General features: G+C 63.2%; 60 protein-coding genes and 1 other RNA gene (1 of these 61 cut by a window edge). 39 read left to right on the plus strand and 22 right to left on the minus strand.

What is annotated here, in order from left to right; genetic code table 11:
* The first annotated feature begins 760 nt into the window (after positions 1–760).
* Complete coding sequence (gene gltX / locus J0L98_RS04335) at positions 761–2,152, plus strand: glutamate--tRNA ligase (RefSeq protein ID WP_296410395.1); 1,392 nt, start codon at positions 761–763, stop codon at positions 2,150–2,152.
* Between the two features lie 49 nt (positions 2,153–2,201).
* Here gltX and fdx read toward each other — a convergent pair whose 3' ends face one another.
* Genes fdx through J0L98_RS04365 form a run of 6 tightly spaced genes read right to left on the minus strand, consistent with a single transcriptional unit; the run spans position 2,202 to position 6,812 of the window.
* Complete coding sequence (fdx, locus tag J0L98_RS04340; RefSeq protein WP_296401843.1) at positions 2,202–2,540, minus strand: ISC system 2Fe-2S type ferredoxin; 339 nt, start codon at positions 2,538–2,540, stop codon at positions 2,202–2,204.
* Positions 2,540–4,417, minus strand: a complete 1,878-nt coding sequence (gene hscA, locus J0L98_RS04345; RefSeq protein ID WP_296410307.1) for a Fe-S protein assembly chaperone HscA — start codon at positions 4,415–4,417, stop codon at positions 2,540–2,542. Before hscA ends, fdx begins: the two co-directional genes overlap by 1 nt.
* A gap of 22 nt (positions 4,418–4,439) precedes the next feature.
* Positions 4,440–4,763: an iron-sulfur cluster assembly protein IscA gene (iscA, locus tag J0L98_RS04350; protein ID WP_296410308.1), complete on the minus strand. Its 324-nt coding sequence runs from the start codon at positions 4,761–4,763 to the stop codon at positions 4,440–4,442.
* A 10-nt stretch (positions 4,764–4,773) separates the two neighbouring features.
* Positions 4,774–5,127 carry an iron-sulfur cluster insertion protein ErpA gene (gene erpA / locus J0L98_RS04355; protein WP_296401846.1) on the minus strand — a complete coding sequence of 118 codons (354 nt, stop codon included), beginning with the start codon at positions 5,125–5,127 and terminating at the stop codon, positions 4,774–4,776.
* A gap of 11 nt (positions 5,128–5,138) precedes the next feature.
* A complete protein-coding gene (gene iscU, locus J0L98_RS04360) occupies positions 5,139–5,561 on the minus strand; it encodes a Fe-S cluster assembly scaffold IscU (RefSeq protein ID WP_296401847.1) in 423 nt (140 codons plus the stop codon).
* A 36-nt stretch (positions 5,562–5,597) separates the two neighbouring features.
* Entirely contained in the window at positions 5,598–6,812 is a 1,215-nt protein-coding gene (locus J0L98_RS04365; RefSeq protein ID WP_296410309.1) for an IscS subfamily cysteine desulfurase, read from the minus strand.
* Between the two features lie 446 nt (positions 6,813–7,258).
* On the opposite strand from J0L98_RS04365, the gene nifA reads away from it, so the two are divergent.
* The 16 genes from nifA (at position 7,259) to J0L98_RS04445 (ending at position 20,153) form a co-directional block, all read left to right on the plus strand.
* Positions 7,259–8,911 (plus strand): nif-specific transcriptional activator NifA, encoded by a 1,653-nt coding sequence (gene nifA, locus J0L98_RS04370; RefSeq protein WP_296410310.1) that lies wholly within the window; start codon positions 7,259–7,261, stop codon positions 8,909–8,911.
* A 78-nt stretch (positions 8,912–8,989) separates the two neighbouring features.
* On the plus strand, positions 8,990–10,342 hold the full coding sequence (locus J0L98_RS04375; RefSeq protein WP_296410311.1) for a diguanylate cyclase: 1,353 nt from the start codon (positions 8,990–8,992) through the stop codon (positions 10,340–10,342).
* A 514-nt stretch (positions 10,343–10,856) separates the two neighbouring features.
* On the plus strand, positions 10,857–12,428 hold the full coding sequence (gene nifB, locus J0L98_RS04380; RefSeq protein ID WP_296410312.1) for a nitrogenase cofactor biosynthesis protein NifB: 1,572 nt from the start codon (positions 10,857–10,859) through the stop codon (positions 12,426–12,428).
* Positions 12,429–12,472: 44 nt separating this feature from the next.
* Positions 12,473–12,667, plus strand: a complete 195-nt coding sequence (locus tag J0L98_RS04385) for a 4Fe-4S dicluster domain-containing protein (protein ID WP_296401852.1) — start codon at positions 12,473–12,475, stop codon at positions 12,665–12,667.
* A gap of 2 nt (positions 12,668–12,669) precedes the next feature.
* Positions 12,670–13,053, plus strand: a complete 384-nt coding sequence (locus J0L98_RS04390) for an iron-sulfur cluster assembly accessory protein (RefSeq protein ID WP_296401853.1) — start codon at positions 12,670–12,672, stop codon at positions 13,051–13,053.
* A 13-nt stretch (positions 13,054–13,066) separates the two neighbouring features.
* Complete coding sequence (locus J0L98_RS04395; RefSeq protein WP_296410314.1) at positions 13,067–13,630, plus strand: hypothetical protein; 564 nt, start codon at positions 13,067–13,069, stop codon at positions 13,628–13,630.
* A complete protein-coding gene (locus J0L98_RS04400; protein WP_296410315.1) occupies positions 13,627–14,427 on the plus strand; it encodes a 4Fe4S-binding leucine-rich repeat protein in 801 nt (266 codons plus the stop codon). The genes J0L98_RS04395 and J0L98_RS04400 overlap by 4 nt, the downstream gene beginning before the upstream one ends.
* Entirely contained in the window at positions 14,420–14,761 is a 342-nt protein-coding gene (locus J0L98_RS04405) for a nitrogen fixation protein NifZ (protein ID WP_296401856.1), read from the plus strand. Before J0L98_RS04400 ends, J0L98_RS04405 begins: the two co-directional genes overlap by 8 nt.
* Positions 14,762–14,765: 4 nt before the next feature.
* The gene (locus J0L98_RS04410; RefSeq protein WP_296410316.1) at positions 14,766–15,020 is read left to right on the plus strand and encodes a nitrogen fixation protein NifZ; all 255 of its coding nucleotides are present in this window, start codon (positions 14,766–14,768) and stop codon (positions 15,018–15,020) included.
* Between the two features lie 26 nt (positions 15,021–15,046).
* Positions 15,047–15,382, plus strand: a complete 336-nt coding sequence (locus J0L98_RS04415) for a hypothetical protein (protein ID WP_296410317.1) — start codon at positions 15,047–15,049, stop codon at positions 15,380–15,382.
* 682 nt (positions 15,383–16,064) lie between these two features.
* On the plus strand, positions 16,065–17,204 hold the full coding sequence (locus J0L98_RS04420; protein WP_296410318.1) for a cysteine desulfurase family protein: 1,140 nt from the start codon (positions 16,065–16,067) through the stop codon (positions 17,202–17,204).
* A 42-nt stretch (positions 17,205–17,246) separates the two neighbouring features.
* Complete coding sequence (gene nifT / locus J0L98_RS04425; protein WP_296401860.1) at positions 17,247–17,456, plus strand: putative nitrogen fixation protein NifT; 210 nt, start codon at positions 17,247–17,249, stop codon at positions 17,454–17,456.
* A complete protein-coding gene (locus J0L98_RS04430) occupies positions 17,453–17,719 on the plus strand; it encodes a hypothetical protein (protein WP_296410319.1) in 267 nt (88 codons plus the stop codon). Before nifT ends, J0L98_RS04430 begins: the two co-directional genes overlap by 4 nt.
* Before the next feature lie 2 nt (positions 17,720–17,721).
* Complete coding sequence (locus J0L98_RS04435; RefSeq protein WP_296401862.1) at positions 17,722–18,918, plus strand: DegT/DnrJ/EryC1/StrS family aminotransferase; 1,197 nt, start codon at positions 17,722–17,724, stop codon at positions 18,916–18,918.
* Between the two features lie 17 nt (positions 18,919–18,935).
* On the plus strand, positions 18,936–19,814 hold the full coding sequence (locus J0L98_RS04440) for an SIR2 family protein (RefSeq protein WP_296410320.1): 879 nt from the start codon (positions 18,936–18,938) through the stop codon (positions 19,812–19,814).
* A gap of 42 nt (positions 19,815–19,856) precedes the next feature.
* Positions 19,857–20,153: a 2Fe-2S iron-sulfur cluster-binding protein gene (locus J0L98_RS04445; RefSeq protein WP_296410321.1), complete on the plus strand. Its 297-nt coding sequence runs from the start codon at positions 19,857–19,859 to the stop codon at positions 20,151–20,153.
* Positions 20,154–20,412: 259 nt separating this feature from the next.
* Here J0L98_RS04445 and J0L98_RS04450 read toward each other — a convergent pair whose 3' ends face one another.
* The 5 genes from J0L98_RS04450 to J0L98_RS04470 are packed head-to-tail and all read right to left on the minus strand — an operon-like array spanning position 20,413 to position 23,827.
* Entirely contained in the window at positions 20,413–20,838 is a 426-nt protein-coding gene (locus J0L98_RS04450; protein ID WP_296410323.1) for an ArsC/Spx/MgsR family protein, read from the minus strand.
* An 18-nt stretch (positions 20,839–20,856) separates the two neighbouring features.
* Positions 20,857–21,798: an ADP-ribosyl-[dinitrogen reductase] hydrolase gene (gene draG / locus J0L98_RS04455; protein WP_296410325.1), complete on the minus strand. Its 942-nt coding sequence runs from the start codon at positions 21,796–21,798 to the stop codon at positions 20,857–20,859.
* Entirely contained in the window at positions 21,791–22,660 is an 870-nt protein-coding gene (locus J0L98_RS04460; protein WP_296410327.1) for an NAD(+)--dinitrogen-reductase ADP-D-ribosyltransferase, read from the minus strand. Before J0L98_RS04460 ends, draG begins: the two co-directional genes overlap by 8 nt.
* A 14-nt stretch (positions 22,661–22,674) precedes the next feature.
* Positions 22,675–23,262, minus strand: coding sequence for a hypothetical protein (locus J0L98_RS04465; RefSeq protein ID WP_296410328.1), 588 nt, complete (start codon positions 23,260–23,262; stop codon positions 22,675–22,677).
* Complete coding sequence (locus J0L98_RS04470) at positions 23,243–23,827, minus strand: group II truncated hemoglobin (RefSeq protein WP_296410329.1); 585 nt, start codon at positions 23,825–23,827, stop codon at positions 23,243–23,245. The genes J0L98_RS04465 and J0L98_RS04470 overlap by 20 nt, the downstream gene beginning before the upstream one ends.
* 486 nt (positions 23,828–24,313) lie before the next feature.
* Here J0L98_RS04470 and nifH point away from each other — a divergent pair, with 486 nt between their 5' ends.
* The 9 genes from nifH (at position 24,314) to J0L98_RS04515 (ending at position 32,085) form a co-directional block, all read left to right on the plus strand.
* Positions 24,314–25,195: a nitrogenase iron protein gene (gene nifH / locus J0L98_RS04475; protein WP_296410330.1), complete on the plus strand. Its 882-nt coding sequence runs from the start codon at positions 24,314–24,316 to the stop codon at positions 25,193–25,195.
* 142 nt (positions 25,196–25,337) lie between these two features.
* Positions 25,338–26,786, plus strand: a complete 1,449-nt coding sequence (gene nifD, locus J0L98_RS04480; RefSeq protein WP_296410331.1) for a nitrogenase molybdenum-iron protein alpha chain — start codon at positions 25,338–25,340, stop codon at positions 26,784–26,786.
* Positions 26,787–26,853: 67 nt separating this feature from the next.
* Entirely contained in the window at positions 26,854–28,413 is a 1,560-nt protein-coding gene (gene nifK, locus J0L98_RS04485; protein ID WP_296410332.1) for a nitrogenase molybdenum-iron protein subunit beta, read from the plus strand.
* A gap of 64 nt (positions 28,414–28,477) precedes the next feature.
* Complete coding sequence (locus J0L98_RS04490) at positions 28,478–28,825, plus strand: 2Fe-2S iron-sulfur cluster-binding protein (RefSeq protein ID WP_296410333.1); 348 nt, start codon at positions 28,478–28,480, stop codon at positions 28,823–28,825.
* A gap of 63 nt (positions 28,826–28,888) precedes the next feature.
* Positions 28,889–29,125, plus strand: a complete 237-nt coding sequence (locus J0L98_RS04495; RefSeq protein WP_296401874.1) for a zinc ribbon domain-containing protein — start codon at positions 28,889–28,891, stop codon at positions 29,123–29,125.
* 198 nt (positions 29,126–29,323) lie between these two features.
* On the plus strand, positions 29,324–29,713 hold the full coding sequence (locus J0L98_RS04500; protein ID WP_296410335.1) for a hypothetical protein: 390 nt from the start codon (positions 29,324–29,326) through the stop codon (positions 29,711–29,713).
* A gap of 6 nt (positions 29,714–29,719) precedes the next feature.
* Positions 29,720–30,220: a sigma-70 family RNA polymerase sigma factor gene (locus J0L98_RS04505; RefSeq protein WP_296410336.1), complete on the plus strand. Its 501-nt coding sequence runs from the start codon at positions 29,720–29,722 to the stop codon at positions 30,218–30,220.
* The gene (locus J0L98_RS04510; RefSeq protein ID WP_296410337.1) at positions 30,217–31,002 is read left to right on the plus strand and encodes an anti-sigma factor; all 786 of its coding nucleotides are present in this window, start codon (positions 30,217–30,219) and stop codon (positions 31,000–31,002) included. The genes J0L98_RS04505 and J0L98_RS04510 overlap by 4 nt, the downstream gene beginning before the upstream one ends.
* 81 nt (positions 31,003–31,083) lie before the next feature.
* A complete protein-coding gene (locus J0L98_RS04515) occupies positions 31,084–32,085 on the plus strand; it encodes a catalase family peroxidase (protein WP_296410338.1) in 1,002 nt (333 codons plus the stop codon).
* 10 nt (positions 32,086–32,095) lie between these two features.
* Here J0L98_RS04515 and J0L98_RS04520 read toward each other — a convergent pair whose 3' ends face one another.
* From J0L98_RS04520 to J0L98_RS04540, 5 genes are all read right to left on the minus strand, one after another.
* Positions 32,096–32,251 carry a hypothetical protein gene (locus J0L98_RS04520; protein ID WP_296410340.1) on the minus strand — a complete coding sequence of 52 codons (156 nt, stop codon included), beginning with the start codon at positions 32,249–32,251 and terminating at the stop codon, positions 32,096–32,098.
* Positions 32,252–32,310: 59 nt separating this feature from the next.
* A complete protein-coding gene (locus tag J0L98_RS04525; RefSeq protein ID WP_296410342.1) occupies positions 32,311–32,940 on the minus strand; it encodes a DUF2238 domain-containing protein in 630 nt (209 codons plus the stop codon).
* A 17-nt stretch (positions 32,941–32,957) separates the two neighbouring features.
* Entirely contained in the window at positions 32,958–33,185 is a 228-nt protein-coding gene (locus J0L98_RS04530) for a type II toxin-antitoxin system VapC family toxin (protein WP_296410343.1), read from the minus strand.
* Positions 33,186–33,502: 317 nt separating this feature from the next.
* The gene (locus tag J0L98_RS04535; RefSeq protein WP_296410344.1) at positions 33,503–35,599 is read right to left on the minus strand and encodes an ATP-dependent helicase; all 2,097 of its coding nucleotides are present in this window, start codon (positions 35,597–35,599) and stop codon (positions 33,503–33,505) included.
* Between the two features lie 89 nt (positions 35,600–35,688).
* Positions 35,689–36,891, minus strand: a complete 1,203-nt coding sequence (locus J0L98_RS04540; RefSeq protein WP_296410346.1) for an ammonium transporter — start codon at positions 36,889–36,891, stop codon at positions 35,689–35,691.
* Between the two features lie 446 nt (positions 36,892–37,337).
* Between J0L98_RS04540 and J0L98_RS04545 the strand changes: the two genes are divergently transcribed.
* From J0L98_RS04545 to J0L98_RS04600, 12 genes are all read left to right on the plus strand, one after another.
* Complete coding sequence (locus tag J0L98_RS04545) at positions 37,338–37,760, plus strand: pilin (protein ID WP_296410347.1); 423 nt, start codon at positions 37,338–37,340, stop codon at positions 37,758–37,760.
* Positions 37,761–37,884: 124 nt separating this feature from the next.
* Complete coding sequence (gene ampD, locus J0L98_RS04550) at positions 37,885–38,505, plus strand: 1,6-anhydro-N-acetylmuramyl-L-alanine amidase AmpD (RefSeq protein ID WP_296410348.1); 621 nt, start codon at positions 37,885–37,887, stop codon at positions 38,503–38,505.
* 495 nt (positions 38,506–39,000) lie between these two features.
* Positions 39,001–39,702: a transglycosylase SLT domain-containing protein gene (locus J0L98_RS04555; protein ID WP_296410349.1), complete on the plus strand. Its 702-nt coding sequence runs from the start codon at positions 39,001–39,003 to the stop codon at positions 39,700–39,702.
* A gap of 287 nt (positions 39,703–39,989) precedes the next feature.
* A complete protein-coding gene (locus tag J0L98_RS04560) occupies positions 39,990–40,637 on the plus strand; it encodes a DedA family protein (protein WP_296410350.1) in 648 nt (215 codons plus the stop codon).
* An 8-nt stretch (positions 40,638–40,645) separates the two neighbouring features.
* The gene (gene purN / locus J0L98_RS04565; protein ID WP_296410351.1) at positions 40,646–41,290 is read left to right on the plus strand and encodes a phosphoribosylglycinamide formyltransferase; all 645 of its coding nucleotides are present in this window, start codon (positions 40,646–40,648) and stop codon (positions 41,288–41,290) included.
* A 7-nt stretch (positions 41,291–41,297) separates the two neighbouring features.
* The gene (locus J0L98_RS04570) at positions 41,298–42,410 is read left to right on the plus strand and encodes a DUF3108 domain-containing protein (protein WP_296410352.1); all 1,113 of its coding nucleotides are present in this window, start codon (positions 41,298–41,300) and stop codon (positions 42,408–42,410) included.
* Between the two features lie 53 nt (positions 42,411–42,463).
* Positions 42,464–43,723, plus strand: a complete 1,260-nt coding sequence (locus tag J0L98_RS04575) for an RsmB/NOP family class I SAM-dependent RNA methyltransferase (RefSeq protein WP_296410353.1) — start codon at positions 42,464–42,466, stop codon at positions 43,721–43,723.
* Positions 43,723–44,352: a phospholipase D family protein gene (locus J0L98_RS04580; protein WP_296410354.1), complete on the plus strand. Its 630-nt coding sequence runs from the start codon at positions 43,723–43,725 to the stop codon at positions 44,350–44,352. The genes J0L98_RS04575 and J0L98_RS04580 overlap by 1 nt, the downstream gene beginning before the upstream one ends.
* The gene (locus J0L98_RS04585) at positions 44,318–45,649 is read left to right on the plus strand and encodes a mechanosensitive ion channel domain-containing protein (RefSeq protein ID WP_296410355.1); all 1,332 of its coding nucleotides are present in this window, start codon (positions 44,318–44,320) and stop codon (positions 45,647–45,649) included. Before J0L98_RS04580 ends, J0L98_RS04585 begins: the two co-directional genes overlap by 35 nt.
* Positions 45,650–45,755: 106 nt before the next feature.
* On the plus strand, positions 45,756–46,928 hold the full coding sequence (locus tag J0L98_RS04590) for a fatty acid desaturase (protein ID WP_296410356.1): 1,173 nt from the start codon (positions 45,756–45,758) through the stop codon (positions 46,926–46,928).
* Positions 46,929–46,992: 64 nt separating this feature from the next.
* On the plus strand, positions 46,993–47,643 hold the full coding sequence (locus tag J0L98_RS04595) for an rRNA large subunit pseudouridine synthase E (RefSeq protein WP_296410357.1): 651 nt from the start codon (positions 46,993–46,995) through the stop codon (positions 47,641–47,643).
* A 135-nt stretch (positions 47,644–47,778) separates the two neighbouring features.
* Positions 47,779–48,156 carry a DUF192 domain-containing protein gene (locus J0L98_RS04600; protein WP_296410396.1) on the plus strand — a complete coding sequence of 126 codons (378 nt, stop codon included), beginning with the start codon at positions 47,779–47,781 and terminating at the stop codon, positions 48,154–48,156.
* A 68-nt stretch (positions 48,157–48,224) separates the two neighbouring features.
* On the opposite strand, the gene ssrA is transcribed toward J0L98_RS04600, so the two are convergent.
* The 6 genes from ssrA to J0L98_RS04630 form a co-directional block, all read right to left on the minus strand.
* Positions 48,225–48,589: a transfer-messenger RNA gene (gene ssrA / locus J0L98_RS04605) on the minus strand.
* A gap of 57 nt (positions 48,590–48,646) precedes the next feature.
* On the minus strand, positions 48,647–49,303 hold the full coding sequence (locus J0L98_RS04610; protein ID WP_296410358.1) for an HAD-IA family hydrolase: 657 nt from the start codon (positions 49,301–49,303) through the stop codon (positions 48,647–48,649).
* Positions 49,296–49,991: a bifunctional 2-polyprenyl-6-hydroxyphenol methylase/3-demethylubiquinol 3-O-methyltransferase UbiG gene (gene ubiG, locus J0L98_RS04615; protein WP_296410359.1), complete on the minus strand. Its 696-nt coding sequence runs from the start codon at positions 49,989–49,991 to the stop codon at positions 49,296–49,298. Before ubiG ends, J0L98_RS04610 begins: the two co-directional genes overlap by 8 nt.
* 130 nt (positions 49,992–50,121) lie before the next feature.
* Positions 50,122–50,853 carry an OmpA family protein gene (locus tag J0L98_RS04620; RefSeq protein ID WP_296410360.1) on the minus strand — a complete coding sequence of 244 codons (732 nt, stop codon included), beginning with the start codon at positions 50,851–50,853 and terminating at the stop codon, positions 50,122–50,124.
* 88 nt (positions 50,854–50,941) lie between these two features.
* Positions 50,942–52,276, minus strand: a complete 1,335-nt coding sequence (locus J0L98_RS04625) for a TRZ/ATZ family hydrolase (RefSeq protein ID WP_296410361.1) — start codon at positions 52,274–52,276, stop codon at positions 50,942–50,944.
* Positions 52,277–52,330: 54 nt separating this feature from the next.
* Positions 52,331–53,056 carry an OmpA family protein gene (locus tag J0L98_RS04630; RefSeq protein ID WP_296410362.1) on the minus strand — a complete coding sequence of 242 codons (726 nt, stop codon included), beginning with the start codon at positions 53,054–53,056 and terminating at the stop codon, positions 52,331–52,333.
* Between the two features lie 214 nt (positions 53,057–53,270).
* Here J0L98_RS04630 and gyrA point away from each other — a divergent pair, with 214 nt between their 5' ends.
* Positions 53,271–54,205, plus strand: the beginning of a protein-coding gene (gyrA, locus tag J0L98_RS04635; RefSeq protein WP_296401900.1) for a DNA gyrase subunit A. The gene runs 1,648 nt beyond the window's last position; the window shows 935 of its 2,583 coding nt (coding positions 1–935); its start codon is at positions 53,271–53,273; its stop codon lies off the right edge, out of view.

The following is a 54,205-nucleotide window of genomic DNA, read 5'->3' on the forward strand; positions in this document are numbered from 1 at the left end:
GAAACGTTCGGCCAGTGCGATGACCAGTTCAGTGGGTGTCATGAAAATGGCTAATTAAATCAATGGCGTGGATTTTTGCAGATAGTTCCAGTGTGGTACACAAATCGATAAGCCAAGAATCCCCACTATGTTGCTAAAAAATCATCGCTTTGGGTAGGCCAATAGCGCCAACACACAAATTGGTCGTGACGGAGCTCAAGAATATATACATGAGCCAAGTGCCCAAAAATTAAGCGGCTCATCGAAATCGTTATCTCTTCAGTCTGTTAAGACTCGTCCTTAGCGCCCATCCACAAGCTTATCCACAGATTCCGGGGATAAACGGTGCTTATCACAGCAAGGCCTGCTGCTGGGTTACAGCGACGAGTTCATTGGCCTGAAACGGATAAAGGAAATCCCGGCTATCTGCCGCCGATGCCTGAAGCCAGCCGCTCGACTATCTGGCAAGCGTCAATTGCTGGTTGCTCCTCTGGGGAGAGATGTCTTTTGATGTCCACTACTGCAGCATGCTTCGTTAACGGTGGATTGAATTGTATTGGGTTAGGGGTAAGTACAGTTACAGAGTGTAGCCGCATAACTGTATCTGGTATTTGTAAAACAATAATTCTATTGTTTCTCTGGAAGTTTTTAACGGTAAAACAAGTGTTTTCTCAATTTCATCAAAAATACGCCTAAATGCGGTCAATTATGCAATATTCATATATTGGCATGTGTATGCTTGTTCTACGCAGACTTTCTTAAATTATTTGTTGGGAAATCAATGAAACAGGTTCGCACTCGTTTTGCTCCAAGTCCGACAGGTTTTCTTCATATTGGAGGTGCAAGGACTGCTCTCTTCTCTTGGGCATACGCACGTCACCACGGAGGAAAATTTATATTGCGTATCGAGGATACAGATGTCGGCCGCTCCACACCTGAGGCGGCAAAGGCCATCATTGATGCTATGCAATGGCTTGACTTGGCTCACGACGAGGGGCCTTTCTATCAGATGCAGCGGATTGAACGCTACAAAGAGGTCATTCAGCAGATGCTAGCGGCGGGAACTGCTTACTATTGTTACACCACCCGAGAAGAGCTTGATGTTTTGCGAACAGAACAAGAGTCGAGAAAAGAAAAGCCACGTTATGACAGACGCTGGCGTCCGGAGCTAGGCAAGGAACTCCCACCGCCACCCAATGTCACGCCGGTTGTCCGTTTCAAGCAACCCAAGGACGGTGTCGTAGCCTGGGATGACAAGGTAAAAGGGACGATCCAGTTCTCTAATTCTGAGTTAGACGATCTAATTATTGCGCGAGCAGATGGTACTCCCACCTACAACTTCTGTGTGGTGGTGGACGATTGGGACATGGGCATCACCCAGGTGATCCGCGGTGACGACCATGTGAACAATACGCCGCGCCAGATCAACATCCTGAAGGCCCTGGGTGCCGTGGTGCCGCAATACGCCCACCTGTCCATGATCCTGGGGGATGACGGCCAGAAGCTGTCCAAGCGCCACGGTGCGGTGAGCGTGACCCAGTATGACGACGATGGCTACCTGCCGGAAGCCGTCATCAACTACCTGGCCCGCCTCGGCTGGAGCCACGGGGACGACGAGATCTTCACCCGCGAGCAGCTGGTGGAATGGTTCGACCTGGACCACATCACCCCGTCGGCGGCCCAGTTCAATACCGAGAAGCTCAACTGGCTCAACGCCCATTACATCAAGCAGGCCGACGATGGCCGCCTGGCCGCCGATGTGAGCCGCCGTCTCGCCCGCCGCGGCGTGAACCCGGAAGCCGGTCCGGCACTGGAGGCGATCATCGCCCTGTACAAGGACCGGTCAAGCACGCTCAATGCCCTGGCCGATGCGGCCGAGCCCTTTTACATCGACCTCCACCCGGCGCCCGAGCTGATAGCCCAGCACCTCACGGAGCCGGCCCGGGAGGCCCTGACCACTCTGCGTGGCAAGCTCGCCGGTACGGTCTGGGAAAAGGCGGCGCTCAACGCCGCCATCAAGGAAACCTGCACCGCCCACGGCCTGAAAATGCCCCAGGTGGCCATTCCCCTGCGGGTTGCCATCCTCGGTCAGCCCCAGACGCCGTCCATCGACGCGGTGCTGGAAACCATGGGCCGGGAACGGGTGCTGGGGCGGCTTGAGCGGGTGCTCTGAGCCTTGTTCAGCGGCAGGGGGGGGCTACCGCAGCCCCTGCCGGTTGGTATCAGCCATGTTCCCGCGCGTGGTTGCGGGAGTGCTTGGGGATTTCGATCAGCAGGTCGCCCTCGCCGATCTTTACGCAGCAGGCCAGGCGGGAGTCGGCTTGGAGGGCCCAGGCCGAGTCGAGTTGGTCTTCTTCCAGGTCGGTGCTGGGCGCAACACTCGCCCCGCCCTGGCGGATATAGACGTGGCAGGTGGCGCAGGCGGCCACCTTTTCGCAGGCGTGCTCAAGGGGGACGCCGTGGGCCAGCAGGGCATCGCACAGGGACTGGCCCGGTTTTGACTCGAAGTTGACGCCGTCAGGGCACAGGTGCGGATGGGGCAGGACGCGGACGGTGCTCATCAAAGGGTCTCCAGGCTACGGCCGGCAAGGGCGCGTTTGATGCTTGCATCCATGCGCCGTGCGGCGAAATCGGCGCTGGCAAGGTTGAGCGCGTCGGTGGCCGCGCGGATCTTGCGCGTATCGCCTTCATCGGTCTCCAGCAGTTCGGCCAACGCGTAGATGGCTGTTTGCAGGTCTTCCCGTTCGGGGGGCGCGAGGAGGGCTGCGCCATCGGTTGCGAGGGCCGCCTCGGTGGCATCGATGAGGCGTCGGGCCTCCACCTGCGCTTCGCGCAGCATGCGCGTGGCGGCGTCGATCTCGCCGGTACCGTAGGCATCCAGCAGCATGCGGGCCACTTCACCATCGCCGAGGCCGTAGGAGGGTTTGACCTCCACGTGGGCTTCGACGCCGCTGGTCTGCTCCCGGGCGGTGACCGACAGGAGGCCGTCGGCGTCGATCTGGAAGGTGACGCGGATGCGCGCCGCGCCGGCCACCATGGGCGGAATGCCGCGCAGGGTGAAGCGGGCCAGGGAACGGCATTCGGAGACGATCTCCCGCTCCCCCTGCACCACGTGCACGCTCATGGCGGTCTGGCCGTCCTTGTAGGTGGTGAAGTCCTGGGCGCGGGCGGTGGGGATGGTGCTGTTGCGGGGTACGATCTTTTCCACCAGGCCGCCCATGGTTTCGAGGCCCAGGGACAGGGGGCACACGTCGAGGAGCAGCCAGTCGGCTTCGCTGTCGGACTTGCGGTTGCCGGCCAGCACATCGGCCTGCATGGCGGCGCCCAGGGCGACGACCTGGTCGGGGTCGAGATTGTTCAGGGGGGCCGTGCCGAAGAGTTTTTCGACGGCCGCCTGGACATGGGGCATGCGGGTGGAGCCGCCGACCATCACCACGCCCTTGATGTCTTCCGCGCCCAGGTTGGCGTCGCGCAGGGCCTTGCGCACCGGGCGCAGGCTGCGGGCCACCAGGTCGGCGGTGAGTTCGCTGAAGAGCGTGCGGCTGACCGGCACCTGGATCGACAGGTTGTCGCTGAAGCTGCAGGTGGCGACCACCTGCTCCTGGCCGGAGAGGCTTTCCTTGACGCTGCGGGCGAGGGCCAGCAGGCGCCGCCGGTCTTCCACCGGCATGTCGTCGGGCAGGCTGGCCTGGGATTTCAGCCAGTCGGCCAGACACTGATCGAAGTCGTCGCCGCCCAGGGCCGGGTCGCCATTGGTGGCGAGCACTTCAAACACGCCCCGGGTGAGCTTGAGGATGGAGATGTCGAAGGTGCCGCCGCCCAGGTCATAGACGGCGAAGATGCCCTCGGCGGCGTTGTCCAAGCCGTAGGCAATGGCCGCGGCCGTCGGTTCGTTGAGCAGACGCAGGACATTGAGGCCGGCCAGGCGGGCGGCGTCCTTGGTGGCCTGGCGCTGGGCGTCGTCGAAGTAGGCCGGCACGGTGATGACCACGCCAGTGAGTTCTCCGCCGAGGCTGGCTTCGGCGCGCTCGCGCAGAGTGCGCAGGATGTCTGCAGAGACTTCCACCGGTGTCTTGCGTCCGGCACGGGTTTCGATGCCGACCATGCCGGGGCCGTCGCTGAGCAGGTAGTGGCTGCGCATGGACTCGTCGGCGTCGGCGAGGGCGCGGCCCATCAGGCGCTTGACCGAGGCAATGGTATTGAGGGGGTCGTCGGCCTGGCCGGCGCGGGCCTCGCGGCCGACGACCATCTCCGTTTCGCCGTAGTGGACAACCGAGGGCAGCAGGATGTGCCCCGATTCGTCGGCCAGGGCCTTGGCCATGCCGCTGGCCACGGTGGCGACGAGGGAGTTGGTGGTGCCGAGATCGATCCCGACGGCCAGGCGGTGCTGGTGGGGGGCTGCAGCCAGCCCCGGCTCGGCGATTTGCAGCAGCGCCATGATGGGTTCTCCCTTTACGTGGTCAGACGGCGAAACTCTCACCGCAGCCGCATTCGGCCTTGGCATTCGGGTTGTTGAACTTGAAGCCCTCGTTGAGCCCTTCACGGACGAAGTCCAGTTCGGTGCCCTCCAGGTAGGGAAGACTGCGCGGGTCCACCAGCAGCTTGACACCGGCGCTTTCAAAGATCAGATCCTCGGGCTGGCTCTCGTCGGCAAATTCCAGGGCGTAGGCCATGCCCGAGCAGCCACTGGTCTTGACGGCGAGGCGCAGGCCGACACCCTTGCCGCGCTTGTCGAGGGTCTTCAGGATGTGCCGGGCAGCCTTCTCGGTAACGGTGACGCTCATGATGCCGACCTCACACGGAGAAGGAACTGCCGCAGCCGCAGGTGCTGGTGGCGTTCGGATTGCGGATGACAAAGCGTGAGCCTTCGAGACCATCCTCGTAGTCGATCTCGGCGCCCATCAGGTACTGGGTGCTCATGGAGTCGATCAGCAGGGTGACGCCCGACTGCTCGATGCGCAGGTCATCGTCGTTGGCGACCTCGTCGAAGGAGAATCCGTACTGGAAGCCGGAGCAGCCACCGCCACTCACATAGACGCGCAGCTTGAGTTCGGTGTTGCCCTCTTCGGCGATGAGCTCGGCAACCTTGCCGGCGGCGGCCTGGGTGAAGACGACGGGGGCGGGCATTTCGGTGACAGCGGTGTTCATGGCGTGACTCCTCAGGGGGCAACAGGGGTGCAGATCGGGGTTTCGGTTTCCGTGCTGCCGTGCTTCGAGCGGTAGTCGGCAACGGCGGCCTTGATGGCATCTTCCGCAAGGATCGAGCAGTGGATCTTGACCGGGGGCAGGGCCAGCTCCTCTGCGATCTCGGTGTTCTTGATCTCCAGGGCCTGGCTCAGGGTCTTGCCCTTCACCCATTCGGTGACGAGCGAACTGGAGGCAATGGCCGAGCCACAGCCATAGGTCTTGAACTTGGCATCCTCGATGACACCTTCGGCGGAAACCTTGATCTGCAGGCGCATCACGTCGCCGCAGGCGGGGGCGCCGACCATGCCGGTGCCCACGTCCTCGTCGTCCTTGCCGAAGGCGCCGACGTTACGGGGGTTCTCGTAGTGCTCGATGACTTTTTCGCTATAGGCCATGATGGTTCTCCGGGGGGCTCTGTCAGGTTGCGGGAATCAGTGGGCGGCCCACTGGATGCTTTCGAGATCGATGCCCTCGCGCACCATCTCCCAAAGGGGGCTGAGTTCGCGCAGCTTGGCCACTGCGTCGGTGACCAGGGCGATGGTGGTGTCCACTTCGGCCTCGGTGGTGAAGCGGCCGATGGAGAAGCGGATGGAGCTGTGGGCCAGTTCGTCGTTGCGGCCCAGGGCACGCAGCACGTAGGAAGGCTCCAGGCTGGCCGAGGTGCAGGCCGAACCCGAGGACACCGCCAACTGCTTGATGCCCATCAGCAGGGATTCGCCTTCCACGTAATTGAAACTGACGTTGAGGTTGTGGGGCACGCGGGCGTCGAGATCACCATTGAGATAGACCTCCTCCATGGTGGACAGGCCCGTCCACAGGCGATCACGCAGCCAGCGGATGCGCTCGTTCTCCGCTGCCATGCTGCTTCGGGCGATGGCGTAGGCTTCACCCATGCCGACGATCTGATGGGTGGGCAAGGTGCCCGAGCGCAGGCCACGCTCGTGACCACCACCGTGGATCAGGGCTTCCAGGCGCACACGAGGTTTGCGGCGCACATACAGAGCGCCGATGCCCTTGGGTCCGTAGGATTTGTGGGCCGACAAGGACAGCAGGTCGATGGGGGTCTTAGCCAGGTCGATTTCCACCTTGCCGGCGGCCTGGGCGGCATCCACATGGTAGATGACGCCCTTTTCGCGGCACAGGGCGCCGATGGCGGCCACGTCCTGGATCACGCCGATTTCGTTGTTCACATACATGGTGGACACCAGCACCGTGTCCGGGCGGATGGCGGCGGCGAGCTTTTCCAGGTCGATCAGGCCGTTGGGTTCCACGTCCAGGTAGGTCACGGTGAAACCCTCCCGCTCCAGCTCGCGGCAGGTGTCGAGCACTGACTTGTGCTCGGTCTTCGGGGTGATCAGGTGCTTGCCGCGGGATGCGGCATAGAAGCGTGCTGCGCCCTTGATCGCCAGGTTGTTGGACTCGGTGGCGCCCGATGTCCAGACGATCTCCTTGGGGTCGGCACCGATCAGGGTGGCCACCTGCTCGCGGGCAAGCTCCACGGCTTCTTCGGCGACCCAGCCATAGGCATGGGAACGGCTCGCCGGGTTGCCGAAGAGTTCGGTAAGGTAGGGAATCATCTTGGCGGCCACCCGGGGGTCAACCGGGGTGGTCGCAGCGTAATCGAGATAGATCGGTTGGGTCGTCATGGGCCTTGTTCTCCGCTGGGGGCTTTTACGGAAACGTCAGCAACTTCGATGCCAAGCCGGGAGTGGTGTTGCAGGTGTTTGAATATAAAGGATTGTTGCATTTCCGCCGGCGGGGTTTCGCGATCTGACGGGCCGCTTTGTAGGCTTTGTCGGATTTCACACACGTATCCGGGCGACAGCCGCGCGGGGGCACCATAGCGGGGCGTCGTGCGCTGCGACGGGGCACCGCAGGCCGGGTGGCAGCGCTGCAGTGCAAGGTTCTGGTCGCCTTGACTTTTTGTGCATCGCGGTGGAACGCGGCTCTCCGCGGTATTCCGCGCCAGTCAAGCATCTAAGGCCTGCAGGTACGAGCCTTGCTTCTGTTCGTCCCCATATCCTGTCGTGGAGACCCCGTGTCCCGCGGCACCTGCCGGCATGCTGACCGGTGTATTTTCAGGAGGCTCGTCATGAACGCGGTGATGCACATGCGGGCTCAGACCGAACTCGCCACCATCTACGAAATCAGCAAGATCCTCACCTCCAGCCTCGATGTGTCCAAGACCTGTCGTGAAGCGCTCAACGTGCTGGCCAACAACATGGGCTACCGGCGCTGCATGATCATTGTTGACACCGAGGAGGGAGAGCTGCATCTGCTGGCGGCGGTTGGCCTGAGCCCCGAGGAGTACGATGCCGGGCACTACCGTGCCGGCGAAGGCATTATCGGCAAGGTGTATTCGAATGGCATGCCTGCGGTGGTGCACGATCTGGCCGCCGAACCCTTCTTCCTCAACCGCACCGGTGCCCTTGATCATATCGACGGGGAGCGCATCGCTTTGGCGGCAATGCCCATCCGTGTCGCCAAGGAAGTGGTCGGGGTGATCACCATCGACCGGGTCAGCGAGCGGGCGGGTGGCGGCTTCAATGATGACATTCGCCTGATGACCATGACGGCCAGTCTGGTGGGGCAGGCCCTCGCGCTGCAGCGCACGGTCTTGGCCGAACGCAACCAGTTGATCAGCGAGAGCCGGCGTCTGCGCCACGAGCTGAAAAGCCGGTTCCGGCTCGACAACGTGATTGGCGTTTCGAAGCGCATGCAGGATGTCTTCGCCGAGGTCCATCAGGCCGGACCGTCCCGCTCGACGGTGCTGCTGCGCGGCGAGAGTGGCACCGGCAAGGAGGTCATTGCCCGGGCGCTGCATACCCTGTCGCCGCGCAAGGATGGTCCGTTTGTGAAGGTCAACTGCGCTGCGCTGACCGAGAGCCTGCTTGAGTCAGAACTCTTCGGCCACGAGAAGGGCAGCTTCACGGGCGCGGTCGGCGAGCGCAAGGGGCGCTTCGAGATGGCCGACAAGGGCACGCTCTTCCTCGACGAGATCGGTGATATCTCCCCCGCGTTTCAGGCAAAACTGCTGCGTGTGCTGCAGGAGCGGGAGTTCGAGCGGGTGGGTGGAAACCGGTCGATCAAAGTGGATGTGCGATTGGTTTTCGCCACCAATCGCAATCTGGAGAAGATGGTGGCGGCGGGTGAGTTCCGCGCCGACCTGTATTACCGCATCAATGTCGTGAGCCTATTCCTGCCCCCCCTGCGGGAACGTCGAGAGGACATCCCGCCGCTGATTGCCTACTTCCTTGACCGCTACAACAAGGACAACGGTCGTGAGCTGAGAATCACGCAGGAAGCCCTCAATGTGCTGGTGAACTGTTACTGGCCCGGCAACGTGCGCGAACTGGAGAATTGTGTCGAGCGCACCGCAACCATGGCCCGGGGTGACACCATCAACGAACTTCACTTTCCGTGTCAGACCAATCGCTGTCTCACCCAGACCCTTCACCACGTGGACAAGGATGATGCGGTGGCGCCTGTGAATGGGCACGGGCATGGGCATGGGCATGGCGGTCCCATCGAGATCTCCGTGCCTGTCCCCGAGCTTCCCCATCGAACGTCTGCGCCCGAGCGCCTGTTTGGCGAGGAAATGCCGGAAGGAGAGAAGGAGCGCCTCATCTGGGCCATGGAGCGCAGTGGCTGGGTCCAGGCAAAGGCCGCGCGCTTGCTCAACATCACTCCCCGTCAGATGGGCTACGCATTGCAGAAATTCGATATCGAGGTGCGCCGCTTCTGATTCCGCTTTGGCGTGAGTGGCTGCGTCGGCGCTGTGGCTGCAGCGCCGAGTTGATTCAGCATGCATGCGGATGCCGGAGTGCTTATATACTCCGGAATTGCCGATATCCGCATCGCCGAGGCCACTGCTCCGCCCATGCCCAACTCCGAAAACCTGCCGTCTTCTGCCGTGGCCTTTCTACCCGCGGCGGAAGTGCTGTTCGATCAGCTTGCGGACGCGGTCTATCTCATTGATCCGGAATCTTCCCGCATCGTGTGGGGCAATCGGAAAGCATGGGAAAGCCTCGGCTTGAGCCGCGAGGATGTGCTGGACCACAGTGTGCTCAGCCTGCAGATGGATGTGCATGGGCTGCCCCAGTGGTCCGAGATTGCCAAGGCCATACGCAGCACCGATTGTTTCCGCTTCATCGGTCGGCACCGCCATCAGAAGGGGTATGAGCTTGCCGTGGAGGTCAATACCACCCATTTCGAGCTTGATGGCAGGGGTTATTTCCTGTCGGTTGCCCGGGACATCACCCGCCGGGTGGCCCAGGAGGACAGCACCCCACGCCGGGAGAAGCAGCTCTGGTTTGCCCTCAACGAGGCCACTGACGGCCTGTGGGACTGGGATGTTGCCACCGGTGTCCTGTTCTTCAGCCCCCAGCTCAAGCGCATGCTCGGCTATGGCCCCGACGAGATGGCGCCGGTACTCGAAACCTGGAGCGACAACGTCCATCCGGAGGACGCACCCGGGGTGATGGCCGTGCTCCAGGAGCATCTTCAGGGCCGCCGTACCCGCTACGAAGCGGAGTACCGCATCCGCAATCGGAACGGTCACTACATCTGGGTCCACGACCGGGGCCGGGTGTGCGAATACGGCCCCGATGGCCAGCCCCTGCGGGCGGTTGGCATGGTTCAGGACATCAGCACCCGCAAGCAGATGGAACTGCAGCTTCAGGCGCTGGCCTCCAGCGACATGCTCACCGGTCTGGCCAATCGCTACCAGGGCACCACCTTCCTCAAGTCCCAGACCGAGTTGTGCCAGCGCCTGGGTCTTCCCCTGGGCCTGGCCTTCCTTGACATCGACAATTTCAAGGCCATCAACGACGTCTATGGCCACCTCACCGGTGATCGTGTGCTGCAGGAGGTCGGGCGAGCCGTGAAGGGGGCCGTGCGTGGTGCTGACCTCGTGTGCCGTTGGGGGGGCGAAGAATTCATCGTGATTGCGCCCAATACGACGGCCACGCAGATGGCCCTTGTGGCCGAGAAGGTCCGCCTTGCGGTGCTCAACGAGCTGACCGGCCAGGAGCCGCCGGTCACCATTAGTGTGGGCGTGGCGGCAGCCTCAGGGCCTGCCATCGACTCGAATGCGCTGATGGCGCGGGCCGACTCAGCGCTCTATCGGGCCAAGGAGAAGGGTCGCAACCGGGTCGAACTCGCCCCGGAAGAGTGATCCGGAAGACTTCGGGGCGTGTGAAGACATCATAGCGAGCAGTATGGGTTCGCTCTGAGAGGCCGCGCCGTCTATCGATTCACAAGCACTCTGTCTGAGCCTGACGGTCGGAGTGGCCGCTCCGGGCGACATGTGAAGGCGACCTCAGCCTCCCCGGCCGTTCCTTAAATCCTCTTCGGTATATCCGGCGCGCCCTCCCGGCCGCTTTGTTCTCCCTGTCCAGTCCGTGTCCGGTCGTTGTGCGGAGCCCACGTCGGATGCGTGGAGTCTCACTTGGCAGGGGCGGGAAAACGGGCATCTGTCGCCTCCGGATAGGGTCTGTCCGCTTTGTCGCAAGCCCGACATGCGCCCTTCAGGACACCGACGATTGTCTCGACCGCGACATTCCCCGATTTTTCCGATAGCTCCGCAACTCAATGATCTGAAAAGAAAATATGCCCTGGCATGGATCTGGCTATCCGACTCTCAAACGAGACCTATACGTCCCCCCGAACAGAGACAAGGAGCCGCCCCCATGCAAAGCGCCTACATCAGCCTTGGTGACCTGAAAGCCAATCGCAACGCACTGGCAGAGCCCGCCGCCAGTGAATCCGCCGGAGGTTGTTCCAGCTCCGGCGGGTCCGGCAAGTCCAGCTGTGGTTCGTCGGGTGGCCCCGACGACATGCCTTCCGAGATCTGGGACAAGGTCAAGAACCACCCCTGTTACTCGGAAGAGGCCCACCACCACTTTGCCCGCATGCACGTGGCGGTTGCACCGGCCTGCAACATCCAGTGCAACTACTGCAATCGCAAGTACGACTGCAGTAACGAGAGTCGCCCGGGTGTGGTCAGCCAGAAGCTCACCCCCGACCAGGCGGTGAAGAAGGTGCTGGCCGTGGCCAGCGAGATTCCCCAGATGACCGTGCTCGGCATTGCCGGCCCTGGTGATGCCCTGGCCAACCCGAAGAAGACCTTCGACACCATGCGCCAGCTCACCGAGAAGGCGCCGGACATCAAGCTGTGTCTCTCTACCAATGGCCTGGCCCTGCCGGAGATGGTGGACGAGATCTGCAAGCACAACATCGATCACGTGACCATCACCATCAACATGGTGGACCCGGAGATCGGCGCCAAGATCTACCCGTGGATCTTCTGGAACCACAAGCGGGTCACCGGCGTCGAGGCCGCCCGCATCCTGCACGAACAGCAGATGAAGGGCCTGGAGATGCTCACCGCCCGCGGCGTGCTCACCAAGATCAATTCGGTGCTGATCCCCGGCATCAACGATGAGCACCTGATTGAGGTGAACCGCGAAGTCAAGAAACGCGGCGCATTCCTGCACAACATCATGCCGCTGATCAGTGAGGCTGAGCACGGTACCCACTTCGGCCTCACCGGCCAGCGTGGCCCCACCGCCCAGGAGCTGAAGGCCGTGCAGGACGCCTGCATGGGCGGCGCCAACCTGATGCGTCACTGCCGCCAGTGCCGCGCCGACGCGGTCGGCCTGCTCGGCGAAGACCGTAGTGAAGAGTTCACCCTCGACAAGATCGAGGAGATGGACATCGTCTATGACATCGACAAGCGTCGCGCCTACCAGGAGAAGGTCGAGGCCGAGCGCCAGGCCCAGCACCAGGCCAAGGTGGATGCCCTGGCCGATGCCCTCGACGCCAGCCTGATCGCCGGCCAGGAAGACTTGAAGGTGCTGGTGGCCGTCGCCACCGAAGGCCAGGGCCGGGTGAATCAACACTTCGGCCACGCCACCGAGTTCCAGATCTTCGAAGTCAGCCGCAAGGAAGCCCTGTTTGTCGGCCACCGTCGTGTGGATCTGTACTGCCAGGGTGGCTACGGCGAGGACGAGCAACTGCCCTCCATCGTCAATGCCATCAACGACTGCCACGCCGTGCTGGTCTCCAAGATCGGTGCCTGCCCCCGCGATGAACTGAAGGCAGCCGGCATCGAGCCGGTCGAGGAGTACGCCCACGAGTTCATCGAGAAGGCTGCGCTGAACTGGTTTGCCGACTACTGCACTCGCGTGGCCAGCGGCGCCATCGTCCATCAGGAGCGCGGTGATGCCCGCATCCGCCAGGGCGCCGTGATGGCGGCCTGACCTGTTCCCCCCCATTTCGTACCCACTACCGCAAGGAGACCATCATGGCCTACAAAATCATCGGTTCCACCTGCTCCGGTTGCTCCGCTTGCGACCCGGAATGCCCCAACGACGCCATCCGCGAAAAGAGCGGCGTCTTCATCATCGACCCGGCCAAGTGCACGGAATGCGAGGGCCACTTCGACACGCCCCAGTGCGTGGCGGTGTGCCCGGTCGATGGCTGCATCGTGAAGGCTTGATCATGCTGCCCAATGTGACTGTGAATCCGGCTGCCGAGAAATTCATGCGCCGCATGGTGCGTTTTGCGGGGCAGGGCGAGGGTGCCGGTTTCCGCCTCACCGTGAGTGCAGGCGGCTGCTCGGGCTACAGCTCCGAGTTCACCGTCGAGGGCGCGCCCCTGGCCGGCGACGAGGTGCTGTCGGTCGGTGATCTCAAGCTCTTCCTGCCGGCCGAATCGCGGCTGATGCTGGAGGGCGTGACCATCGACTTCTCCGATACGCCTACCGCCAGCGGTCTGACCTTCTTCAACCCCAACGCCGGCGCCTGTGGCTGCTCTTCCAGCAGCACCAGCGCACCGCCGCCGGGGGTGGTGAAGGTGGATATCGGCTCCATCCGGCGCAGCTGAGGCGGAGACGGGCATGTCGACCAGCGGATCGCCCGGTGCCACCCCCGGCTTCGAGGACGCCGTCCTCGGGGCCGGGCTGACGCCAGCCGTCGAGGCGCTGATCGACAAGGCCGGACGTGCCGGCATCGGCGACGAGGGGGCGCTGGAAATGCTGCTGCGTGCGCGCGCACTGGCACCCACCCACCCCGCGCCGCTGATTGCCCACTACCGTTTTCATTTCTATGCCAATCGCCTGCCCGAAGCCCGGGCCGTGGCGGTTGAGGCCATTGCCCTGGCGGCCAGCCAACTTGGCTTGCCTGCCGAATGGCGCCAGGTGCAGCCCCATCTCCAGTGGGGCGCCAAGCGCCTGGATGAACTGCGCGCCCACGCCGTGGCACCGCGCTTTTACTTGTTCGCCCTGAAAGGCTACGCCTACCTCAGTCTGCGCCTCGGCGAAGCAGAGGAAGGCGCGGCCGTGCTGGCCCTGCTTGAGCAACTCGATCCGACCGACAGCCTGGGTCATCGGGTGCTTGGCGCCGTGCTGGCCCGTGCCGGGCGCGACGTGGACTACGACGAACCCGTGGAGACCGCGCCATGAACACGGTAACCCGGGAGTCCGCAACGACTTGGGTGCCCAACGAGCCCCCCAGTGTTGACTGGCTTGGGCGCAACCTGGATTGCGGCAGTTGTGTCAATCAGGGCTTGCTGACCGAGGGCAAGTGCCAGTTGGCCTTCTCCTGCGTCTTTGATCGCTACGCCAAGCGCATCGACCGTTTTTTCCGCTGGAATCCGGGGCTGGCCAACGACTACCTTGAGCACCCGTATTTCGAGGTGCGCGCAGTGGCATCGCGGTCGGCCGACGTGTTCCGCCTGGTCGGGTTGATGCATGACCCGGATGAAACCGTGCGTCTGCACGTTGCCTTGCGCTTGCCCCAGCGCCTGCTGGCGGAGTTGCGCAACGATCCCGACCGTGAGGTGCGCATCCGGGTTGCCCAGCGTCTCGACGCCAGCATGCTGGTGGAGATGGCCGGCGACCCGGATTACTTCGTCCGCAAGCTGGTAGCCCAGCGCCTGCCCTTGCCGCTGCTGCCGCGCATGGCGACCGATCCCGACCAGGAGGTGCGTCTGGCGGTGGCCTCGCGCCTGCAGGTGCCTGCGCTGCTGGCCCTGCGCAACGACCCCGAGGTCGCCGTGCGGCGGGTCGTGGTCGATCGCCTGCCGATCGGCCTGCTGGCCGACATGGCTGACGACCCGGCTTGGGAGGTACGGTGGGAAGTGGCCCAGCGTGCCGATCCGTCCCTGGCCCGGCGTCTTCTCCACGATGACGAGGCCGAGGTTTGCGAGGCAGCCCGGCTCCGTCTGACCACCCTTGATTCGGAGGCCCGCCATGGGTGACATCTCCCGCGACAGTGACGTCATCGAGCTCGAAGGCCCACCCCAGTTCGACTTTGGCGAACGGGTGGTGAGCCGCTACAAGGTGCGCAATGACGGCACCTACCCCGGCAAGGATGTGGGTGAAGTGCTGGTGAACAAGGGTGACGTGGGTTACGTCACCTCGGTGGGCACCTTTCTGCAGCAGTTCTACATCTACGCCGTCGAGTTTGTTTCCACCGGCCACAAGGTCGGCATGCGCGCCCGCGAAATCGTGTCCCTCGACAAGTTGCCGCCCCATGTGGCCGAAGCCCTCGGGGGCGACAAGGTGGCGCAGCTCGCCCATATCAAGGAGTAAGGCCATGCTTGAACCGCGCGAACCGAAATACCAGTGGGGCCAGCAGGTCACCGCCGCCACCGATCTGTTCAACGACGGCAGCCATCCCGAGGTGCCGGAGAACGAACTCATCGTGGCCGCCGGGACGGCGGGCGAAGTGGTGCAGATCGGTCACCACGAAGAGGCCAACATCCCGGTGTACATCGTTGAGTTCGGCGCCTCCGAAGGCCGCAGCGGGCGGGTGGTGGGCTGCCTTGAAGAGGAGCTGGCGGCGACCTGAGTGTCGCCCGCCGCGGAGGCCAGTCGATGATCCGCCAAGCCAGCGTCACCGGGCCCGGCGAACTCGTCCGTCGGCGGATTCTGCGCCAGCTTGAAGGTCGCAGCCGCTATCGCTACGTGCAACCGGAAGTGGCCTGGTGTGACGACGGTTGGCAGATCAGCAGTCCGTGTTGCTCCCGCAATGTGGATCCGCAGGGTGGTGTGATCGACATCGCCCGCTTTGAACACCCCGAGCCCGACGTGTGGCGCCTGTATGCCCGTGACCATGTGGCCGGGCGCTGGCTGTGGCAGGCCAGCGCCGCGCGGATCGACGAACTGCTGGCGCTGGTGGTGGACGACGCCGAGCGGATTTTCTGGCCATGAGGAGGGGGCGATGAGGCGCGTTTGGTTTGGGAAGGGGGTGGATCGATTCGCCCTAAGGCGGGCTGTTGGCAAGAATTCCCGTTTGATGCGTCACGTTGGCCGGGTCTCGCCCCGGCGGGCGACCTACTTCTTTGTCGCACGACAAAGAAGTAGGCAAGAAAGCGTGCCCCGCTGCCGCGCCCCCTTCGGGGGTTCCCTCCTTCCGGCGATGCCGGGCGGGGTCTTCGCAAACTCGCCCTTCGGGCTCAAACATGCGAAGCCCTTTTTCCGCCCGTCATCACCTCCAGTCGGCACGTCAGAGGGGACAGGAAAGGCAGGTGATCAACGGTCAGTGCCAATCGATCTGTCCGCAGGGGCTCGGTGCATCCGGAAAGCCCGTTCCGATCCGCCGAGCAGCGCACCAGCGGGCGGGGCCTTCCGGTGCGGCTGTTTGAGCCGGCGTAGCCGGCGAGTTCCGCACCGGCCGCCTGCTGGGAGCAGCGCAGGGCAGTCGGCCGCAGGCCGACCGGTGAGGCGGGTCGCCTTCTTTGCCTTCTTTCTTGGCGACGCAAGAAAGAAGGTCGCCCGCCGGGGCGAGACCCGGCCAATGCAACTGATTTATCCGGAAAGCCTTGCAGTAAAGGCTCTGTCATTCCTGAGTCCGGGGGCATTGGCGTCCCCGCTGCCAACGTAGGCACCCCCCATGATCTACCTGGACAACAACGCCACCACCCGCCCCCTGCCTGAAGTCGTGGCGGCCATGCACGAGGCCCTGACCCAGAGCTGGGCCAACCCCTCGTCGAAGCATGTGGCCGGCGAGCAGGCCCGCGGCAAGGTGACCGAGGCCCGCGCGGCGGTTGCCCGGCTGCTGGGTGCCCAGCCGGCCGAGCTGGTGTTCACCGCCAGCGCCACCGAGGCCAATGCCATGGCCCTGCATGCGGCACTGGCCGTGCCGGGAGCGCCGCGCCGGGTGGTGCTGTCGGCGGTGGAGCACTCCGGTCTCGTGCATGTGGCCAAGGTGCTGGCCGGGCAGGGCGTGGAGATCCTGCGGCTGCCGGTGGATGCGCATGGCGTCGTGCGCTGTGAAACCCTGCCGGCCCTGCTTGAAGGCGGCGCGGCCCTGGTGTCGGTGATGGCGGCCAACAACGAGACCGGCGTGATTCAGCCGGTGGCCGAGGTGCTGCGGCTGGCGAGCGCCGCAGGCGTTCCGGTGCATGTGGACGCCACCCAGGCGGCGGGGCGCATCCCGGTGGATTTTGCAGGCCTGGGCGCGCGCTTCCTCACGGCTTCGGCCCACAAGCTGCATGGCCCCAAGGGGGTGGGTGTGCTGGTGGTGAAGAAGGGCGCGCCCTTTGAGTCCCTTTTGCCCGGCTACCAGGAACGCAAGCGCCGTGGCGGTACCGAAAACGTGCCGGGCATCGTGGGTTTTGGGGTTGCCGCCCGCCATGCGGAGACGGCCTTTGCCGAGGCTTCCCGTATTGCAGCCCTGCGCGACGCCCTCGAGGCGGGTCTGGGCGAAGCCCTGCCGGGGGTTCGCGTGTTCGGTGCCGGTGCGCCGCGCCTGCCGAACACCGCTTGCATGGCCTTCGGGCTGCTGGATGCGGACGTGGTGCTGCAGCGTCTGGCGCGCGCCGGCATCTGCGTGTCGAGTGGCTCGGCGTGCAGTTCGGGGGGCACCGAGCCTTCCCCGGTACTGCTGGCCATGGGCACGGAGGTGGCGGCCGCGCGCGCGGCAGTGCGCTTCTCCCTGTCTGCCGAGACCACACCGGCCGAGATCGCCTGCGTCATCGAAACCCTGCAGGCCGCCCTGACACCGCTGCTGGCCGAAGCCTTTACCGCATGACCCGTATCTGAACCGCATTATTTCAACTTCAGGAGCCTCACCATGAAAGTCATGCTGCGCAACACCCCCCAGGGCCTGTCGGCCTATGTGCCCAAGAAAGACCTGGAAGAGCCCGTCGTGGCCCAGGAGAACGCCGGACTGTGGGGCGGCACCATCACCCTGGCCAATGGCTGGATCCTGGCCCTGCCTGAAATGGCTGCCGAAACCCGCCTGCCCATCACGGTCGAGGCACGCAAGGTCGGGGGTGAATGATGGCCCTCACCACCGATGACCTTGCTGCGCTGGTGAGCCTGGGCAATTCGGCGCCCGACATCGCCACCCTCGCGGCCGAAGCCCGTGCCCGCTGGAGCGGACTGCGTGTCACCGTGGTGGATGCCCTCGACGTGCGGGGGGAAACCCCGGCCTTTGAGACGGCCGCCGCCAATGTCTTCCTCATGGGGTGCGACGGCCATTGCTGGTCGATGACCGCCGATCCCGCCGCTGCTGCCGGTCTCGTGCTGGCGGCCAGGAGCTGATCATGGATGCCCCCGTCAACCCTCCGGACGTGGATCACGACGAGGATTGGATCCTGCTGACCGACCCGGACGTCAGCGGCCGTGAATTGGAGCGGGTGATCCGGGCCCTGCGCAGCTCGCGCCTCTCTGCCGGGCCGCTGGTCGAGGACTTCGAGGCCGAGTTCGCCGCTCATCACGGCCGTGCCTATGGCGTTGCCACCGCCAGCGGCACCATCGGCATGTGGCTGGCTCTGCGTGCTTTGGGTATCGGGCCGGGGGATGAGGTGGTGGCCTGCAGCTACGGCTGGCACCAGACCGCCCACGCCATCCTGCTTGCCGGCGCCACCCCCAATTTTGCCGAGATCGACTATTGGTCCGGGTGCATTTCGCCGTCTGCCGCAGCCGACCGCATCGGGCCCAAGACCAAGGCCATCATCGGCAACAACTGCAACGGCCACCCGGCGGCCTGGAAAGCCCTGCGCCAACTGGCCGAGTCCCGGGGTGTGGCCTTGCTGGAGGACTCCACCGAGGCCATCGGCTCGCGCTACCTGGGCAAACCGGTGGGCAGCTTCGGCGATCTGTCGGTGTTCGACTTCTCCCAGCCTGGCGCCCTGTGCTGCGGCGAGGGCGGCATGGTGCTGACCGATGATCCTCACCTGGCCACCGAGCTGCGTTACCTGCGCGCCCATCGCCTGTCCGATCGCACTTCTGTGTCCATCGGCAGTCGTGTCCCCCTGCAGGGGGGCATGAGCGACCTCACCGCTGCCCTGGGGCTGGCCCAGCTTGAGCGCATCGACGAGATTCTGGCTCGCCGCAAGCAGGTGGAGGCCTTTTACCGGGACGAGATGCAGAGCTTCGAGGGCATCAAGCCCCCTTACCTGGGGCCTGACGTGGATGAGGTGCACTGGATGCTCTACGTGGTGCACCTTGGGGCGCGCTTCAGTGCCAGCTCCCGCGCCCAGATCGTGGATGACCTGGAGGCCGATCTCATCGAAGCCGCACCTTTCAGTGCCCTCATGCACCAGCAGTTTGCCTATCAGGCCCTGGGCGAAGCCTACAACTGCAAGCGTGGCTGCCTGAAGAACACCGAACGCATCGGCGACCGTTCCCTGGCGCTGCCCTTCTACGGGCAGTTGGGCGCCGACGAGGTCAAGTTCCTGGTCAAGACACTCAAGGACGCCTGTACCAATGTGGGTGCCGGCGCCGCGATCTACCTGTAAGACACCCGAGGTTTCCCATGACAACCACTCTCGCCACTCCCGATATCGCTCCTTCCGCCATCCTGCCCGACGGTCTTCCCGTCAGCCTGGTCGAGGCCCTGGCCGCAGGTCGCGTGGTGCCTTATCTCGGCCCGCGCGTGCTCGCCCTGGCCCCCGACTATGCGGTGCCGGCCACCCCCGAAGCGCTGGTGACCCAGCTCACGGCCAAGAGCTCCGTGCCCCACAAGATCCGCAACCGGCTTACCCAGTCGGCCCAGTACATCGAGAACTTCAAGCACCGCAAGACCCTGGTGGGGCTGATGAACGAGGCCTTTGCAGCGCCACCCAAGCCGGCTCCCCTGCATGAAAGCCTCGCCGGCTTCGGCTTTCCGCTGATCGTCGACGCCTGGTACGACGATGCCATGGCCACGGCCCTGGCCGCCCATGCCCCCACCGGTAGCTGGGGGCAGGTCCAGGGGCTGGCCCAATCCGAGCATTTCGGTACCTGGACGGGGTGGTATGACGCGGCGGGCAATGCCGTGCCCGACTGCAACCCGGACTGGAAGACCATCCTCTACAAGCCCATCGGTGCCCATGGCCCGGCGGGTAACTATCTGGTGTCGGATACCGATTACGTGGAAGTGCTGACCGAGATCGACATTCAGACGCCGATTCCGGTGGAAGTCCAGCGCCTGCGCACGGGCAGCAACTTCCTGTTCGTGGGTTGCCGCTTCAATGATCAGCTTCCCCGCGCCTTTGCCCGCCAGATCATGAAGCGTTCGTCGGACCGCCATTGGGCAGTGCTGCCCGACGAACCGACCCGCATGGAAGCGCGCTTCCTCGCCGAGCAGGGGATCGAGCGCATCCCCTTGTCCCTGGACGTATTCGTTCCCGCCCTTCTGGCCCGTCTGGGCTGAAGGCCATTTTCGTTGTTCATCTGCAAGCAAGAAGGAATTTCCATGGCTCTACTTACCATCCAGCCCTCGGGCAAGGCCGTTGAGGTCGCCGCCGGTGCCACGCTTCTCAGTGCCATCCTCGCGTCAGGAGAAAGCATCCGCCACAAGTGTGAGGGCAAGGCCGAATGTGGGAGCTGCCACATCTTCATCCAGGAGGGCCGCAAGACCCTTCCGCGCATCCAGAAGCTCGAGAACGAAAAGCTCGATACCCTGGTGGGCGTCAGCAGCAAGTCGCGTCTGGCCTGCCAGACCCTGATGGGCGAAGAGCCCGTCACCATCGAGTTGCTCAGCTTCGTCTGAGTGAGTGACGCCCGTGGGTGAGCGAACGCTCGCCTGCGGGTTCCGGTCAATGGCTTTTCGGTGATTCCGGCCACAGAGCTCATGAACGCTGCGGTTTGGCGCGTCGTCCGATGGCCGTAGCGGTGTCTACCGCTGGGGGCGATTTGGGGCGACTTCAGTCGCCCATCCGCGCGTCGATCACCGGCATGCCTTTGATCGAAGTCCGCGGGCGACTGAAGTCGCCCCTACGGTCCCTCCGGCTTCCCGGATGTTGCTCCAATCAGGCCGAGCACTTCTTCCCCGAAATGTTGGCTGCGCATCCTTCGGTGCGCCGTCCGTCCAGTTCGGCGAGGCTTGGACTGTCCAGCCACGCCGCCACCGCGTTGGGTTCAAACCCGACGAGCTTGCGCCCGTCGGCTTCCATCAGGGGGCGGCGGATGAGCAGGGGTTCGGCAAGCAACAGGGCCAGGGCGGCATCCCGGTCGAGCTGTTCCGGTACGACTTCACCCGACTTGACCCGTGGTGCGGCACGGTTGAACCATTCGGCCACGGGCAGCGGGGCGAGGAAGGTGAGCAGGCTGTCCGCGGTCCAGGGCCAGGCGAGCAGGCTGCGGACGTCAAGGGTATGGCCGGCCGATTCGAGCCAGGCTTTCTGCTTGGCGTTGCCGCCACATCCGGGCTTTTCATAGAAGACGACGTGGGTCATGGGGCCTCCGGTTTGGGATCAGGGCCGCGGTCTGGCGGCCAGATTCAGCAATGCGTCGGTCTGTTTGACAATGGCCGCAGCGATGGTCCGGTCGAGCCGATCGAGCCAGGCGCGGGGCAGGGCGCTGGCACCGCACTGGGCACCGTGCAGCATGCCAACAAGGGCGGCGGTGGTGTCGGCGTCGTCACCGCGATTGACGGCGCCGATAAGGGCGTCTTCGAAAGTGCTTTCGGTGAAGGTGAAATGAAAGACTGTCTGCAGGGTGTCCACCACGTAGCCACTGGCTCGCCCGGGATAGGGTTGAAAGCGGAACATGGGGTGGTCGACAACGAACGCGTCTGCGAGGGGGCGGGCCTCGGACAGGCGTCCGCCGAGCAGCAGGCGGCGGAGCAGGCGCCCGCAGATCAGGGTGGCGGCGTCGGAGAGGGCGTTGTTGTGGGTGAAGCGGGCCTGGGCCAGGCTGCGGGCTTCGAAGGCCGCTTCGTTGTGAAGAGTGGCGAGCACCACGGGCAGGTTGCGCATGACTGCGCCGTTGCCCGCGTCACCTTCGCCCGCCGGCCCGGCGAAGGAACCATCGGTCATGTAGCGACGGATACCGCGCCGGCAGGTGTTGCCGCAATCCACGGGCTTGCTGCGCAGCCACGCCACATAGGCCTCGGCAACGGCTTTCATGCACCAGCCGTCGGCGTCGAGGATGGACTTGCCCAGGGCCAGACACATGGTCGTGTCGTCGGTGACCTGGCCCGGCGCGAGCTTGAGCCAGCCGCCCCCGGTCATGTGGCGATGGACGCCGTACTGGGCGACGATTTCCCGCGGGGTCATGAACTCGGTGGTCGCCCCCAGGGCGTCACCGATGGCCAAGCCGAGATAGGCGCCGAGGGCCTTGTCACGCAGGCTGCCGGGCCGCAGGCCGGAGGGCAGTATGGACGGATGGGTGCGCAGGAGGAGTGCATCAAGCATAGCGGGCCACCACTTCGTATTCGCCGCCGATCACCAGCACCTCGCCTTCTCCGGCGAGGGGGGCGCCCGGCAGCAGGCCGGGAAAGAACAGGATCTTGACCACCGGAACGTGCGCTTCGAGGATCCAGTCGCCGAACTCGTCGGCGCGCTCGCGGGAGGTGGAAAAGGACACGATGTTGTTCAGGCGCAGGACGCAGGCACGGTCACGCCGGTCACCGGCGACCACTCGCTGCTCCGTGAAGTCGTTGATGCCGCGCCATAGGGTGACGAAATCCCGGGCGGGCTGGCCAAAGCGCTGGATGGCCCATTGGCAGTATTCAAACAGCAGATCGAGCTGCTGGTGGATGCAGTTGTTGTGGAAGCGGCTGCTGCCCTTTTCCTCGATATAGGCAATCCACGCCGGCGATGGAAACCGCCCCAGGGGCGCCTTGTGGAAGGTGGGCACCAGGCCGAAACGGCTTTCAGCCCAGCCTTTCAGTACGGCGCCAGCGGCGGAATTGGAGTCCAGCCCCCAGCCCTGCAGCAGTTTGAGGTAGCTGGAGCGATGCCGTGATCGCGGTGTGCTGCGGGTGCCGGGTTCGGGCGGTGCGATGCCGAAGACGATCTCCATGAAGTGCCGGAAGACCGCTGAAGCGGCGGTCAGGTCTCCGGCGCTTTCGAGGAGCCGGAACAGGCCGCGGTGGGTCTCGCGAACGCCGGAAATGGCGAATGGCTGAGGGTGGGTGTTGAAGGCCGTGGAGCCGAGCAGGCCAACCGGCAGCCCGACCAGATTGGTCGAGTACCAGCGGCCGGGATCGGTGCCCCTTCCTTCTCCGGCCCAGTCCTCAGCCACCGCCCCGCGTCGGGGCGACGGCTCGTTCATGGGGCAGCCTGGTTTCAGACGGGACGGTTTGCGCCCAGATCGCGGATCGGACCCATGATCTTGAGGCCTTCCTCGAAGGTCAGCGGGGCGTAGGTGGCCGAGAACTTGGTGGCCGCGTTGGCGACGGCGTCCAGCTTGCCGGCGGTGTCGAGCTTCTTCAGGTCGTTCTTCTCGAGGTACAGCAGTTCGAGGGTTTCGTTGTACACGGTGGCCTCGTCGATGGGCAGCACGGTGTAGCTGATGTCACCCATCTTCACGGTGTACTTTTTCGACAGATCAATGTTGTCGCAGAAGACGATGTACTTGCCGGTGGGTGTGAAGTAGGGGCCGAGGACTTCGTGCACCAGAGCCAGGTATTCAAAGGACAGCAGGAAGCTGGAGAAGAAGGGAATGGTCTTGCCATCGTCGCAGACCATCATGACCTGATCGGTGACGATCTCGGGCGGGCGCTTTTCGTCGGCAAACTGCTCGGCAAACTTCAGCGCGACATCGCCCCGGAAGCCGTAGCGGCCGGCCTTCTTGGTCTCGCCCTTGAAGACCGGGTTGAGCAGGCGGCCCTTTTCGTCCAGGTCGAGGATGGCATTAGTGAGAGTGGTGGTCATGACTGCTTCCTTTGTCATTGCGGATGAAATCGGCGGTCTTGGCGAACGCGCGGGTGAGTTGATCCTTGAGATCCGGGTCGGCGACCACCTCGTCGAGGGCCTGGGTCATGCACAGCATCCAGGCGTCGCGCTCGGCCTGGCCGATGGCGAAGGGGAGATGCTTGCGGCGCAGGCGCGGGTGGCCGCGTTCGGCGGAGTAAACCTGGGGTCCGCCCGTCCACTCCGTGATGTAGCGCACCAGCACCTCCTTGACCGGGGCCAGGTTGGGGCCATGCATGGCACGGATGGTGGCGGCTTCGGGAAGGGTGTCCATGAGGGCGTAAAAGCGGTCCACCAGTTGCTCGATGATGGTCACGCCTCCCAGGCGGGCGAAGTGGGGGTTGGTGCCGCTGGGCACCGAGGTGACCGACGGTGCGGGTGGCGTGTTCGTGTCCGCGCCGTGGAGGCCGGTGTGGGTCGGTTCGCCATACACGGGAACGGCCCAGCCATCGCGCCGCAGATAGCCCACCACGACCCGGGCGGGGCAGGCTGGTGGGGTGCTGTCAGGGGTGTCCGGCTTGCTCATGGTGGTGGCTCCTGGTTTGCGGCGAGTGGCGATCTGATCTGCCGGGGCCGTCTGTCGGCCTTATATAGGCAATTGTTGTGCCGAACCGCTGCCGAAGTCCGCTTGTTTCAATAAAAGCCTTTCACGTCAGTGCTTTGGATCTCATTGTCGGGTTGTCGTCGGGTGTCAGGTGAGACGTCGGGCGTCTGTGCCCTTCCTGACAGCGCTGGGCCCTTTGTCGTATTCCACACACACCCTCCAATCATTGCCCGGACCCTGGGTGAATCTATTTTTCAATTAAAAAACAATGATTTGAAGAAATATTTCACGGTTGGCACGGCGATTGCTGAATGCTCCTCGCACCGATAAAGGCTCGCCGAAGCGTGTGAATACGAAGAGCAAGACGGACACGAGAGGCTGCATTCCGGTTGCAAGGTAGATGGGTCCCAACACCCGGAATTCGTCAGTGAAGCAAACACCCGTTCATTTCATTCAGGAGATCCGAAAATGGCTGCACTTCGTCAAATTGCGTTCTACGGCAAAGGTGGTATCGGTAAGTCCACCACCTCCCAAAACACCCTGGCCGCTCTGGCCGAAATGGGTCAGAAAATCCTGATCGTCGGTTGCGATCCGAAAGCTGACTCCACCCGCCTGATCCTCCACGCAAAGGCCCAGGACACCGTTCTGTCCCTGGCTGCTGAAGCCGGCTCGGTTGAAGATCTGGAAATCGAGGACGTTCTGAAGGTGGGTTATCGCGACATCCGTTGCGTCGAGTCCGGTGGCCCGGAACCCGGCGTTGGTTGTGCCGGCCGTGGCGTGATCACCTCGATCAACTTCCTCGAGGAAAACGGTGCTTACGACGGCGTCGACTACGTCTCCTACGACGTGCTCGGTGACGTGGTCTGCGGCGGCTTCGCCATGCCCATCCGTGAGAACAAGGCGCAGGAAATCTACATCGTCATGTCCGGCGAAATGATGGCCATGTACGCCGCCAACAACATCTCCAAGGGCATTCTGAAGTACGCCAACTCCGGTGGCGTGCGTCTGGGCGGCCTGGTCTGCAACGAGCGCCAGACCGACAAGGAACTGGAACTGGCCGAGGCTCTGGCTGGCAAGCTGGGCACCAAGCTGATCCACTTCGTTCCCCGCGACAACATCGTTCAGCACGCTGAGCTGCGCCGCATGACCGTGATCGAGTACGCCCCGGATTCGAAGCAAGCCGGTGAGTACCGTCAGCTGGCCGAGAAGGTTCACAACAACGCCGGCAACGGGACCATCCCGACCCCGATCACCATGGATGAGCTCGAGGACCTGCTGATGGACTTCGGCATCATGAAGAAGGAAGACGAGTCCGTCATCGGCAAGACCGCTGCCGAGCTCGCCGCCTGACGCGTCGAGAGTCGAGGGTCGAGAGTCGGGGCTGTACGTGCCGGCTCTCCTCCGGTGCCTTCGGGCACCGGCCGACATGGCCTGATCTCGACTCTCCGCTCTCTACTCTCGACCCACCCGACTAAATGACAGGAGCAATGAAATGAGCCTGACCGTTGAAGAAAACAAGGCACTTATCGAAGAAGTGCTGAAGGCCTACCCGGAAAAGACCGCCAAGAAGCGTGCCAAGCACCTGGGCACCTTCGAGGATGGCAAGCCGGATTGCGGCGTGAAGTCCAACATCAAGTCCCTGCCGGGCGTGATGACGATTCGTGGCTGTGCCTACGCCGGTTCCAAGGGCGTGGTGTGGGGCCCGATCAAGGACATGATCCACATTTCCCATGGCCCGGTGGGCTGCGGCCAGTATTCCTGGGCCTCGCGCCGGAACTACTACATCGGTGAGACCGGCATCGACACCTTCGGCACGATGCAATTCACGTCCGACTTCCAGGAGAAGGACATCGTCTTCGGCGGCGACAAGAAGCTCGAGAAGATCATCGACGAAATCCAGGAACTGTTCCCCCTCAACAAGGGCATCACCGTCCAGTCCGAGTGCCCGATCGGCCTGATCGGCGACGACATCGAGGCCGTTTCGAAGAAGAAGGCCAAGGAATACGAAGGCAAGACCATCGTTCCCGTGCGTTGCGAGGGCTTCCGCGGCGTCAGCCAGTCCCTCGGCCACCACATCGCCAACGATGCGGTGCGTGACTGGGTTTTCGACAAGGTCGATCCGAACAAGAACGTGTTCGAATCCAGCCCCTACGACGTGGCCATCATCGGTGACTACAACATCGGTGGCGATGCCTGGTCCAGTCGCATCCTCCTCGAGGAGATGGGCCTGCGCGTGATCGCCCAGTGGTCCGGCGACGGCACCATCGCCGAACTGGAGAACACCCCCAAGGCCAAGCTCAACGTGCTGCACTGCTACCGCTCGATGAACTACATCAGCCGGCACATGGAAGAGAAGTACGGGATCCCCTGGGTCGAGTACAACTTCTTCGGCCCGACGATGATCGAGAAGAGCCTGCGCGAGATCGCCAGCCACTTCGACGACACCATCAAGGCCAATGCCGAGGTGGTCATCGCCAAGTACCGCAAGCTGATTGACGAGACCATCGCCAAGTACAAGCCGCGCCTGCAGGGCAAGAAGGTCATGCTCTTCGTGGGTGGCCTGCGTCCCCGTCACGTGATCGGCGCCTACGAGGATCTGGGCATGGAAGTGGTCGGCACCGGCTACGAATTCGGCCACAACGACGACTATCAGCGCACCACGCACTACGTGAAGGACGGCACGCTGATCTACGACGACGTGACCGGCTACGAGTTCGAGAAGTTCGTCGAGAAGGTCCAGCCCGACCTGGTGGGTTCCGGCATCAAGGAAAAGTACGTTTTCCAGAAGATGGGCGTGCCCTTCCGTCAGATGCACAGCTGGGACTACTCCGGCCCGTACCACGGCTACGACGGTTTCGCGATCTTCGCCCGTGACATGGACATGGCGATCAACTCGCCGGTCTGGGGCCTTGCCAAGGCTCCGTGGAAGAAGGCTGCCTAATTCTTCTTCCGGGCGGGGCTGTGGCCCCGCCGCCCCCGCCCTGATTACTGATTCAAGGAGTGCTGACATGCCCCAAAATGTTGAAAAGGTCCTCGACCACGAAAATCTGTTCCGCGAGCCGGAATACAAGGCCATGTTCGACAACAAGCGGAGCCAGTTCGAGTTCCGCGTGCCTGCCGAAGAACTGGCCAAGCAGATCGAATATGCCAAGACCTGGGAATATCGCGAGAAGAACTTCGCCCGCGAAGCCCTGACGGTCAACCCCGCCAAGGCCTGCCAGCCGCTGGGCGCCGTTTTTGCTGCCGTCGGCTTCGAAAAGACCCTGCCCTTCGTGCATGGCTCCCAGGGTTGCGTGGCCTACTACCGTTCGCACTTCTCCCGTCACTTCAAGGAGCCGACCTCCTGCGTCAGCTCCTCGATGACCGAAGATGCGGCGGTGTTCGGCGGCCTCAACAACATGATTGACGGCCTCGCCAACACGTTCAACCTGTACAAGCCGGAGATGATCGCCGTCTCCACCACCTGCATGGCCGAAGTGATCGGTGATGACTTGGACGCCTTCATCAAGACGTCCAAGCAGAAGGGTTCCATCCCCGCCGAGTTCGACGTGCCCTTTGCCCACACCCCGGCCTTCGTCGGCAGCCACATCACCGGCTACGACAATGCCCTGCAGGGCATCATCAAGTACTTCTGGGACGGCAAGGCCGGCCAGGGCACGGCCCTGACCCGCATCCCCAACGAGTCCATCAACTTCATCGGCGGCTTCGACGGCTTCGTCTGCGGCAACCTGCCGGAAATTCGTCGCATGCTGGACCTGATGGGCGTCGAGCACACCATCCTGTGCGACCCGTCCGACGTGTGGAACACCCCCACCGACGGCGAGTTCCGCATGTACGACGGTGGCACCACCAAGGCCCAGGTTGAAGCAGCGATCAACGCCAAGGCCACCATCAGCTTCCAGGGCTACTCCACCGAGAAGACCATGAAGCTGATCAAGGAGCATGGCCACGAAACCGCCAGCTTCCATCACCCGATGGGCGTGACCGGCACCGATGCCTTCCTGATGAAGGTCTCCGAGCTGACCGGCAAGCCGATTCCCAAGGAACTCGAGCTCGAGCGCGGCCGTCTGGTCGATGCCATCGCCGACAGCCAGGCCCACCTGCACGGCAAGAAGTTCGCCCTCTACGGGGATCCGGACCTCATGCTGGGCATGACCGCCTTCCTGCTGGAGCTCGGTGCCGAGCCGGTCCATGTGCTCTCCACCAACGGCGACAAGGAGTGGGCCGACAAGGTCCAGGCTTTGCTCGACGCCAGCCCCTTCGGCAAGAACTGCAAGGCCTACCCCAAGGCCGACCTGTGGCACATGCGCTCCCTGCTCTTCACGGAGAAGGTGGACTTCTTGATCGGCAACACCTACGGCAAGTACCTGGAGCGTGACTGCGGCACCCCGCTGATCCGTCTGGGCTTCCCGATCTTCGATCGCCACCATCACCATCGTTTCCCCATCTGGGGTTACCAGGGTGCCCTGCGCGTGCTGACCATGCTGCTCGACGAGTACTTCGAGGCTCTTGATGCCAACACCATCGGCATCGGAACCACCGACTACTCCTACGACATCATCCGCTAAGCACCGCGGAAGGGGAGGCCTCCGGGCCTCCCCGTTCTTACTACCGGACAAAGGCAAAGCCATCATGGCCAACATCACTTTCAGCTCGCCCAAGATGAAGAAGGACGTCACGGTCTACGCGACGGCCGGCGACACCCATACCCTGCTGCTGATTGCGCAGAACAACAAGATCCCCGTCGAATTCGAATGCGAAAACGGCGAGTGCGGTTCCTGTTGCGTCGAGGTCCAGATCCTCTCCGGCAAGACCCCCATGGGTATTGCCCTGACCGAAAAGGAGAAGGTTGCCCTTCGCCTGGCCGGCAAGATCACCAAAGAGCAGATTGCCGATGCGGAAGAGAAGGACCTGCCGCCGCCGTACCGGCTGGCCTGTCAGTTCATCGCCCGCAACGAGGACGTGCTGGTCAAGTTCTGACCCGTCTTCACCGCCCCCGCCGGCCGGGGGCGGCATTGCCATTACCGCCTGCCGGAGCGTCCCATGCCCATCTACGATTTTCACTGCCTGTCCTGTGATCGGATCTTCGAGCGCATTGCCCGCGCCGATGCCCTTCCACCCTGCCCCCATTGCGGTGCCGAGCAGGTCGAGAAACTGGTGTCCATGCCCGCCGCCCCCGGGAAGTCCGCCGGCATTATTGCCAGCGCGCGCAAGCAGGCGGCGAAGGAAGGGCATTTCAGCAACTACAGCAAGACTGATCGGGCGCGGGTGAAGGGCTAACACCGCTCTTTCCTGGCGATCGCGGCAAACGGGGCAGCTTTGGCTGCCTTTTTGCACTTGCACGCCCCCGTTCGTCAGGGGGGACCCGGCCATCGACCCTGCCTCCACGTGTCGAAGGGAGAATAGGCGCGGCGCGGGAATAAACTGCCTACGGGCGCCGTATACCTCCGTGTACCCCTACACTTCAACGGAGGCTGTATGCGCATCAAGAACACTATCCTTCCCCTCCTGCTCTCCGGTCTGCTTGTGGCGTGTGGCGGATACGCCACCACCACGGGCGCAGCGCCGGCCCGATTGGCGGACGGTGTGCTCGTGGATGGCGCGGGCATGACGCTCTACGTCTTTGACAAGGATGCGGCCCATTCGGGCAAGAGCGTCTGCAACGGCCCCTGCGCCGCAAACTGGCCGCCCTTGATGGTTGTCGATGGAACGGCCGGCGGAGTCGATTTCAGTGTCGTCACACGGGACGACGGGGCACGTCAATGGGCCTTCAAGGGCAAACCCCTGTATCGCTGGGTCAAGGACCAGAAGCCCGGTGACCGGACCGGTGACGGTTTCAACTCGGTCTGGCACGTTGTCAGGCCCTGATTGCTGATGGACAGACAGACGCTTCTTGCCGAACTGCCGCGCCTGCGCCGCTATGCGCGGGCATTGGTGGGGGAGCGCTGCGCCGCTGACGATCTGGTGCAGGACACGCTCGAGCGTGCCTGGGCGCGCTTCGGGCAATGGCGGGCAGATGGTGATTTGCGCCCGTGGCTGTTTGCCATCATGCACAACCTGCGGATGGACCAATTACGCAAGCCGAGGCTGGATCTTGTTCCCATCGATGATGATGTGCCTGAACTGCCGGTGCGCGCGAATCAGAGCGACCGCATTGAAGTGGCCGATCTGGCCGCCGCCCTGGCGCAGTTGCCGGAGGAGCAGCGCGCCGTGCTCTTGCTTGTGACCCTTGAGGAGATGCGCTATGCGGACGTGGCGAGCACCCTGGGTATTGCTGTCGGGACAGTGATGTCCCGTCTGTCTCGAGGGCGCGAACACCTGCGCCAGATCCTGGCGGGCGAGGCCCCGTCTCCCCAATTGCGAGTGGTGCGATGAACTCCAGCCCTGTCACCGATGCGGATCTCCATGCCTTTCTCGACGGCGAGCTGCCGCCCGAGCGCCACAGGGCCGTAGAGGTCTGGCTGGCCGCCCATCCCGATGGGGCCCGGCGTCTCGAGTCCTTTCGCGAACAGCAGAGAGCCCTGCGCCGGATGTTCGCCCCGGTTCTGGACGAGCCCCTTCCGGAAGCCCTGATCCAGGCCAGTCGGTCTCCCATAGCTGCTCCCCGGGCGCGGCCGCGTCGGCCCTGGTTGCAGCTTGTCGCGGCGGTTCTGATGACCTGCACCGGCGTTGCAGGCGGGTGGATCGCACGGGGGCAGCAGGACGCAGTGGGAATGGCCGCGGTCGTACCCCTGCCGCGTCAGGCTGCGGTGGCCCATGTGGTGTTCAGTCCCGACGTGAAGCGGCCCGTGGAGATACGTGCAGAGCATGAGGAGCAGCTGATCACCTGGCTCTCCAAGCGACTCGGGACGGCGGTTCGGCCTCCCCGGCTCACGGCGCAGGGCTTCGAGCTGATTGGGGGGCGGCTGCTCCCCGGGAACACCGGGCCGGTGGCCCAGTTCATGTATCACGACGCCAGCGGACAGCGTCTGACCCTCTATGTCAGTACCGAGAATGCGAGCAATCGCGACACCGCCTTCCGCTTTGCCCAGGAGGGGCCGGTGAACGTCTTCTACTGGATTGATGGCAAGTTCGGCTACGCCTTGTCGGCCGGGATTCCCAAGGACACCCTGGCAGGGATCGCCACGGCGGTCTACGAGCAGTTGGAAAGTCGTTGAGCCTCCCGGCGCGGCCTGACGGCGGCGCCGGGTTGGTGTTTCTCCCGTGATTCCCTCCCATACATCTCCCGGAGTATCTTCATGCGCCTTTTTTCCGTTTGCAGTGCATTGGCTGCGAGCTTTGCAATGTCGTCCCTGTCGGGTCTTGCCGCCGACTTGCCGCAGCCCGATGCACCCGAAGTCGTCGGGGCCATTGAGGGCAGTTTTGGTGTGACGCCGGGTGCCCGCCGCAATCACATCAAGGGCAGTTGTGCGCTGGGTGAGTTCGTGGGTAGCCGTGAGGCTGCCCGGTATTCCCGTTCGCCCTTGTTCTCGGGAAAGGGGGTGCCGGTGGTGGCCCGATTCTCCCTCTCGGGCGGCAACCCCAAGGCGCCGGACACGGCGCGCAGCGGGCGGGGGATGGCGCTTGAATTCCGACTGCCCAAAGGGCAGGTGCACCACATGACCATGCTCAACACGCCCGTCTTTGGCGCGGCGCAGCCCCGGACCTTCCTTGACCTGATGCATGCCCTGCGGCCGGACCCGACCACCGGCAAGCCCGACCCGGAGAAGCTCAAGGCATTCAAGGCAAGCCACCCGGACAGCCTGGCCCAGGCCGAGTACCTGGCCAGCCACAATCCGCCGGCAAGCTATGCCAACAGCACCTACTGGGGGATTCATACTTTCCGCTTCATCGACCGCAAGGGGCGGGTGACGCCGGTGCGCTGGCGCTTCGTGCCACAGGACGGCGAGCTGCCCCTCGGCGACGCCGCCCTGAAGGCGGCCGGGGCGGACTTCCTCGAGCAGGCCTTGATCGCGCGAACTACGCAGGGGGCGGCCCGCTGGGACATGCTGGTGTCCGTCGGCCAGCCGGGGGATCCGGATGACGACCCGACCGTGGCCTGGCCCGCCGAACGTCGAGAGTTCCGGGCCGGCACGCTCAGCATCGTGCAGGCCATGCCCCAGACGGGCGCCGCCTGCGAGCCGATCAACTTTGATCCGCTGGTCATGGCGGACGGCATTGCACCCAGCCGGGACCCCATCCTGCTGTTCCGTTCACCTGCCTACGCCGTGTCCTTCGCCAAGCGTCTGAGCGGGCAGTAGACCGGGGCTGTCAGCGTGGTTGACGGCAGCCGGCGTCGCGGAAGGGCCCGCTGACCCGGGTCCAGGCGGCCCCCGGCGATGTCTGGGCGCAGACCCGGCGTGCGTCGAGCTGGCTCTCCCATCGATACCAGGCGGCGGGCGCGGCATGGAGTGTCGATGTGGTCACGAGCGCCAGCGTGATCGCCACTGGCCCGGTCCATGCCTTCCGGGGGCTGGGGCGGGGGATCATGGGTAGTTAGGGCTCCGCAACTGACGGTCGTGCAGGCGGCTGAAGACGACCAGGGCCGTGATGGCGCCCAACAACGCGAAGAACATGTCCGACTGGGTGTCCCAGGGGTCGCCCTGGGTACCCAGGAATTCGTCGGCACCCTGGCCGAGGGCCAGCGCGGCGCCCCATTCGATGAACTCGTAAGTGGCACTGATGGCGAGCACCACGCACACCGTCAGGAAGGCGAGCATCTTGCGGCCCTCTACGTGATGCCCGCGCAGCAGGATCTCCCGGGTGACCAGTGCCGGCACGAAGCCCTGGGCGAAGTGGCCGATCTTGTCATAGGGGTTACGACCCAGGTGCAGCAGATCCTGCAGCTGGAAGCCCAGCGGTACCCGCGCATAGGTGTAGGCCCCGCCCAGCATCAGGATCAGGGCATGGATGAAGATGCAGGCGTAGAGCAGGGATGTGAGTGGGAAACGCTGCCGGGTCGCCACGAGGATAGGCAGGGCGATCATCACGGGCGCTACTTCCATCAGCCAGGTGGCCCGGTCGTAGGGCTGCCAGCCGGAAAGGGCCAGGAGGACGACAAGGAGCAGTCCGGCGGTGATGAGCAGGAGGTTCGGTGGTGTTGTGCTTGGCGTCATAGGGCGGACATGGAGGATCAGACCTGCATGATCGTATCGCCATAGCGCGCGACGATGGGGTCGTGAGTCATCAGGCACATGGGTTCGACCCGGGCCTGGGCAACGAGCGTCCGGTCGAATGGATCGTGGTGGTGGGGTGGGCGTGTTTCAGCTTGAACCGCATGTTTGGCGTCGATGGGCAGAAGTCGGTAGCCTGAATCTTCAAAGTAACGCAGGGTGTCGTGGGTGTCGGGCAGCAGATTCAAGGCTGTCCCCCGCCCATGAAAAGCCGGGCGACTTCGTCGTTGTGGGCATCAATGTGGTCAGGCACTTCGAACACACCCTTTGCCACGCCGATCCGCCTATCGTGGAGCCCCGTGTCCATGGGCACCAGGCGGGCGGCGGGGCGGCCGTTGCGGGCAATGACGATCTCGCGTTAATCCCCGCGCTCAATGGCCTCCACCAGACGGGACAGGGACGATTTGGCCTGCGGCATATTGACGGGATCCATCATCACCTCCACGGGGTTGTAAGGCTTAGTCTAGTCTGGCCAAGTAGCTTGGAGAAGGCTGCGCCTGCCTCGTCAATCCCACATCGCCCGCATCTTCGCTGCCAGATCAACCGCAGCCTGGCGGGTTTCATTCCGGGCGGCCGTCTGGATCTCGGCTTCGGGCCAGGTGATCTGTTCGAAGTGGGGGAGCAGACGGTTGGGGATGAAGCGGCTGCGGCTGGCGTATACATGACGGTCGCCGGTGGCGGATTGACCCGAGACGTAGAAACGCTGGGGGATCAGCAGGTCCAGGTGGTCCCGGGCGCGGGTCATGGCCACGTAGAGCAGGCGCATCTCTTCCTCGATCTCCCGCTCGCTGCCGGTGGCCAGGTCGGAAGGGAGGCAGCCATCCACCGTGTTGAGAATGCTCACCGCGGGCCATTCCCGGCCCTTGGCTGAGTGGATGGTGGACAGGATGAGGTAGTCCTCGTCGAGCAGGGGCTTGCCGGATTCGTCGCTGGTGGCGTCGGGCGGGTCGAGGGTGAGTTCGGTGAGGAAGCGCTCGCGGCTGGGGTAGGTGGCGGCGATGCGGGTGAGCTGCTGGATGTCGGCCTTGCGTACCTCGTGGTCGTCATAGAGGCTCTCCATGCGGGTTTCGTACCAGTTGGCGATGTGTTCGAGGGGGGCCGGCCAGGCGGTGGAGGCGGCCAGTTGCTCGACCATGCCGGCGAATGCCATCCAGCCCGGGCGGGCCGCGTCGGGGACCGGCTGCTCGGGGAGCAGGGCACAGCCGGGGGGCGCAGCCTGGACGTTGTCGAGGATGCGCCCGGCGATCTTCGGGCCGACGCCGGGCAGCAGCTGGATGGCGCGGAAGCCGGAAACCCGGTCGCGAGGGTTCTGGGCCCAGCGCAGCACGGCCAGCAGATCCTTGATGTGGGCGGCCTCGAGAAACTTGAGCCCGCCGAACTTCACGAAGGGAATGTGACGCCGGGTCAGCTCGATCTCCAGTCGGGCACTGTGCTGCGCCGCCCGGAACAGCACCGCCTGCTGCTTGAGCTTGAGGCCTTCCTCCCGGCGGGCGAGGACCTGCTCCACCACACAGGCGGCCTGATCGGCCTCGTCGCGAATGCTTACAAGGCGCGGACGGGCGGCGGAGATCCGGTCGGTCCAGAGGTTCTTGCAATAGCGTTCGCGGGCCTGGTCGATGACAGCGTTGGCGGCGGCGAGGATGGGCTGGGTGGAGCGGTAGTTGCGGTCGAGGGTGACCTGCCGGGCGGGCGGGTCGAAGTGCCCAGGAAAGTCGAGGATGTTGCGGATGTCGGCACCGCGGAAGCTGTAGATGCTCTGGGCGTCGTCGCCCACGACGGTGAGGCCGCGGCCGTCGGGCTTCATGGCCAGCAGGATGGCGGCCTGCAGGCGGTTGGTGTCCTGGTACTCATCCACCAGCACGTGGCTGAAGCGCTCGCCCACCTCCCGGGCCAGCGCGGGTTCGGACACCATCTGCGACCAGTAGAGCAGCAGGTCATCGTAGTCGAGCACCTGCTGGGCCTGTTTGGCCTTTACGTAGGCGCGGAACAGGGCCTTCAGGTCACCCTCCCAGCCCGCGTACCAGGGAAAGCTGCCTAGGAGTACTTCCGTCAGGGGCGCGCGGGTATTCACGGCTGCCGAGTAGATGGCCAGGCAGGTGCCCTTGAGGGGGAAACGCTTGCCCTTTGCCGACAGCCTCAGTTCGTGACGCACCAGGTTCATCAGGTCGGCGGAGTCTTCCCGGTCGTGGATGGTGAAGGCCGGGTCGAGGCTGATGCGCCCGGCGAATTCCCGCAGCAGTCGGGCGCCGACGCTGTGAAAGGTGCCCGCCCACGGAAAACCGCCGCTGACCAGGCGGGCGTGGCGGGGGGAGACCTTGGCAGCGATGCGCTGCACGCGCCGGGTCATCTCGTCGGCGGCGCGCCGGGAGAAGGTCAGCAGCAGGATGCGCCCGGGGTCGGCACCCTGGGCCAGCAGGTGGGCGACCCGATGGGCAAGGGTATTGGTTTTGCCGGAGCCCGCGCCGGCAATGACCAGCAGCGGGCCGTCTTCCGCCCCGGTGCCGATGCCATGGAGCGCGGCACTGCGCTGGGCATCGTTGAGGGTGTCGAGATAGGTGGGGCAGGCGGTCGGGGCCGCCGGGGGGCAGGACGGGGGGTGCATGGGCGCTCCTTTGCTGTTATTTTATACAGCCAAGGAGCGCTGGTAAATCCATGGGCGCACAGAAATGCGCCCGGGCGACGCTCAGGTGCTCACCAATGGGTTTCCCGGTCGGGTGTGGCGGTGATCTTGTGGATGGTCAGATCGGCGCCTTCGTACTCTTCTTCCGGATCCAGGCGGATGCCGATGGTGGCACGCAGCAGCCCATAGACAAGATAGCCGCCCGCCAGGGCGACGACGATGCCGCCCAGGGTGCCGATGAACTGCGCGGCCAGACTGACACCGCCCATGCCGCCCAAGGCCTTGGCACCGAAGATACCTGCGGCAATGCCGCCCCAGGCACCGCACAGGCCGTGCAGGGGCCACACACCGAGCACGTCATCGATCTTCCAGCGGTTCTGGGTGAGGGTGAATAGCTGGACGAAGAGGCCGCCCGCCACCAGGCCGGTGATCAGGGCGCCGATGGGGTGCATCAGGTCGGAGCCGGCACACACGGCCACCAGACCGGCCAGAGGGCCGTTGTGGATGAAGCCCGGGTCATTCTTGCCCAGCACCATGGCAGCCATGGTGCCGCCGACCATTGCCATCAGGGAGTTGAGGGCCACCAGGCCGCTGATCTTGTCCAGGGTCTGGGCCGACATCACGTTGAAGCCGAACCAGCCCACGGTGAGGATCCAGGCGCCCAGGGCCAGGAAGGGGATGTTCGAGGGCGGATGGGCCGCCACGTTGCCGTCCTTGGTGTAGCGGCCGCGCCGGGCGCCCAGCAGTAGCACCGCGGGCAGGGCGATCCAGCCGCCGACGGCGTGCACCACCACCGAGCCGGCAAAGTCATGGAACTTGGCCCCGAAGGCGGCTTCCAGCCAGGGCTGGATGCCCAGGTTGTCGTTCCAGGCAATGCCCTCGAAGAACGGGTAGACAAAGCCCACCAGCAGGAAGGTGGCGATGCTCTGGGGGTGGAAGCGGGCGCGCTCGGCGATGCCACCGGAGATGATGGCCGGGATGGCTGCCGCAAAGGTGAGCAGGAAGAAGAACTTGACCATCTCGTAGCCACTCTTCTGGGACAGCACTTCGGCGCTGGCAAAGAAGTGGGCGCCGTAGGCCACGGTGTAGCCGATGAAGAAGTAGGCGAGGGCCGAGACGCCGAAATCCGTCAGGATCTTGACCAGGGCATTGACCTGGTTCTTCTTGCGAACGGTACCGAGTTCGAGAAAGGCAAAGCCGGCATGCATGGCCAGCACCATGATGGCGCCCAGCAGTACGAAGAGGACATTGCTGGCGTGATGTGTTTGCTCCATTTTGGGCTCCGGAAACGAAGCGAGGCACCAAGCAGGTGCCATGCCAATCCTGCTTCGAAAGAAACGCTTTAGAAACAAAGCGATTTACAATGCATGGCTAAAATAGATGCACCATAATCGTGCTTTTTTATGGCAATGGCACCTATATGGTGCGCAATGGCTGTCTCGTCGTGGAATGGTGGGCGTCGTGTTTCCTGTGCTCCGCAAGGGCATGCCTGCCGCATTTGGGCATGGCAGGTGACGCAATGCGTCACCTGCCAAAGTTTGAGAGGCTTGTGTTCCGTGCCGATGAGGCAGGCTTGTGGTTTTAGATGATTGATAAATAAGGAGTTACATCTTTTTTCGTCAGCTTGGCACGGGGGTTGCAATACGTTCCACATCGGATGCCGATATGCAGATCCGAAATGCTCCAAACCCATATTCAGCCGTTCATAGGAGATGTCATCATGAAAAAGCAAGCTCAAGCCGGTTTTACCCTGATCGAACTGATGATCGTTGTGGCGATCATCGGCATTCTGGCGGCTGTTGCCGTGCCCCAGTATCAGGACTACGTGGCGAAGTCCAAGTGGAGCGCTGCGTTGGCTGAGGTTTCCTCCGGTCAGAAGCTGATCGAAACCGAACTGTCCCGTAATTCCGCTCTGACCAATGCTGAAGCGATGACTGCCTCGGGCATGCAGGCCACTACGGGCAATTGTGGCCTTGCTGCCACCAACGCCGCTGGTGTTGCGACCTTCATCTGCACCATCAATAGCGGTCCCGCCCCCGTCAACGGTAAGACGATTACATGGAGTCGTACGGCCGCGGGCGTCTGGAGCTGTGCCTCCAATGCTGCAGTCAAGTACACTAGCCCTGGCTGTCCGGGTGTGTAACGGAAATTGATCTGACCCGGGCTTGATTTCCCGGGTTGCAGATTCGGCCAAAAGCCCTGCAGAGTGATCTGCGGGGCTTTTGGCCTTTTGTGGCTATTTTTACGACCTTGTTTTCAGGCCGAACATGCCCGATCCACGTCTGATTCCCTCTCCCAACGCTGATGCCCGTCCCGATGGCGTTTTGCCCGAGCTCATCATCATCCATGCCATCAGCCTGCCTCCCGATCGTTTTGGTGGCCTGGGCGTTGAGCAGCTCTTCACCAACCGTCTCGATCCGGCCGGGCATCCTTACTACGCGCAGATCCACATGCTCAGGGTGTCGGCCCACTACTTCATCCGGCGTACCGGCGAGCTGATCCAGTTCGTTGCACCCGAACTGCGCGCCTGGCACGCGGGGGTTTCGTCCTGGGGTGGACGGGAGCGCTGCAACGACTTCTCCATCGGTATTGAACTGGAGGGGTGCGATACGCTGCCCTTCGAGCCGATCCAGTACGAGACCCTTGCCGGGCTGCTGGCCGACCTGTGCGCGCGTTTTCCGGTTGCAGGAATCACCGGCCATTCCAACATCGCGCCCGGGCGCAAGACCGATCCTGGCCCATGGTTCTCATGGGGGCATCTGCGGCGTCTGCTGGCCGATGCCGGGCATGGCGAAGTGGGGCAGATGGTTGAACCGGAGGATGCTGCCGACCCCGCTGACGATGCCTTTCTGCGTTGGCCATTTCCAGTCACGGCGCGGCCTGGCTAGGGGTGACGGGTCGGTTTCGGAAAGCCGCTTGGGGCCTGGCTTTGCGCCGGGAGAGATGCGGAGGACAACATGCTGCGGGGCTTTGCGGGAATGTCATTGGAATCCGTTTGAAAGGGCTTCGAGATGCCCCGGTTTGACAAAACCCAGTCGAATCAATAGAATGCGATTTGTGTGCAGTGCAGCACGCATAAATTTTGTTACACGTCGGTGTCGAAGCCGTCGCATGGCCGGGCCTCTTCCCTCCGGCTACTGACCGTCCCAAGGTCTGGTTTCGATACTATTTTTTGGCACGCTGTCTGGTTGCGTCAGCGTGTTTGGATCAACCCCTGGCGACCTGGCTTTTGATTGCCGTCGGCCGTATTTCAGGCTGATGAGTTGAACCCGACTCTGCATTTCCAGGGCTGTCGGGCGATACAAGCGGATTCTCCGTGCCCCTGTTTTCAGGCACGGGTTTGCGTGGGCATTCACGGGCCGTGGCCACAGAAAGGAGAGCCCATGTTCGCAACTCGTATCGCGAAGTACGCACGTCACGCGGCTTCATTCATGCTTCATTTCGCCCACGGCGGTCTTCTCGTCGCTGGCCTGATCGTTACCCTTTTCGTGGCGTCCCGTATCGCCAATCATGGTATCCAGGGGCTTTCCCTGGGTAGTTTCACCGAAGATCCTGCCATCACCGCGATGGTGGAAGACGCTGAGCCGGAGTTGGTTCAAGTCGTCGAAAGCCCCTCCGCCAAGCTGAGCCCAGACCTGCAACGGGTCAAGATCTATATCGCCAAACGCTATCAGGTCTCTGCCGTGGCTCTTGAGCCCCTGCTGGCCTCGGCCCAGCAGACCGGGCGCAATATCGGTGTCGATCCCTTGTTGCTGGTGGCCGTGATGGCCATCGAGTCGCGCTTCAATCCCTTCGCCGAAAGCCCGATGGGCGCCCAGGGCCTGATGCAGATCATCCCCAAGTGGCACCCGGACAAGGTGGACGTCAAGTCTGATCGGGCTGCCCTGTTTGATCCCGACACCAATATCCGTGTCGGCGCTCAAGTGCTCAAGGAGTACATCCAGACCACCGGGTCGGTTGAGCGTGCCCTGCAGCAATACAATGGTTCCAGTGACCCTGCGACGCCCTACGCCAACAAGGTGATGGCCGTGAAGGCTGCACTGGCCCAGGCGGCGCGCAGTAGTGGCCGGTTTGTTGGCGCCTGACGCGCGCTACATACCGGGGGAGGCAAAAGGCCCGCCGCGATTGGCGGGTTTTTTGCGTTCGTGCTGAGCCCACGCAGCTCACCGTACCCCTTTTGTGCTTGAGATTCCCCGCGTGAAGCGGGGCCGTTTGCCAGGATTTCTTCACGAGCTTCGAGCCGGGAAACGAAAATCCAAAAGCGAGCGCCGTCGAGCATGGGCGTCCGCGGGCTGCCCGTACGGTTGTCCGTGCCAAGCCGCACCTGCCCGGCTCCGGTATCATGGCGGTCTTGTTAACTTGTGGCGTGGCAATGGAACTGCTCACTCAATTCATCGACATCATCCTGCATCTGGACGTGCATCTGGCTGCCCTGACGGCCCAGTACGGCACCTGGATCTACGTGATCCTCTTTCTGATCATCTTCTGTGAGACCGGTCTGGTGGTGTTTCCTTTCCTTCCGGGTGACTCGCTGCTGTTCGTGGCGGGGGCCCTGGCGGCCACAGGTGGAATGGACATCTATGTACTCTGTGGCGTGCTGCTCGCGGCGGCGGTGCTGGGCGACAACACCAACTACTGGATCGGCCATTCCATCGGCCCCAAGGTGTTCCGCTGGGAGAACTCCCGCCTGTTCAACCGTGCAGCCTTCGACAAGACCCACGCGTACTTCGAGTCTCACGGTGGCAAGACGATCATCATTGCCCGATTCCTGCCCCTGCTGCGTACCTTTGCGCCCTTCGTGGCCGGCGTGGCGCGGATGACCTACAGCCGCTTCGTGGCCCTTGATTTCCTGGGGGGCTGCATCTGGATCTTTTCGCTGACCTGGCTTGGCTACGGTTTCGGCAACATGCCCGTGGTCAAGAAGAATCTGTCGGTGGTGATCCTTGGCATCATCGCCATCTCGCTGATCCCGATCTTCCTGGGCTGGCTGAAGAGCCGCCGTGCCCCTGCGGCGGGTTGAGGTCGAGCATGAAGAACGTCGTCATTCTCATCTCCGGTCGTGGCAGCAACATGGAGGCGATTGTCCGGGCGCAGATTCCCGGTGCCCACATCGCAGCCGTCATTTCCAATCGGCCGGATGCCGCCGGCCTCGAATTTGCTGTCCGCCATGGCATCCAGGCCCGGGTTGTTGACCACAAGGCCTATCCGAGTCGGGATGCCTTCGATGCGGCCCTGGCCGAGCTTGTCGATACCCTATCTCCTGACCTGGTGGTGCTTGCCGGTTTCATGCGGGTGCTGACCGATGGGTTCGTCAATCGCTATGCGGGCCGCTTGCTCAACATCCATCCCAGCCTGCTGCCGTCCTTTCCGGGGCTGCACACCCATCGCCGGGCCCTGGAGGCTGGCGTGCGGGTTCATGGTACGACGGTGCATTTTGTGACGCCGACTCTGGATTGCGGTCCGGTGGTGATCCAGGCCGCAGTGCCGGTGCTGGCCGATGACGACGAAGACAGCCTTGCTGCCCGCGTGCTGGCCCAGGAGCATCGCATCTACCCGCAAGCCGTGCGCTGGTTTGTCGAGGGCCGGCTGGCCGTTACCGAAGCTGGCCGGGTAAAGGTGACGGGGGAGTCTGCAGGGCCTGATGGCTGGACGGTACCGCCGGTAGAGGCCTGAGTTGTCGATGGCTGCAGCCGAGGGATACAACCGCACGCTGATCTTTGCCGTCGCGGTGTCCGCCGTGGCGCATCTGCTTGCGCTTTTCGGGCCGGCCTGGGAGGTGCCCAACGAAAAGGCAAGTGTTCTCCCGCCCCTTGATGCCCGCCTCACGCCGCTGCCAAAGCCTGCGCTGAAGAGCCCGGATGACAAGCGCGTGATCTTGGGTGACGCGCCACCACCCCGGCCCAGGCCGCGGCCCCGCAAACCCGCGAAACCGGCCGAACCCGAGACTTCCTCCACCCCGATGGCCCAGCCAGAGCCCGACGGTTCAACCTTGGGCAGTGCGGGTGAAGGCCTTGATCAGGCCTCCCCCCCCGCGCCGGTGGTCGAGGCCGAGGCCGAGGCGGCTTCCGGTAGTGGCAAGGGCGGTGCGGGAGGCATGCCGGCCAAGGGGGCCGGGCCGAGCCTGGGCGAGCTCTGGGCTGCGTCCGGCAAGATCCAGTACAACGTGATTCGGGGTGAGCAGAATTTCATCATCGGCCGCACCACCCATGCGTGGACCCATGACCAGGAGCACTATTCGATGGAGACGGTCATTGAGACGTCGGGCCTGGTGGGTTTGATCAAGCCGTTCCGGATGGTGCAGCGTAGTGAGGGCCGGATCGGCCCCGGCGGACTGCAGCCCGAGAAATTCACCGTCGAAAGGGATGGCCGGATGCGTGAGCGGGCTGACTTCGACTGGTCATCCGCCAAGGTGGTGTTGGTGGCGGGTGAGCGCCGGAGGGAGTTCTCGATTGCAGAAGGCGATCAGGATGTGCTTTCGTTGATGCACCACCTGTCCCTCCAGCCGGACGGTCCGCTAAATGCTGAGTTGCTGGTCGTGACCGGGAAGAGTGCAGTGCGCTCGGTGATCGAGAATCTCGGTATCGAGGAGATCGAGGTGCCGGCGGGCCGGGTTTCGGCCTACCATCTTGGCAGTACGGGCCATCGAGGCGATCTGAAGATCGATATCTGGCTGGCCCGGGACTATGCCAATCTGCCGGTGCGCCTGAAGATCACCGACAAGAGCGGTGAGGTACTCGATCAGGTCGCCACGGGTGTGGACCTGGGTAAGTCGGCCGCCGCCCATCAGCAGTGAAGTCAGTCTGCCGGACGCAGCAGCGTCCGGTTTTTTTCTCGTATCGGATTTCCATGACCATTACTCCCGCCCAGATACAGTCCGCCAGCCAGGCTCTTCGTTCAGTGCTGCGCTTCGATTATCCGGCCGACTCTGTGCTGTCCCGTTATTTCCGTGATCTCCCCGAGCTTGGTGCCCGGGATCGGGCCTTCGTGGCCGAGGCGGTGTACGGCGTGCTCCGGCGCAAGCGTACCCTTGAGCGGCTGTGCGGCCCGGAGGCCTCCACCCGGCATCTGGTGCTGGCCTGGCTGGCACGCGTCGAAGGCACTACCCTGCGGCAACTCGGCGACGGCCTGCATGGCCGTGACACGGATTTCTTCGCCGAGATCAAAGGGCGTGACGGTGGCGAGCCGACCCTGGCAGAGTCGGCCGATCTCCCCGACTGGCTGGCAGAGCGCCTGCTCGCCACCCTGAGCCCCGAGCAGGTTGTGTCCCTGGCCCAGAGCCTCAATCGGCCGGCGCCTCTGGATCTGCGGGTTAATACCCTCAAGATCGACCGGGATGCACTCGTGGCGCGCCTTAAGACCGATGGGGTCGCGTGTGCCCCGGGGCGTTACTCTCCCACGGCCGTGCGCCTCGAAGGCAAGCCGGCACTGCAGAAGCACCCCTTGTTCCTGGACGGAAGTTTCGAGGTTCAGGATGAGGGCAGCCAGCTACTGGGCTACCTGCTGCAGCCCAAGCGCGGCGAGATGGCTGTCGACTTCTGTGCGGGTGCCGGCGGCAAGACTCTGCTGTTGGGTGCCTTGATGCGCAACAGCGGTCGTCTGTACGCCTTCGATGTGTCGGACAAGCGTCTGTCCAAACTCAAACCGCGTATGGCTCGCTCCGGTCTGTCCAATGTTCATCCGGTGGTTATTGCCAGTGAGAACGATCCGCGGGTCAAACGTCTGGCCGGCAAGATTGATCGGGTGCTGGTGGATGCGCCCTGCAGTGGTCTGGGCACCCTGCGCCGCAACCCGGATCTCAAGTGGCGTCAAAGCCCCGAGGCTCTGGCTGAACTTACCGTCAAGCAGGGTGCGATCCTGGCCAGTGCGGCCCGATTGGTGAAGCCGGGCGGGCGGCTGGTGTACGCCACCTGCAGCCTGCTGCCTGAAGAGAACGAAGCCATCGTCGCCGCCTTCCTCGCCGCCAATGAGGGGTTTGTGCTGCTCAACGCTCAGGAAGTGCTGGCCCGACAGGGCATCACGGTTGAATGTGGAGAGCAGTTGCGTCTGACCCCGCTGGCCCACGATACCGATGGATTCTTTGCGGCCGTGCTTGAGCGCAAGGCCTGATGCGAGGTCTGAGCGGTCTGCTGGCATGCGGGGCGCTGTTTCTGGGGGCTCCGGCCTGGGCGCTGGCGCCGGAGCCGGCCCTGAATGTGGTGGCGACGGGTACGGTGGAGGTGGTCTTTTCCCCGTGGAATGACGGCGAAGCCGCCCTGCTCGCGGCGATTGATGCGGCGCGAGAGCAGATCCTGGTGCAGGCATATCTGTTCACCAGCAAACCACTGGCGCGTGCCCTGATTGCAGCCCACCGGCGCGGTGTGCGTGTGGAGGTCATGCTGGATGCCGAGAGCAATCGCCCGGCATCGGCAAGCATGCTCCCGGATTTCATGGCTGCCGGTGTGCCGGTGCTGGTTGAAACGCGTCACAACATTGCCCACAACAAGGTGATGTTGTTTGATCCGGCCTCATCCAGGGCCGCCGTGGCCACCGGGTCATACAACTACACCCGCTCAGCGCGGGTTGCCAATGCCGAGAACCTGTTGATCCTGCGGGGCAACCCGGCGCTGGCGAGGGCCTACCTGGACAACTGGCTGCGTCACAAGGCCGAAGCGCAGTTGCTGCAAAGTCTCGACAATCTGCCCGCAAGAAGAAGGAAAGACGATGGAAGAGAACCAGATCGCGCAACTGCTGATTGAGGTTTGGGACGATGTCCAGAAGCCGGCAATCTTCTGGCAGATCGGTGTGTTGGCGGTGTGTCTATTGATTGCCGGGTTGATTTCGCGGCAGGTCAAGGCGATGTTGCACCGACGGGCGAGTGCTGAGCCGGGCTCCGTGCGGGACGTTGGGGAGGAGGGGTTGCGGCGGGTGGTCTTCCCACTCTCGGCGCTGTTGCTGGTGGCGCTGGCCAGGGTGACGCTCGACAAGTGGCACCATGTCAATCTGCTCAAACTGGCCATACCCCTCTTGTTGGCCATGGCGGTGATCAGGCTGACCGTGCACGCGCTCAAGCGCGCTTTTCCCCGGGCCGGCTGGCTGGCTTCCTTCGAGCGCTTCTTCGCATTTTCTGCGTGGGCTGCGGTGGCCTTGCACATCATCGGGGTGCTGCCGGCGGTCATCGACGGGCTTGAGCAGATCAGCTTTCCTGTTGGCAAGTCCAGCGTCAATCTCTGGATGCTGCTGCAGGGGGGGCTGACCGTGATGCTGACCGTCCTCATCGCCCTGTGGCTTGCGGGTACGGTGGAGGCGCGGCTGATGCACACGGAGGGTCTCGACGCCAACCTCAAGCTGGTTTTTGCGCGTCTCTCCAAGGCCCTTCTGATCATCCTCGCCGTATCCATCGGCTTGCCCCTGGTAGGCATCGACCTGACCGCCCTGTCGGTTTTTGGCGGGGCGCTGGGGGTGGGGCTTGGCCTCGGCATGCAGAAGATCGCAGCCAACTATGTGTCCGGCTTCATATTGTTGCTGGACCGCTCGATCCGTATGGGCAACCTGATCTCGGTCGGAAACGAGCGTGGCGTGGTCAGTCAGATCACCACCCGGTACACGGTGCTAAAGGGAATGAGCGGCATCGAGTCCATCGTGCCCAATGAAACACTTGTCGGTGCGGTGGTGCAGAACGAAACTTTCACTGACCCGAAGGTGCGTATCGCCCTGCCCGTTCAGGTGAGCTATGCGACCGATCTGGAGAAAGCCATGGTCATCCTGGTCGAAGCTGCTGGGAATCAAGCCCGCGTGATGACAGATCCGGCGCCCGGCGCTTTTGTGGAAGCTTTCGCGGATAGTGGTATCAACCTGCAGCTCGGCTTCTGGATCCGTGACCCGGCTGAAGGAACCCTGGGAATCCGTTCGGCGATCAACCTGGAGATCTGGCGGCGCTTCAAGGAGGAGGGCATCGAGATCCCCTTTCCCCAGCGTGAGGTGCGTGTCCTCAACCCGGCCCCGTCGGTGCCGATAGAAGCACAGGGCGGCGCTGTATCGATTCAGCCACAGTAAGACCGGCTTGCTGGCGCCAAGGCCCGTGTATTTGAGCACTTTCCTTGGTTTGGGAAGGGGGCTCGACTAGAATTCGCGCACCACTCGAACAAGGACGTACGGCCTGATGTTTTCCGGATTGCTTGACATGCCCTGGTGGGGCTATGTTGTCGCCACCCTGGCGATGACTCACGTGACCATTGCCTCGGTCACCATTTTTCTGCATCGCCATCAGGCGCATCGGTCCCTTGATCTGCATCCGCTGCCAGCATTGTTCTTCCGTTTCTGGTTGTGGCTCACCACCGGCATGGTGACCAAGGAGTGGGCCGCCATCCACCGCAAGCACCACGCCAAGTGCGAAACTCCCGAAGATCCCCATAGCCCCCAGATCCACGGCATCAACAAGGTCTTGTGGGCGGGGGTGTTCCTTTACGTGAAGGAAGCCCGCAATCGGGAGACCATCTCCCGTTACGGTCATGGCACGCCGGACGACTGGGCGGAGCGGAAGATCCTCTCGGCCTACCCCAAGAGCGGCATCGTGATCATGCTGGCGGCGGACATCCTCCTGTTCGGCATCTGGCCTGGTGTGCTTATCTGGGGCATCCAGATGGTATGGATTCCGTTCTGGGCGGCCGGTGTCATCAATGGTCTGGGGCACTATTGGGGATATCGCAATTACAACTGTGCCGATGCCTCCACCAATCTCTTTCCGTGGGGCATCCTGATCGGTGGTGAGGAGCTGCACAACAACCATCACAGTTTCGCCACTTCGGCCAAGCTATCGGCCCGTTGGTATGAGTTCGACATCGGCTGGATGTACATCCGCATGCTTGAAGTGCTCGGTCTGGCCCGGGTCAAGAAGACCATTCCCACCCCAAAGTTCGGAATTGCCAAGGCGAGGGCCGATTTCGACACCCTGCAGGCCATCATCACCTGTCGCTACGACGTGATGACCCGCTATGTGCAATCCCTCAAAGTCGTTGCCCAGGAAGAGTTCTCCGCGCTCAAGATCCAGCCCGGGGGCAAACTCAGTGTGAAGGAACTGCGTCGATGGTTGGCGACCGACGAAAGTGAGCTGGCACCGGAAGAAAAGTCTCGTCTGGCCTTCCTGCTGCAGTCCAACTCCCGTCTGCAGACGGTTGTCACCATGCGCAAGGAACTGACGGCCCTATGGGCCCGCTCCACTGCCACCCGCGAGCAGTTGCTGCAGGAGCTGCAGGATTGGATCGCCCGGGCCGAGAAGAGCGGTATTCAGCAGCTGGAAGATTTTTCCCTGCGTTTGCGCCGATACGCTGTCTGAGCGTGCGTTCCACGCCCGTCAAGCCCGCTGTTTCGGCGGGCTTGTTGTTTTCTGAGTCTGGCGAGTGGGCATGCTGATTCTATTCAACAAGCCCTACGGCGTCCTGTGCCAATTCACTGGCGAGCCTGGTCGAGAGACGCTGGCCGGTTACATCCCTGTACCCGGTGTGTATGCGGCGGGGCGTCTTGACACGGATAGCGAGGGTTTGCTGGTACTGACCGATGACGGGGCGCTGCAGGCTCGCATCGCCGATCCACGCCACAAGCTGGCGAAGACCTATCTGGTGCAGGTGGAGGGCGTGCCCGACGAGGCTGCCCTGGCCGCCTTGAGGGCCGGAGTCGATCTTGGGGATTTTGTGACCAGGCCCTGTCAGGTTCGCCTGGTTGCTGAGCCAGCCTGGCTGTGGCCGCGTGTTCCCCCGATCCGGGAGCGCAAGTCAATTCCTACCCGCTGGCTTGAGATCGTCCTGAAGGAGGGCAAGAACCGCCAGGTTCGGCGCATGACGGCAAAGATTGGCTTTCCGACCCTGCGCCTTGTACGGGCGCGGGTGGGGGAGTGGTCCCTGGAAGGGATTGCGCCTGGAGAGTGGCGCGAGATCCTCGTGGAACCTGTCGGCGCACTGACAACTCCGGCATCAACCTTGCCGCGGCAGCCCCGGCCCTCACCCCGTCGCAATGGGGCTTCCCTACGGAGGCCTTTGCGGCGCTCGACTTGATCTCGTTTCATGCTAAGTTCGCGCCCATCGCTCTTCATAATCGACGCTGCCATGCCGCTTTATCACTCCGCCGCCGCCTCCCTTGCGCTGGTTGTGGTTCTCCTCTCTGCCACCCCCGCCCAGGCCCAGTCGGGCATGCCCCGTGCCGAGCTTTCCGCCGGCATGTACCGCGTAGAGGCCGAGGTGGCCGCCACCCAGGAGAATCGCATGACCGGGCTGATGCAACGCCGCAGCATGCCCGCCAATCAGGGCATGCTCTTCGTCTTCACCCAGTCCCAGCGCCACTGTATGTGGATGAAGAACACCCTGTTGCCACTGTCAGTGGCCTTTCTCGATGATGAGGGACGCATCCTCAATGTCGAAGACATGCAGCCCCAGACCGAAGACAACCACTGCGCCGCCAGGCCCGCCCGCTTTGCCCTGGAAATGAACCTCGGCTGGTTCCGGCAGAAGGGCATCAGGCCGGGGCAGAAGATCGATGGCGTGGTTCGCCTGACGGATCTTGCCCGTTGACGCGGGTTGGCAGGCTTTCCCCCAGGAAATGAAAAACGCCAAGTGAAATCAATCACTTGGCGCTGAATTGGTGGAGCCGGGGGGAATCGAACCCCCGTCCGCAAGTCCTCTACAGTCAGTTCTACATACTTAGCCGACCTATTTGGGTTTAACCCGGGGTTTAGCCAATCGGCAGGCCGACCACAGGCGAGTCACCTTGAGTTTCGCGTTGAACCAAGTAACCCGATTCATTGCTAGTCCCTGTAAATGACACTGCGGCGGGTTTGACCCCATCTGACCCAGGAGACCTGTCAGTGCAGTGGCTTAGGCCTTAAGCGGCCAGAGCGAAACGCTCGTCGTTGGCGTTTGTAGATTTCCAGTGGATTTACGAGGTAACTGGTCCTCGGTATGCCCTGATCTGCTTTGCAACCCACGTCGAAGCCAAGTCGGCCCCCTTCGTCTGTGCGATGACTGGATTTTCATCCACTCACTTGGAGATGATAGCACGCTCTCAGTATTTTTCGAGAACACCGAGCAGGTCGAGTGGGTGTGCGATGACGGCGTCGGCGTCCCAGGTCGCAATGGGTGGAGAGCTTCCAAGGTATCCGTACGCGGCAGCGACGGTCCGCATGCCTGCAGCCTTGCCCGCATGGATGTCGCGGATGTCATCACCCACATAGAGACAGCCTTCCGGTTTGATACCGGTACTGGAGCACGCGTGGAGGAGGGGATCGGCAAAGGGTTTGGGGCGTGCCGCGGTGTCGCCGCCGACAATACATGCACAGCGGGCTGTGAGGCCGAGGGCGTCGATCAGAGGGCGGGCGAAGCGCTCGGCCTTGTTGGTGACGACGCCCCAGGCAATTCCGGCATCGTCGAGGTGCGACAGAAGTTCGTCCATCCCGGCGAATAGCCGGGTTTCTACGCACAGCGCGCTGGCGTAGAAATGCAGAAAACGTTCGGCAAGTGCCGGGTACAGAGGGGCGTCCGGCGTGATTCCGAAGCCGACTCCGAGCATGCCGCGCACGCCGTTTGATACCAAGGGGCGCAATCGGTTCAGCGGGCTTGGCGCCAGCCCCTGCTCCGCTTTCAGGCGGTTGAGGGCGTTCGCCAAGTCGGGTGCGGTGTCGGCGAATGTTCCGTCAAGGTCGAAAAGGACTGCTTCAGGCATTCCGTGACGTACACATCAGGTAGTTCACATCGGTGTCTTGTCCCAGCGCATAGATCTTGGTCAGTGGGTTGTAGCTCATGCCGCGCAGCTCCTCGACGTTCAGCCCCGCCTCCCGGACGTAGCGGGACAACTCGGAGGGTTTGATGAATTTGGCGTACTCGTGAGTGCCCCTGGGGAGAAGGTTCAGTACATATTCCGCGCCGACCACGGCGAGGAGGTAGGCTTTCAGATTGCGGTTCAGTGTCGAAAAGAAGACCTTGCCCCCCGGTTTGACCAGGGTGGCGCATGCCCTGATGGTGCTGGCGGGGTCGGGCACATGCTCAAGCATCTCCATGCAAGTCACGACGTCAAAGCTCGCGGGCGATTCCCGGGCGATGTCTTCGGCTGAAATGTGCCGGTAGTTTACCGTCTCGCCACTTTCGTAAAGGTGCAGGCGGGCTACGCCAAGTGCCTTTTCCGAAAGGTCGACACCTGTTACCTCTGCACCCCGGCTTGCCATGGATTCCGCCAGGATGCCCCCACCACAGCCGATGTCCACCACCTTCTTGCCGTTCAGACTGACGGTCGTGTCGATCCAGTCGAGACGCAGGGGGTTGATCTGGTGCAGGGGCTTGAACTCGGATTCGGGGTCCCACCAGCGGTGGGCAAGGTCACTGAATTTTTGCAGTTCGGCGGGGTCGGCGTTCATGGTGTGATGCGTTGTCGAGCGTGAGTGATGACAGGCTGAGATTGTAGGGCGAGAGCCTGATCTGCGGAAAAACAAAAAGCCCTGCAGGGCAGGGCTTTTTGAGGACTTGCAGGAAACGCTGTTTCGGCGATTACTTGGTGCCGATCACTTCGATTTCCACGCGACGATCCGGCTGCAGGCACTCGACCAGCTTCTTGTTCTTGCCGGAATCTTTGCCGAGGTTCTTGCACTTGTCGCCGGTCACGGGCTGCTTCTCGCCCTTGCCTTCGGTGTAAACACGGTTGGCTTCGATGCCCTTGCCGACCAGGTAGTCCTTGACGGCGGCAGCGCGCTTCTCGGACAGCTTCTGGTTGTAGGCGTCGCCACCGATGCGGTCGGTGTGACCAACGGCCAGGATGACCTCCAGCTTCACGCTCTTGGACTTGGCGGCCAAGTCGTCAAGCTTGGCCTTGCCGGCGGGCAGCAGGACAGCCTTGTCGAATTCGAAGAGTGCATCGGCAGCCAGCTTGATCTTCTCAGCCACGGGAGCCGGGGCGGCCAGAGGAGCGGCGCGGGAGCCAGCAGCAGGCGCTGCTGCGACAGGCTTCACGCACTTCTCTTGCGGAACGACGTCCTTGTCGCACTCGCAGCCGACCGGGAATTCGCCAGCCATGGTGTTGGCGGCGGCGGCCGGAGTCCAGTAGCCAGTGCGCCAGCAAAGATCGTGACCGCTGCGGGCCACAACAGCGCGGGAGTCAATCACGTAAGGCACTTCGCCTTTCGTATCGACAACGACATCTTTGGCGAAGCTGGCGGATGCGGACAGACCGAGAGCGGCAAGTGCAGCGGCCATCAGCAGTTGTTTTTTGGCTTGTTTGATCATCGTTTTCCTCGTCGCAAGGCAAAGGGGTAGAACCGGAAGATTCATACAGGCTGCCAAAGTACGCTATGACTCAGGCAGCATATCCAATTCATTGGCGGAGCTTATTCTGCCATAGGCGAGCGATGCTCAATAGTTCGGTGTTGGTTATTTGCAACAGTTCGCCACCCTTTACCCTTCGCTGCCCATCGATCCAGACGTCGGTAACGCAGTGTCGGCCGAGGACGTAGAGCAGGTGGGAAACCGGATCAAACAGGGGAAGGCTGTCCGGATCGTCAATTCGCAGGGCGCAGAGGTCTGCAGCCTTGCCCGGCAGAAGGGATCCTGTCAGGTCGTCGATGCCCAAGGCGCGGGCACCATGGAGGGTTGCCATGCGCAGAGCCTGATGGGCCGGTAAGGATGATGCGCTGCCGGTGTCGAGTTTGGCAAGGAGGCTGGCCTGAAGCATTTCGCGCCACAGGTCCAGGCGGTTGTTGCTGGCTGCGCCGTCGCTGCCAAGGCCGACTGAAAGCCCTTGCTCGAGAAGTTGTGTGACCGGTGCGGCACCGCTGGCCAGTTTCATGTTTGAGATCGGGCAGTGGGCGATGGTGCAGCGATGATGGCTGAGGCGCTCAATGTCGTGGCGATCCAGGTGCACTGCATGGACGCCGATCAGGTTTGGGCCGAGCAGGCCCAGGCTTTCGAGTCGTGCAATGGGGCGCTGCCCGAAATCCCTCAGGCTGCTGGCGATTTCGTCGGAGGTTTCGTGGATGTGGATGTGGATGGGGATCTCGAGCTCTCCGGCGAGGATGCCGATGCGCTCGAAGCTCCGGTTGCTGACGGTGTAGGGTGCGTGGGGGGCGAGCGCAAACCGGATCAGGGGGTGGTCCCGCCAGGATTCGAAGCTTGCCAATCCCTTGTGGAGATAGTCATCCGCGTCTGAGGCGTACTGGGACGGGAAGTCTATGACCGTGATGCCCAGGACAGCACGCATGCCGAGTCGGTCAAAGGCCTCGGCGCTGGCCTGCGGGAAGAAATACATGTCGTTGCAGGTGGTGATGCCACCACGCAGCATTTCCGCTCCAGCGAGGAGGCTGCCGTCACGCACGAAGGCGTGGGAGACATGTTTCGTTTCGGCAGGCCAGATGGCTTCCTGCAGCCAGCGCATCAAGGGCAGGTCGTCGGCGAGGCCGCGCATCAGGGTCATCGCTGCGTGGGTGTGCAGGTTGATGAGTCCGGGGGTGACAATGTGCTCCGGGAGGCTGACGGTTTCCGAGGCGGCGTACTGAAGACGTGCCTGATCGGACGGAATGATGTCCACGATGCGCCCGCCTCGGATGGCGACGCTGTGGTGTTCCAGCGTCGTGTTGAAGGGCTCGACGGGAATGATGTATCGAGCGTCGATGAGCAGGTCGATCGGGGTCGGCGCCATTTTGCGGGCTTTCATGTGAAAAGACCCCGCCAGGGGGCGGGGTCTCAATATGCCAGGGCACGACAGGAATTACTTGGCGGGGCCCTTGACGTCCAGGGTGACGCGGCGATTCGGGGCGAGGCACTCAATGAGCTTCTTGCGGCCCAGCTTGTCGTCACAGCTCTGGACCGGCTGGGTCTTGCCGGCGCCCATGGTGTCGATGAGGTCAGCCTTGATGCCCTTGGCGACGAGGTAGGACTGCACCGCCTCGGCGCGCTTCTCCGACAGCTTCTGGTTGTAGGACTGGGAGCCGAGGCGATCCGTATGGCCGGTGATGATCACGGATTTCACTTCGGCACAGGCGGCGAGCTTGGTGCTGATCATGTCGTCAAGGTTCTTCTTGGCGATGGGGCCAAGCACGGCCTTGTTGAAAGCGAAGGTGTGGTCGGTATGAAGGGTCATGCTGAAGTCGCATTTCTTCGGTGCCGGTGCTGCAGCAACGACAGGTGCCGCGGCGGCCGGGGCGGCAGCCGGTGCTGCAGCGGGGGCGCATTTGTTGGCACCGACAACGTCCTTGTCGCATTCGCAAGCGACCGGAACTTCGCCTGCCTTGGCTTCACCAGCCGCGCCGGGTGTCCAGTAACCTGTGCGCCAGCACAGGTCCGACCCGCTCTTCACGACGACGTTGCGCTGGTCGATGGCGTAGGGTACTTCGCCCTTCGGATCGACAACGATGTCCTTGGATTGGGCCAGGGTAGGGAGGCTGGCGAGCATCAAAAGGGCGGCCGTCGTGAGACGGAAGTTTGCTGCGGTCATCGGGTTTCCTCCTCAATAGGGTGAGGCGCTCGGGGCGCCTGTCTTGTGTGCTTCACGTGCTCGCCGATTAGAGCATATGAAATGCTTGGATCACAATCGGTGGCGGAGTGTTGTGTCTGGCGCGTGCGCAACAGCGGGTCGGGGCGGGCTCTGCCGGCGTGATAAACTCTGTGTTTTTCGTCTTTTCGACGAATAGTCGATTCCTTGCGGTGCCATGATCCCGTTCGCCAAAGAAACTCTTCCCATCAGCCTCGAAGACGAGATGCGTCATGCCTACCTGGATTACGCGATGAGCGTGATCGTCGGGCGGGCTCTCCCGGATGTGCGTGACGGCCTCAAGCCCGTCCATCGCCGCGTGCTGTTCGCCATGCACGAGCTGGGCAACGACTGGAACAAGGCCTACAAGAAGTCGGCGCGCATCGTTGGGGATGTGATCGGTAAGTACCATCCCCACGGCGACCAGTCGGTGTATGACACCATCGTCCGCATGGCGCAGGATTTTTCCCTTCGCTACATGCTGGTGGATGGTCAGGGCAACTTTGGGTCGGTGGATGGCGACAGCGCGGCAGCGATGCGTTACACCGAGATCCGCATGGCCAAGATCGGCCACGAGCTGCTGGCGGATATCGAGAAGGAAACGGTCGACTTCGGGCCGAACTACGACGGTTCCGAGAAGGAGCCGCTGGTGCTGCCAGCGCGTATCCCCAACCTGCTGATCAACGGTTCCGGCGGGATCGCGGTCGGGATGGCGACCAACATTCCACCCCACAACCTGACCGAGATTGTGGATGCCTGCCTCAAGCTCCTGCAGGATCCGGAAACCACCATTGACGAGCTGATCAAGATTGTTCCTGCTCCCGACTTTCCAACGGCGGGTCTGATCTACGGGCTGGCCGGTGTGCAGGAAGGCTATCGCACGGGCCGTGGCCGCGTGGTGATGCGGGCGCGCACCCACTTCGAGGATATCGGCAAGGGGGATCGCCAGGCCATCATCGTTGACGAGCTGCCCTATCAGGTTAACAAGAAGACCCTGATCGAGAAGATCGCCGAGTTGGTCAATGAAAAGCGCATCGAGGGGATCAGCGACCTTCGCGACGAGTCCGACAAGTCCGGCATGCGCGTGGTCATTGAACTGAAGCGCAACGAGAT

The sequence above is a fragment of the Zoogloea sp. genome (assembly GCF_017302315.1).
Taxonomy (GTDB): domain Bacteria; phylum Pseudomonadota; class Gammaproteobacteria; order Burkholderiales; family Rhodocyclaceae; genus Zoogloea.

What these genes read in the sequence shown, in the direction of transcription:
- gltX (WP_296410395.1), top strand. Translation starts at nt 761, where the DNA reads ATGAAACAGGTTCGCACTCGTTTTGCTCCAAGTCCGACAGGTTTTCTT.
- fdx (WP_296401843.1), bottom strand. Translation starts at nt 2,540, where the DNA reads ATGAGCACCGTCCGCGTCCTGCCCCATCCGCACCTGTGCCCTGACGGC.
- hscA (WP_296410307.1), bottom strand. Translation starts at nt 4,417, where the DNA reads ATGGCGCTGCTGCAAATCGCCGAGCCGGGGCTGGCTGCAGCCCCCCAC.
- iscA (WP_296410308.1), bottom strand. Translation starts at nt 4,763, where the DNA reads ATGAGCGTCACCGTTACCGAGAAGGCTGCCCGGCACATCCTGAAGACC.
- erpA (WP_296401846.1), bottom strand. Translation starts at nt 5,127, where the DNA reads ATGAACACCGCTGTCACCGAAATGCCCGCCCCCGTCGTCTTCACCCAG.
- iscU (WP_296401847.1), bottom strand. Translation starts at nt 5,561, where the DNA reads ATGGCCTATAGCGAAAAAGTCATCGAGCACTACGAGAACCCCCGTAAC.
- J0L98_RS04365 (WP_296410309.1), bottom strand. Translation starts at nt 6,812, where the DNA reads ATGACGACCCAACCGATCTATCTCGATTACGCTGCGACCACCCCGGTT.
- nifA (WP_296410310.1), top strand. Translation starts at nt 7,259, where the DNA reads ATGAACGCGGTGATGCACATGCGGGCTCAGACCGAACTCGCCACCATC.
- nifB (WP_296410312.1), top strand. Translation starts at nt 10,857, where the DNA reads ATGCAAAGCGCCTACATCAGCCTTGGTGACCTGAAAGCCAATCGCAAC.
- J0L98_RS04385 (WP_296401852.1), top strand. Translation starts at nt 12,473, where the DNA reads ATGGCCTACAAAATCATCGGTTCCACCTGCTCCGGTTGCTCCGCTTGC.
- J0L98_RS04390 (WP_296401853.1), top strand. Translation starts at nt 12,670, where the DNA reads ATGCTGCCCAATGTGACTGTGAATCCGGCTGCCGAGAAATTCATGCGC.
- J0L98_RS04395 (WP_296410314.1), top strand. Translation starts at nt 13,067, where the DNA reads ATGTCGACCAGCGGATCGCCCGGTGCCACCCCCGGCTTCGAGGACGCC.
- J0L98_RS04400 (WP_296410315.1), top strand. Translation starts at nt 13,627, where the DNA reads ATGAACACGGTAACCCGGGAGTCCGCAACGACTTGGGTGCCCAACGAG.
- J0L98_RS04405 (WP_296401856.1), top strand. Translation starts at nt 14,420, where the DNA reads ATGGGTGACATCTCCCGCGACAGTGACGTCATCGAGCTCGAAGGCCCA.
- J0L98_RS04410 (WP_296410316.1), top strand. Translation starts at nt 14,766, where the DNA reads ATGCTTGAACCGCGCGAACCGAAATACCAGTGGGGCCAGCAGGTCACC.
- J0L98_RS04415 (WP_296410317.1), top strand. Translation starts at nt 15,047, where the DNA reads ATGATCCGCCAAGCCAGCGTCACCGGGCCCGGCGAACTCGTCCGTCGG.
- J0L98_RS04420 (WP_296410318.1), top strand. Translation starts at nt 16,065, where the DNA reads ATGATCTACCTGGACAACAACGCCACCACCCGCCCCCTGCCTGAAGTC.
- nifT (WP_296401860.1), top strand. Translation starts at nt 17,247, where the DNA reads ATGAAAGTCATGCTGCGCAACACCCCCCAGGGCCTGTCGGCCTATGTG.
- J0L98_RS04430 (WP_296410319.1), top strand. Translation starts at nt 17,453, where the DNA reads ATGATGGCCCTCACCACCGATGACCTTGCTGCGCTGGTGAGCCTGGGC.
- J0L98_RS04435 (WP_296401862.1), top strand. Translation starts at nt 17,722, where the DNA reads ATGGATGCCCCCGTCAACCCTCCGGACGTGGATCACGACGAGGATTGG.
- J0L98_RS04440 (WP_296410320.1), top strand. Translation starts at nt 18,936, where the DNA reads ATGACAACCACTCTCGCCACTCCCGATATCGCTCCTTCCGCCATCCTG.
- J0L98_RS04445 (WP_296410321.1), top strand. Translation starts at nt 19,857, where the DNA reads ATGGCTCTACTTACCATCCAGCCCTCGGGCAAGGCCGTTGAGGTCGCC.
- J0L98_RS04450 (WP_296410323.1), bottom strand. Translation starts at nt 20,838, where the DNA reads ATGACCCACGTCGTCTTCTATGAAAAGCCCGGATGTGGCGGCAACGCC.
- draG (WP_296410325.1), bottom strand. Translation starts at nt 21,798, where the DNA reads ATGCTTGATGCACTCCTCCTGCGCACCCATCCGTCCATACTGCCCTCC.
- J0L98_RS04460 (WP_296410327.1), bottom strand. Translation starts at nt 22,660, where the DNA reads ATGAACGAGCCGTCGCCCCGACGCGGGGCGGTGGCTGAGGACTGGGCC.
- J0L98_RS04465 (WP_296410328.1), bottom strand. Translation starts at nt 23,262, where the DNA reads ATGACCACCACTCTCACTAATGCCATCCTCGACCTGGACGAAAAGGGC.
- J0L98_RS04470 (WP_296410329.1), bottom strand. Translation starts at nt 23,827, where the DNA reads ATGAGCAAGCCGGACACCCCTGACAGCACCCCACCAGCCTGCCCCGCC.
- nifH (WP_296410330.1), top strand. Translation starts at nt 24,314, where the DNA reads ATGGCTGCACTTCGTCAAATTGCGTTCTACGGCAAAGGTGGTATCGGT.
- nifD (WP_296410331.1), top strand. Translation starts at nt 25,338, where the DNA reads ATGAGCCTGACCGTTGAAGAAAACAAGGCACTTATCGAAGAAGTGCTG.
- nifK (WP_296410332.1), top strand. Translation starts at nt 26,854, where the DNA reads ATGCCCCAAAATGTTGAAAAGGTCCTCGACCACGAAAATCTGTTCCGC.
- J0L98_RS04490 (WP_296410333.1), top strand. Translation starts at nt 28,478, where the DNA reads ATGGCCAACATCACTTTCAGCTCGCCCAAGATGAAGAAGGACGTCACG.
- J0L98_RS04495 (WP_296401874.1), top strand. Translation starts at nt 28,889, where the DNA reads ATGCCCATCTACGATTTTCACTGCCTGTCCTGTGATCGGATCTTCGAG.
- J0L98_RS04500 (WP_296410335.1), top strand. Translation starts at nt 29,324, where the DNA reads ATGCGCATCAAGAACACTATCCTTCCCCTCCTGCTCTCCGGTCTGCTT.
- J0L98_RS04505 (WP_296410336.1), top strand. Translation starts at nt 29,720, where the DNA reads ATGGACAGACAGACGCTTCTTGCCGAACTGCCGCGCCTGCGCCGCTAT.
- J0L98_RS04510 (WP_296410337.1), top strand. Translation starts at nt 30,217, where the DNA reads ATGAACTCCAGCCCTGTCACCGATGCGGATCTCCATGCCTTTCTCGAC.
- J0L98_RS04515 (WP_296410338.1), top strand. Translation starts at nt 31,084, where the DNA reads ATGCGCCTTTTTTCCGTTTGCAGTGCATTGGCTGCGAGCTTTGCAATG.
- J0L98_RS04525 (WP_296410342.1), bottom strand. Translation starts at nt 32,940, where the DNA reads ATGACGCCAAGCACAACACCACCGAACCTCCTGCTCATCACCGCCGGA.
- J0L98_RS04535 (WP_296410344.1), bottom strand. Translation starts at nt 35,599, where the DNA reads ATGCACCCCCCGTCCTGCCCCCCGGCGGCCCCGACCGCCTGCCCCACC.
- J0L98_RS04540 (WP_296410346.1), bottom strand. Translation starts at nt 36,891, where the DNA reads ATGGAGCAAACACATCACGCCAGCAATGTCCTCTTCGTACTGCTGGGC.
- J0L98_RS04545 (WP_296410347.1), top strand. Translation starts at nt 37,338, where the DNA reads ATGAAAAAGCAAGCTCAAGCCGGTTTTACCCTGATCGAACTGATGATC.
- ampD (WP_296410348.1), top strand. Translation starts at nt 37,885, where the DNA reads ATGCCCGATCCACGTCTGATTCCCTCTCCCAACGCTGATGCCCGTCCC.
- J0L98_RS04555 (WP_296410349.1), top strand. Translation starts at nt 39,001, where the DNA reads ATGTTCGCAACTCGTATCGCGAAGTACGCACGTCACGCGGCTTCATTC.
- J0L98_RS04560 (WP_296410350.1), top strand. Translation starts at nt 39,990, where the DNA reads ATGGAACTGCTCACTCAATTCATCGACATCATCCTGCATCTGGACGTG.
- purN (WP_296410351.1), top strand. Translation starts at nt 40,646, where the DNA reads ATGAAGAACGTCGTCATTCTCATCTCCGGTCGTGGCAGCAACATGGAG.
- J0L98_RS04570 (WP_296410352.1), top strand. Translation starts at nt 41,298, where the DNA reads ATGGCTGCAGCCGAGGGATACAACCGCACGCTGATCTTTGCCGTCGCG.
- J0L98_RS04575 (WP_296410353.1), top strand. Translation starts at nt 42,464, where the DNA reads ATGACCATTACTCCCGCCCAGATACAGTCCGCCAGCCAGGCTCTTCGT.
- J0L98_RS04580 (WP_296410354.1), top strand. Translation starts at nt 43,723, where the DNA reads ATGCGAGGTCTGAGCGGTCTGCTGGCATGCGGGGCGCTGTTTCTGGGG.
- J0L98_RS04585 (WP_296410355.1), top strand. Translation starts at nt 44,318, where the DNA reads ATGGAAGAGAACCAGATCGCGCAACTGCTGATTGAGGTTTGGGACGAT.
- J0L98_RS04590 (WP_296410356.1), top strand. Translation starts at nt 45,756, where the DNA reads ATGTTTTCCGGATTGCTTGACATGCCCTGGTGGGGCTATGTTGTCGCC.
- J0L98_RS04600 (WP_296410396.1), top strand. Translation starts at nt 47,779, where the DNA reads ATGCCCCGTGCCGAGCTTTCCGCCGGCATGTACCGCGTAGAGGCCGAG.
- J0L98_RS04610 (WP_296410358.1), bottom strand. Translation starts at nt 49,303, where the DNA reads ATGCCTGAAGCAGTCCTTTTCGACCTTGACGGAACATTCGCCGACACC.
- ubiG (WP_296410359.1), bottom strand. Translation starts at nt 49,991, where the DNA reads ATGAACGCCGACCCCGCCGAACTGCAAAAATTCAGTGACCTTGCCCAC.
- J0L98_RS04620 (WP_296410360.1), bottom strand. Translation starts at nt 50,853, where the DNA reads ATGATCAAACAAGCCAAAAAACAACTGCTGATGGCCGCTGCACTTGCC.
- J0L98_RS04625 (WP_296410361.1), bottom strand. Translation starts at nt 52,276, where the DNA reads ATGAAAGCCCGCAAAATGGCGCCGACCCCGATCGACCTGCTCATCGAC.
- J0L98_RS04630 (WP_296410362.1), bottom strand. Translation starts at nt 53,056, where the DNA reads ATGACCGCAGCAAACTTCCGTCTCACGACGGCCGCCCTTTTGATGCTC.